Origin of the sequence: Sphaerospermopsis sp. FACHB-1094 (assembly GCF_014696195.1) — a bacterium.
GTDB classification, from domain to species: Bacteria; Cyanobacteriota; Cyanobacteriia; order Cyanobacteriales; family Nostocaceae; genus Sphaerospermopsis; species Sphaerospermopsis kisseleviana.
On the sequence record NZ_JACJPT010000035.1, the window covers coordinates 1 to 46,316 of the forward strand.

General features: G+C 38.5%; 37 protein-coding genes and 1 tRNA gene. 19 read left to right on the forward strand and 19 right to left on the reverse strand.

All coding sequences use genetic code 11. The features are described from left to right. The first annotated feature begins 235 nt into the window (after window positions 1–235). The 4 genes from thrS to H6F47_RS12870 all read left to right on the forward strand — a co-directional run bounded on the left by thrS (window position 236) and on the right by H6F47_RS12870 (window position 2,975). Entirely contained in the window at window positions 236–2,071 is a 1,836-nt protein-coding gene (gene thrS / locus H6F47_RS12855) for a threonine--tRNA ligase (RefSeq protein WP_190649488.1), read from the forward strand. 63 nt (window positions 2,072–2,134) lie between these two features. Beyond that, complete coding sequence (locus H6F47_RS12860; protein ID WP_190649490.1) at window positions 2,135–2,323, forward strand: hypothetical protein; 189 nt, start codon at window positions 2,135–2,137, stop codon at window positions 2,321–2,323. Next, window positions 2,308–2,610 carry a type II toxin-antitoxin system RelE/ParE family toxin gene (locus H6F47_RS12865; RefSeq protein ID WP_190649493.1) on the forward strand — a complete coding sequence of 101 codons (303 nt, stop codon included), beginning with the start codon at window positions 2,308–2,310 and terminating at the stop codon, window positions 2,608–2,610. Before H6F47_RS12860 ends, H6F47_RS12865 begins: the two co-directional genes overlap by 16 nt. Before the next feature lie 29 nt (window positions 2,611–2,639). After that, window positions 2,640–2,975, forward strand: a complete 336-nt coding sequence (locus H6F47_RS12870; RefSeq protein ID WP_096572185.1) for a XisI protein — start codon at window positions 2,640–2,642, stop codon at window positions 2,973–2,975. Window positions 2,976–3,030: 55 nt separating this feature from the next. On the opposite strand, the gene H6F47_RS12875 is transcribed toward H6F47_RS12870, so the two are convergent. Next, complete coding sequence (locus H6F47_RS12875; RefSeq protein WP_190649494.1) at window positions 3,031–3,489, reverse strand: DUF29 domain-containing protein; 459 nt, start codon at window positions 3,487–3,489, stop codon at window positions 3,031–3,033. Between the two features lie 229 nt (window positions 3,490–3,718). Here H6F47_RS12875 and H6F47_RS12880 point away from each other — a divergent pair, with 229 nt between their 5' ends. Then, window positions 3,719–5,404, forward strand: a complete 1,686-nt coding sequence (locus tag H6F47_RS12880) for an NAD(P)H-quinone oxidoreductase subunit 4 (protein WP_137666241.1) — start codon at window positions 3,719–3,721, stop codon at window positions 5,402–5,404. An 894-nt stretch (window positions 5,405–6,298) separates the two neighbouring features. Here H6F47_RS12880 and H6F47_RS12885 read toward each other — a convergent pair. From H6F47_RS12885 to H6F47_RS12900, 4 genes are read right to left on the reverse strand one after another with little or no spacing between them, the layout of a single operon-like run. Continuing rightward, window positions 6,299–8,620 (reverse strand): SBBP repeat-containing protein, encoded by a 2,322-nt coding sequence (locus tag H6F47_RS12885; RefSeq protein ID WP_190649497.1) that lies wholly within the window; start codon window positions 8,618–8,620, stop codon window positions 6,299–6,301. Window positions 8,621–8,672: 52 nt separating this feature from the next. Next, entirely contained in the window at window positions 8,673–9,296 is a 624-nt protein-coding gene (locus H6F47_RS12890) for a hypothetical protein (RefSeq protein WP_190347482.1), read from the reverse strand. A gap of 28 nt (window positions 9,297–9,324) precedes the next feature. Then, a complete protein-coding gene (locus H6F47_RS12895; RefSeq protein WP_193943130.1) occupies window positions 9,325–9,621 on the reverse strand; it encodes a hypothetical protein in 297 nt (98 codons plus the stop codon). After that, window positions 9,587–9,766, reverse strand: coding sequence for a hypothetical protein (locus tag H6F47_RS12900; protein ID WP_096572179.1), 180 nt, complete (start codon window positions 9,764–9,766; stop codon window positions 9,587–9,589). Before H6F47_RS12900 ends, H6F47_RS12895 begins: the two co-directional genes overlap by 35 nt. Window positions 9,767–10,339: 573 nt before the next feature. On the opposite strand from H6F47_RS12900, the gene H6F47_RS12905 reads away from it, so the two are divergent. Next, window positions 10,340–10,486, forward strand: coding sequence for a hypothetical protein (locus H6F47_RS12905; protein WP_190649499.1), 147 nt, complete (start codon window positions 10,340–10,342; stop codon window positions 10,484–10,486). A gap of 174 nt (window positions 10,487–10,660) precedes the next feature. Then, entirely contained in the window at window positions 10,661–11,572 is a 912-nt protein-coding gene (thrB, locus tag H6F47_RS12910; protein ID WP_096572178.1) for a homoserine kinase, read from the forward strand. 282 nt (window positions 11,573–11,854) lie between these two features. Here the strand turns inward: thrB and H6F47_RS12915 are convergent, their stop codons facing one another. Further along, the gene (locus tag H6F47_RS12915) at window positions 11,855–13,006 is read right to left on the reverse strand and encodes an extracellular solute-binding protein (protein ID WP_190347487.1); all 1,152 of its coding nucleotides are present in this window, start codon (window positions 13,004–13,006) and stop codon (window positions 11,855–11,857) included. Window positions 13,007–13,459: 453 nt separating this feature from the next. On the opposite strand from H6F47_RS12915, the gene H6F47_RS12920 reads away from it, so the two are divergent. Continuing rightward, window positions 13,460–13,834, forward strand: a complete 375-nt coding sequence (locus tag H6F47_RS12920; protein ID WP_096572176.1) for a hypothetical protein — start codon at window positions 13,460–13,462, stop codon at window positions 13,832–13,834. On the opposite strand, the gene cobT is transcribed toward H6F47_RS12920, so the two are convergent. From cobT to H6F47_RS12935, 3 genes are all read right to left on the reverse strand, one after another. Further along, window positions 13,811–14,935: a nicotinate mononucleotide-dependent phosphoribosyltransferase CobT gene (gene cobT, locus H6F47_RS12925; protein WP_190649501.1), complete on the reverse strand. Its 1,125-nt coding sequence runs from the start codon at window positions 14,933–14,935 to the stop codon at window positions 13,811–13,813. The genes H6F47_RS12920 and cobT overlap by 24 nt on opposite strands. Before the next feature lie 86 nt (window positions 14,936–15,021). Further along, window positions 15,022–15,756: a DUF2232 domain-containing protein gene (locus H6F47_RS12930; RefSeq protein ID WP_190649503.1), complete on the reverse strand. Its 735-nt coding sequence runs from the start codon at window positions 15,754–15,756 to the stop codon at window positions 15,022–15,024. Window positions 15,757–15,910: 154 nt separating this feature from the next. Beyond that, the gene (locus H6F47_RS12935; protein WP_137666234.1) at window positions 15,911–16,609 is read right to left on the reverse strand and encodes a Crp/Fnr family transcriptional regulator; all 699 of its coding nucleotides are present in this window, start codon (window positions 16,607–16,609) and stop codon (window positions 15,911–15,913) included. Between the two features lie 413 nt (window positions 16,610–17,022). Here H6F47_RS12935 and H6F47_RS12940 point away from each other — a divergent pair, with 413 nt between their 5' ends. Further along, complete coding sequence (locus H6F47_RS12940) at window positions 17,023–21,411, forward strand: hypothetical protein (protein WP_190649505.1); 4,389 nt, start codon at window positions 17,023–17,025, stop codon at window positions 21,409–21,411. A gap of 315 nt (window positions 21,412–21,726) precedes the next feature. On the opposite strand, the gene H6F47_RS12945 is transcribed toward H6F47_RS12940, so the two are convergent. After that, window positions 21,727–22,560, reverse strand: coding sequence for a carbohydrate ABC transporter permease (locus tag H6F47_RS12945; RefSeq protein WP_096572171.1), 834 nt, complete (start codon window positions 22,558–22,560; stop codon window positions 21,727–21,729). A gap of 400 nt (window positions 22,561–22,960) precedes the next feature. Between H6F47_RS12945 and H6F47_RS12950 the strand changes: the two genes are divergently transcribed. Continuing rightward, on the forward strand, window positions 22,961–24,613 hold the full coding sequence (locus H6F47_RS12950) for a metallophosphoesterase (protein ID WP_190649507.1): 1,653 nt from the start codon (window positions 22,961–22,963) through the stop codon (window positions 24,611–24,613). Window positions 24,614–24,706: 93 nt separating this feature from the next. Here the strand turns inward: H6F47_RS12950 and mdh are convergent, their stop codons facing one another. The 7 genes from mdh to H6F47_RS12980 all read right to left on the reverse strand — a co-directional run bounded on the left by mdh (window position 24,707) and on the right by H6F47_RS12980 (window position 29,383). Beyond that, window positions 24,707–25,690: a malate dehydrogenase gene (gene mdh / locus H6F47_RS12955; protein ID WP_190347492.1), complete on the reverse strand. Its 984-nt coding sequence runs from the start codon at window positions 25,688–25,690 to the stop codon at window positions 24,707–24,709. Between the two features lie 498 nt (window positions 25,691–26,188). Next, entirely contained in the window at window positions 26,189–26,404 is a 216-nt protein-coding gene (locus H6F47_RS12960) for an NAD(P)H-quinone oxidoreductase subunit O (RefSeq protein WP_096572168.1), read from the reverse strand. A gap of 121 nt (window positions 26,405–26,525) precedes the next feature. Next, window positions 26,526–27,038, reverse strand: a complete 513-nt coding sequence (locus H6F47_RS12965) for a hypothetical protein (RefSeq protein WP_096572167.1) — start codon at window positions 27,036–27,038, stop codon at window positions 26,526–26,528. Window positions 27,039–27,356: 318 nt separating this feature from the next. Then, window positions 27,357–28,187 (reverse strand): DUF3800 domain-containing protein, encoded by an 831-nt coding sequence (locus H6F47_RS12970; protein WP_190649509.1) that lies wholly within the window; start codon window positions 28,185–28,187, stop codon window positions 27,357–27,359. A gap of 14 nt (window positions 28,188–28,201) precedes the next feature. Continuing rightward, on the reverse strand, window positions 28,202–28,504 hold the full coding sequence (locus tag H6F47_RS27915; protein ID WP_242027391.1) for a hypothetical protein: 303 nt from the start codon (window positions 28,502–28,504) through the stop codon (window positions 28,202–28,204). A 188-nt stretch (window positions 28,505–28,692) separates the two neighbouring features. Next, on the reverse strand, window positions 28,693–28,899 hold the full coding sequence (locus tag H6F47_RS27920) for an N-6 DNA methylase (protein WP_242027392.1): 207 nt from the start codon (window positions 28,897–28,899) through the stop codon (window positions 28,693–28,695). A 410-nt stretch (window positions 28,900–29,309) separates the two neighbouring features. Then, window positions 29,310–29,383: transfer RNA gene (locus H6F47_RS12980), tRNA-Pro, on the reverse strand. 125 nt (window positions 29,384–29,508) lie between these two features. Here H6F47_RS12980 and lipA point away from each other — a divergent pair. The 4 genes from lipA (at window position 29,509) to H6F47_RS13000 (ending at window position 34,048) form a co-directional block, all read left to right on the forward strand. Beyond that, complete coding sequence (lipA, locus tag H6F47_RS12985; protein ID WP_137666224.1) at window positions 29,509–30,378, forward strand: lipoyl synthase; 870 nt, start codon at window positions 29,509–29,511, stop codon at window positions 30,376–30,378. Between the two features lie 119 nt (window positions 30,379–30,497). Next, the gene (locus H6F47_RS12990) at window positions 30,498–31,421 is read left to right on the forward strand and encodes an NAD(P)H-dependent glycerol-3-phosphate dehydrogenase (RefSeq protein WP_190347495.1); all 924 of its coding nucleotides are present in this window, start codon (window positions 30,498–30,500) and stop codon (window positions 31,419–31,421) included. Between the two features lie 738 nt (window positions 31,422–32,159). After that, the gene (sigC, locus tag H6F47_RS12995) at window positions 32,160–33,425 is read left to right on the forward strand and encodes an RNA polymerase sigma factor SigC (protein WP_190347496.1); all 1,266 of its coding nucleotides are present in this window, start codon (window positions 32,160–32,162) and stop codon (window positions 33,423–33,425) included. A 167-nt stretch (window positions 33,426–33,592) separates the two neighbouring features. Continuing rightward, the gene (locus tag H6F47_RS13000) at window positions 33,593–34,048 is read left to right on the forward strand and encodes a transcriptional repressor (RefSeq protein ID WP_096572159.1); all 456 of its coding nucleotides are present in this window, start codon (window positions 33,593–33,595) and stop codon (window positions 34,046–34,048) included. 194 nt (window positions 34,049–34,242) lie between these two features. Here H6F47_RS13000 and cobN read toward each other — a convergent pair whose 3' ends face one another. Further along, window positions 34,243–38,022: a cobaltochelatase subunit CobN gene (gene cobN, locus H6F47_RS13005; RefSeq protein WP_190649512.1), complete on the reverse strand. Its 3,780-nt coding sequence runs from the start codon at window positions 38,020–38,022 to the stop codon at window positions 34,243–34,245. A 200-nt stretch (window positions 38,023–38,222) separates the two neighbouring features. Here cobN and H6F47_RS13010 point away from each other — a divergent pair, with 200 nt between their 5' ends. Together H6F47_RS13010 and H6F47_RS13015 are read left to right on the forward strand one after the other, a co-directional pair. Continuing rightward, window positions 38,223–40,184: a GAF domain-containing sensor histidine kinase gene (locus H6F47_RS13010; RefSeq protein ID WP_190649514.1), complete on the forward strand. Its 1,962-nt coding sequence runs from the start codon at window positions 38,223–38,225 to the stop codon at window positions 40,182–40,184. 95 nt (window positions 40,185–40,279) lie between these two features. Then, complete coding sequence (locus H6F47_RS13015) at window positions 40,280–40,987, forward strand: N-acetylmannosamine-6-phosphate 2-epimerase (RefSeq protein ID WP_190649516.1); 708 nt, start codon at window positions 40,280–40,282, stop codon at window positions 40,985–40,987. A gap of 400 nt (window positions 40,988–41,387) precedes the next feature. On the opposite strand, the gene H6F47_RS13020 is transcribed toward H6F47_RS13015, so the two are convergent. After that, window positions 41,388–41,618 carry a hypothetical protein gene (locus H6F47_RS13020; RefSeq protein WP_096572155.1) on the reverse strand — a complete coding sequence of 77 codons (231 nt, stop codon included), beginning with the start codon at window positions 41,616–41,618 and terminating at the stop codon, window positions 41,388–41,390. A 71-nt stretch (window positions 41,619–41,689) separates the two neighbouring features. Between H6F47_RS13020 and H6F47_RS13025 the strand changes: the two genes are divergently transcribed. The 3 genes from H6F47_RS13025 (at window position 41,690) to H6F47_RS13035 (ending at window position 46,178) form a co-directional block, all read left to right on the forward strand. Next, window positions 41,690–42,295 (forward strand): DUF3318 domain-containing protein, encoded by a 606-nt coding sequence (locus H6F47_RS13025; RefSeq protein ID WP_137666247.1) that lies wholly within the window; start codon window positions 41,690–41,692, stop codon window positions 42,293–42,295. Window positions 42,296–42,424: 129 nt separating this feature from the next. Then, entirely contained in the window at window positions 42,425–42,763 is a 339-nt protein-coding gene (locus tag H6F47_RS13030; RefSeq protein ID WP_137666218.1) for a carbon dioxide-concentrating mechanism protein CcmK, read from the forward strand. A gap of 148 nt (window positions 42,764–42,911) precedes the next feature. Next, entirely contained in the window at window positions 42,912–46,178 is a 3,267-nt protein-coding gene (locus tag H6F47_RS13035; protein ID WP_190649518.1) for a type ISP restriction/modification enzyme, read from the forward strand. Window positions 46,179–46,316: the final 138 nt, after the last annotated feature.

Here is a 46,316-nt window from a genome sequence, read left to right on the forward strand (position 1 = left end):
ATGATGGCATCTGTTCGCAATAAGATGCCATTTTATCAGCAGGGTTTGAGGGCTGTAATGCTTATCCAGCAACCTCTTTAGCTCCTTTGTCGCCCCCTCAACGGAAATGCTTTTCCCAACTAGCTCAGTGGGGGTGATAAATTAGGGGAGTCCAGAGAATAAAGCCCACTGCGTCGTCAGCAAGTGGACTATGATTTTAAGAATATATTTTCAACAATTCTATTTGTAATCGCCAATGGTTCAACAGCCGATGTCGCCAACTCAAGAAACCCAACCAGCAGAGAAAATCTATTTACCCCGCACCAGCGAATCAGAAACATTAAAAAAAATTCGCCATACCGCTTCTCACGTCATGGCCATGGCCGTACAAAAGCTGTTTCCCAAGGCGCAAGTTACCATTGGTCCGTGGATTGAAAACGGTTTTTATTATGACTTCGATAACCCCGAACCCTTTAGCGATAAGGATTTAAAAGCCATCCAAAAAGAGATGGTGAAGATTATTAACCGCAAACTCCCAGTTATTCGGGAAGAAGTCAACCGCGAAGAAGCAAAAAAACGAATTGAAGCAATTCAAGAACCGTATAAATTAGAAATTCTCGCAGATATTAAAGAAGAACCCATTACCATTTATCATTTAGGTGATCAATGGTGGGATTTGTGCGCGGGTCCCCACGTCGAAAATACCAAGGACATTAACCCCAAAGCGATAGAATTAGAAAGCGTAGCCGGTGCTTATTGGCGCGGAGATGAAACTAAAGCCCAGTTACAACGCATTTACGCTACTGCTTGGGAAACTCCCGAACAACTAGCAGAATATAAACGCCGCAAAGAAGAAGCGTTAAGGCGTGACCATCGTAAACTGGGTAAAGAACTCGGTTTGTTTATTTTCGCCGATCCTGTCGGTCCTGGTTTACCCCTTTGGACTCCTAAAGGTACGCTGTTAAGAAGCATTTTAGAAGACTTCCTGAAAAAAGAACAGTTAAAACGGGGTTATTTACCTGTTGTTACTCCTCACATTGCCAGAGTTGATTTATTTAAAACATCGGGACACTGGCAAAAATACAAGGAAGATATGTTTCCGATGATGGCTGAAAATGAGGAAGCTAAAGCCATTGAACAGGGTTTTGTCCTCAAGCCAATGAACTGCCCCTTTCATATCCAAATATACAAGAGTGAATTAAGATCTTATCGGGAATTACCGATGCGGTTGGCGGAATTTGGTACAGTTTACCGCTATGAACAATCGGGAGAACTGGGTGGTTTAACGCGGGTACGTGGTTTTACTGTGGATGATTCCCATTTATTTGTTACTCCTGAACAACTGGATGAGGAATTTTTGAATGTTGTAGATTTGATTTTGACGGTGTTTAGAAGTCTGCAACTGAAGAATTTTAAAGCGAGATTGAGTTTCCGTGATCCAGCCAGTGATAAATATATTGGTGGGGATGAAGTTTGGGATAAAGCGGAAGGTGCGATTCGTCGTGCTGTGCAAGAATTGGGAATGGACTATTTTGAAGGTATTGGGGAAGCTGCTTTCTATGGTCCAAAACTCGATTTTATCTTCAGTGATGCCTTAGATAGAGAATGGCAATTAGGGACGGTGCAGGTAGATTATAATTTACCTGAACGCTTTGATTTAGAATACGTTGCTGAAGATGGTTCGCGCAAACGTCCTGTAATGATTCACCGCGCACCCTTTGGATCTTTGGAACGGTTGATAGGAATTTTAATTGAAGAATATGCGGGTGATTTTCCTTTATGGTTAGCACCTGTGCAGATTCGACTTTTACCTGTAGGTGAATTGCAAGTTGATTTTACTAAAGAAGTTGCTGCGAAAATGGTAGCTTTAGGAATTAGAGCCGAAGTTGATTTAAGTGGCGATCGCTTGGGTAAATTGATTCGCAATGCGGAAAAAGATAAAATCCCAGTAATGGCGGTAGTAGGTGCGAAGGAAGTAGAAAGTAATTCTTTAAGTATTCGTACCCGTGCATCTGGGGAGTTGGGAGCGATATCTGTAGATGAAGTTGTGAATAAAATGCAGGAAGCGATTTCTAATTTTAGTAACTTCTAAAACTTCTAAAAAACCTGGCTGGGTAAATCCCAGCCCATCAACAAATTAACTCAAAATGAAACTATGAGTACCACAAAAGAACAAGTACAATCTCTTTTACAGCAACTTCCAGACAATTGCACAATTGAGGATATTCAATATCATTTATATGTAATTGAAAAAGTACGTCGTGGTTTAGAAGTGGCTGATAAAGAGGGGAATATTTCACAAGTAGCAGTAGAAGAACGGTTAAATAAATGGCTTATCAAGTAGTTTGGTCTTCCACTGCAATAGAAGATGTAGAAGCAATTGCTAACTATATATCCCGTGATTCATCTGCTTATGCAGCAGCAGTTGTTCAGAAAATTCTTGATGTTACTCGAAATTTGAATAACTTTCCCTTTTCTGGTCGTATAGTACTAGAATTAAAAGAAGATAATATTAGAGAAAAGTTTGCCTACAACTATCGAATTATTTATCGAATTGAGAATGATACCATAACTATTGCATCTGTAATTCATGGAAAAAGGATATTAGATGTGGAAAATGATTTGCTATAGTCTGAATACTGGGCGGAGAAAATCACCCAATGGATAGAATAGAAACTTATCGAAATGTAATTCGCAATGTCCTTAAATCCTATTTGAATATTTTCTATGCTAACGCTAATATCCGTAACAGAGCAGCATTTGATTCAGAAACAGATCAATATCTAATTATTTCTGAAGGTTGGACAGAAAAACAGCATTTGCATAGTTGTTTAATTCATATTGAAATAATTAACGATAAAGTTTGGATTCAGTGTGATAATACAGAATATGGTGTTGCTAGTGAACTGATTGAATCCGGTATTCCTAAAGAAGAGATTGTTTTAGGATTTCATGAACCTAATGTCAGACAATATACAGGATTTGCAGTAGCTTAAATTCTCAATCCTGTTAATCCTTTAATCCTGGACATCCTGATTCTGACAAAAAAAATTAAGAATATTCCCAAAATTTCTCACTCAAAAGTGCATCAACATTAAGACTAAAATGCCACAAATCAGGAAACTCAATTTGAGGATAATCTTCCCTAACTTCCATTAACGCATCTTCCCAAGCTTGATCCAATACTTCTGTAAAATATTGTTTTAAACTAGGAGATTGTTTCAAAAGTATTCTTAACTGACGACGTTGTTCTCGAATCGTCACTTCCCAACCACGATTATCATATTCACTATTAAGATAAATCCGTTTTAATAAATGTGTCCATAATACAATTAAACGGCTTTCAACTTCAGCCCTATCCCTACCCGCCAAGATTTCTATCTCCTCAATTAAATGTTCCACATCCAACCCATGAAAATCTCGCGCCTTGAGTTTGAGGATGGTATCTTCTAACCATAGATACTGATCTTGATCATAAAGACCTTCCGTTACTAATTTAATCTCTGTCATGGATTTAATAGATTTAATTTAATAGATTTAATTTAATAGTGCGATCGCCACTCATAACATAACTAAATCTTATCACATCAGCTACATATACCCTTACCAATACTAACCATAGGATTTTTCTAGGTATTTATTCTCTCTATATGTAAAGAGGGTAAAAATTTATAAAGAAATTGTTACAAAGTCCAGTACAATGTCATCATTACACAAATAAGTATTTTTCTCTATTGACATGATGGCGGAACAATTTCCTTGGCTGACCGCGATTATTTTCCTCCCTCTCCTTGCATCCTTTCTGATTCCTGTACTACCTGATAAAGACGGTAAACTTGTCCGTTGGTATGCCTTGGGTGTGGGTATCGCTGACTTTGCGTTAATGTGCTATGCTTTCTGGACACATTACAATCCTGCTGATGCGAGTTTCCAACTAATAGAAAATTATGCCTGGATGCCTACCCTGGGACTAAACTGGTCTGTGGCAGTGGATGGTATTTCTGCGCCTTTGGTACTTTTAGCAGGTTTTGTCACCACCCTTTCTATATTTTCAGCTTGGCAAGTTGACCGCAGACCACGCCTATTTTACTTTTTAATGTTGGTGCTATATTCGGCACAAATAGGGGTGTTTGTTGCCAAAGACCTGATGTTATTTTTCATTATGTGGGAAGTAGAACTTCTCCCCGTATATCTGTTAGTTTCCATTTGGGGTGGTCAAAAACGACGCTACGCCGCAACCAAATTTATACTATATACCGCAGCAGCTTCTATATTTATCTTAGTAGCCGCCCTCGCAATGGGTTTACAAGGCGACGGTACTCTGAGTTTTGATATCAGTGACTTAGCTACTAAAAATTATCCTCTCGGTTTACAATTACTGCTTTATGCAGGTTTGTTTATTTCCTTTGGGGTGAAGTTGGCAATTTTCCCCTTACATACCTGGTTGCCCGATGCCCACGGTGAAGCATCTTCCCCTGTATCTATGATTTTGGCAGGTGTGTTACTAAAAATGGGCGGTTATGGTTTAATTCGCCTGAATATGCAGCTTTTACCCGATGCCCATATTTACTTTGCACCAGTTTTAGCTATTCTCGGTGTGGTCAATATTATCTATGGTGCGTTAAACTCCTTTGCCCAAACTAACATGAAACGGCGTTTAGCCTTTTCTTCTATCTCTCACATGGGTTTTGTACTGCTAGGTTTAGCTTCCTTCACCGATTTAGGGATGAATGGGGCTATGTTGCAAATGATATCACATGGTTTAATCGCCTCCGTGTTATTCTTCCTGGCAGGTGTCACCTACGACCGCACCCATACAATGGTGATGAAGGATATGGGTGGTATTGGACAAGCGATGCCTGTGGTGTTTGCGTTGTTTACTATAGGTGCAATGGCATCTCTGGCTTTACCCGGTATGAGTGGTTTTGTTGGTGAACTCTCGGTGTTTGTGGGTGTAACAACCAGTGATGTTTATAGTTCCACTTTCTGCACAGTGACAGTTTTCCTCGCCGCTGTGGGTGTTATCCTCACACCTATTTATCTACTTTCTATGCTGCGTCAGGTATTTTATGGTAAGGATGCAGCATTGATTTGTGATATCAATAATGGAGGTTCGGAAAACCTGGAAGATGAAGGTACTGCTTGTTTTGGTACTGATTGTTTATTACCAGGTCAATCACTTTACACTGATGCTAGACCCCGTGAAGTGTTTATTGCAGCTTGTTTTCTAGTTTTAATTATCGGTATTGGTTTCTATCCTAAAGTGGCGATGCAGATGTATGACGCTACAACTGTGGCTATTAATGCCCAGGTACGTCAATCTTACACTGTGATTTCTGAAACTAAGCCTGGTATTTATGCTGGGTTTGCCAGTCCAAAAATTGCTGATGTTGAGGTTAAGTCTGTTTTGGCGACTGTTGAATAAACCTAATCTTGGGAACGAAATTAAGTTTTTTATTGTTTACTCAACAAAATAGAAAATTTTTGATCATAAATTAATCCCACTACTTTTACTATATTGGTAGTGGGTATTTTTTATAGTGAAGCATTAAATTTAAGTGAAATTAGCTAACTCATCTGATCTTGAGATATCAGATATAATCTGAACTTGAGGTTATCAAGTCAGTAGCTAGTTGCAATTAAATATAAGATGTGAGATGGGCCAGACAGACCGTCAACAGGCTAGAAGCCTGTTCCACTATCTAACAGTTAATTAAGCCTACTTACTTATTTCTATTGAGAGTGGGACAAAATTTGTAATCGGCGATCGCTCTCTTGATATCTAGTCAAAAACATTGATAAAAGAAAGAGTAATTTTAAATTTGATTACCCCTTTTTTTATATCAATTTTGATATCTAGGAAAGCAATTTGTGAGTGTTTTTCTGTGAAATGTGGGTTACGAATTAACTGCCGCCACCACCACTACTTTCACTAATTACTGGAATTACTTCTTCATACTCGTTATGGTATGAGCAGTTTGTACAGTGGTGGGTTACTCTTTTCCTTCCTGTACTGCTAGTCGTTGCAGCAACTAATATTGTAGAATTCCTGTTTAGCGTAAATTTTTCACATTCAGGACATTTTCGATTATTGATTGCTGAAAAGAGGTGTTTGTGCGGCAGCATGATTGAGAGAAAGTGCAATAGTGAAAAATAGAGCAACGCAAAATAGAGACAATCTTCGGATAAGTTTAGTCCACATAATTTAACCTATTGAATGTAGTTCAAGAATTATTTATGAAGCGGAAATTTCACAAATCTCCGCACAATAATTAAAAGCTTCTCTATTACTCAAAGTCATAGTATTGAGAGCCAGAAATCAGTTGAACTTGACGCTAACGATGATATCATTGAAATCTTTATCACCACCATTGGTCAAGTCCTCAAATCCGAAGACATTGTTACCTAACATCCGCACATGGTCTACTTTGTCCGAATTTGCACCAAGATACGGGAAGTAAATGGCGGGGTTATTATTGGGGTTGCTATCAAGAAGTTGGTCTGGTGTGCCATTGACAATGAGAAACGGCGCAAATATTGAGCCACCCTCAAACTGACCCGTAAAGCTTGCTTGACCTTGATTGCCCACACTCAGGTTAATACCACCGACACGGTTCTTTACCGCAGCTTCTCCATAACCTGTTTGTCCGGGTAGCAAATCCCCTATACCGTCACCGTTGATATCAATACTACCGTTGGCATCAGCTACACGAAAGAACCCAACAAAGTTGTTATATGCTGCCTCACGGTTAACCGTAAATGTTGCCGTTTGCGTATCTGTTAGCCCACGTAAGTCAAGTACCTCACCTTCCTGCTGGTCTTGTAGATTAGTACCTATAGGTTTATCAGCTTCTGTTCCTAGTTGCATTTGCAACACTGCATCATTGAACTGACCACTCCCAGGACTATCCTCAAAACGCAGGTCAAAGGTGCTGTTACCTACGTCAGAAACTTGCAAGGAGGCAGGAGAGGATAGCAACAATTGTGACAGTGGTACTGTACCATTCCTTAAACCATCGAGAGTGCCGTTTTGTACTAATAGGAGGCGGAAGCGAATACCAGCATCGAGGTCTAGAGTCCGGGTGAGGTTAGTATCAAATCCGTTGGGCGAATTTCCTAAAGTTGAGAAAATACTGCGAGAACGTGACAGCACCGCTTGAGTGTAATTAGAATCGTTGGGCGCAATACCGTCTATAGTTCCTTGATCATCGTCTACAGTAAATAGTCCAATTTCGTTGACAACACTAGGACTAGCACTTTTGAGGAGAAACTGTATAGGGGTTGCAGCACCGTTAAGATTGAATACGCTGTCAGTATTATTAGGTATTAGAGTGATTTGTGTTTCCCCTACTTCATCCCCAAGCTTGACAATAAAGGCATCTATGCTGCCAGCACTGGTGAGGCTGGTATTACCAAAGGTAGCAGTATTCTCAAAGCCTCCTGTAGCGTAGATGTTACCCTTAGCGTCAGAGGTTATATCTAAACCCCTGTCTGCTAAAGTGCCACCAAAGTTCTGTGCCGATAGGAATTTGCCGTTACTGTCAAGTTTGGCAACGAAGGCATCACTATCACCTGCACTTGTAAGGGTGATGTTACCAAAAGTGGCTGTATCTGAAAAATATCCTGTGACGTAGATATTACCTGAACTATCGACAGTGATGCCGTTAGCTTCACAGAAAATACTGTCGAATTTTTGCGCCCAGAGGAATTTGCCACTGCTATCAAGCTTGGTGATGAACGCATTATCATTTCCCGTACTGGTCAGGGTAATATTGCCAAAAGTGGCAATACCATTGAAACTTCCCGTGATGTAGGTGTTACCAGAACTATCGACAGTAATGCCGTGAGCAGAGTCATAGGATGTACCACCCAATTTCTTTGCCCAGAGGAATTTGCCACTACTATCGAGCTTGGTTATGAACCCATCACTACCACCTGCACTGGTAAGGGTAATGTCTCCGAAAGTAGCAGTATCTGAAAAATATCCTGTGATGTAACTATTACCTGCTCCATCGCTGGCAATACCTTCGCCATAGTCATAGGATGTACCCCCAAATTTCTGCGCCCAGAGGAATTTGCCACTACTATCAAGCTTGGTGATGAAAGCATCATCACTACCTGCACTGGTAAGAGCAATATCGCCAAAGGTAGCGGTATCAGAGAAACTGCCTGTGACGTAGGAGTTACCGGAACTATCGACGCTAATGCCCATAGCTATGTCATAGGATGCGCCGCCAAATTTTTGCGCCCAGAGGAAGTTACCACTGCTATCGAGTTTGGTGATAAAGGCATCACCCAGACCTGTACTGGTAAGGGTGATATTACCAAAGGTGGCAGGATCGAAGAAAAAACCTGTGGCGTAAGTGTTACCTAAATTATCGACTGTAATGCCGCTAGATGTATTGTATGAACTACCGCCCAATTTTTGCGCCCACAGGACGTTACCACTTTTGTCAAGCTTGGCGATGAAAGAATCATTACCTCCCGTACTGGTAAGGGTGGTGTTGCCAAAGGTAACCGTATCTGAAAAGTCTCCCATTACGTAGGTGTTACCTGAAGCGTCGGCAGTGATACCCCAGCCAGCGTCAAACGCAGTGCCGCCAAATTGTTGCGTCCACAGGACGTTGTTAATGTTGCTCATGATAGATATGTATCAGTTGCTAGTAAATTTCTTTTGCCGTTAATTTTTCGGATCAAAGTTTAGTTTGTGGAGTTTCTGCTTGACGACCAGTGATTTTTTCTAACTGCGATCGCATTTCTCTACCAGTTTCTCGCTCGATAAATACCCTTAAGGAGTTCACACTTTTTTCCTGGCTGGTGTCTTGGGGAGTAGTTGATGTATAATCAAACTCAATTTCTGATACCTTTTTGTTGGGAGTGAGTAGCAAACCAGCAACTCCAAATAGGATCGTGTTGACTATCTTCGCGCCTGTGTTGCCTTTTTCATCTTCACGATATTGAATTCTACCCACGCTAGTCGGGGTAATCTGTACGGTACGAGTAGATTTTTTATCGTTAATAATTTCCAGTTCTTTGCCAGTTTCTTGGTAAATGGTAATGCCTGTACCATTGACAGTAATCTTACAAAGTCCTCGGCTTTCTACCTCATTATTTTTAAATATGCAATCACCTATTTTGCCGGCTCGATCATCCAAGGCTATAGGCGTTTCATAACCTTGACATTGGGAATTGAGGGGAAAGCGAGAACATAGCTGGTATAGCTTTCTTGCATCCAACCCATGAGCAGTGGGTATAAATACTGCCTCAACTAGCAGCAAGGGAATAAATACAATCCCTAAGAATTTACTTTTTTGCATAATTTTTCTGTGTTCTATTTGGAATTGTTTACAATCTGTCTTTGCTACCCAGATTTTTTTCTTCGGTGTCTGCAATATTGAGAATTTCTATGATGTCTTTACGCGCCAAATCCGGATCTTTGTTTAGAGGTATAATCTTGTAGTAAAAAGTGGCATACATTCCTTCTTTAGAAACTGTATCCCAACCGCTTGATATGTCATTAACTTTGCTTTGCAATTGCTTGGTTTTTTCCGCATCTGGAGGTGTTTTAGCGATTCGAGAAAAAGAAATTACGAGAATAAAATCATTGTTAGAGTGTTCCAACTTCTGGCACGATAAATCCATTTTGAGTCCGATTACCGTCAACTCCAGCTAATATTGCAATAGTCCCATCTTTTTGGACTTCATAATTCATCCCTAAGCGATCCAAGAAGGCTGTAACCGGGGAAGGTTTGGTTTGAGCAAATGCCTGAGTTGATAACGAACCCATAATTGTAACCGTAGCAACAGCGGTTGAGATAAAGTGCTTCATGGTCTTTTCCGTCGTCTTTGAGGAATATACTTAATATCACTGATGTCTATTAACTATTTCTAGTTCAGTTTCGGTTCACTATAATACTGATCTAAAATTGAGCTTGACAGATTTAGCACAAGCCCCTAATAATCTCTCATGCCTAGTCTCAAACTCTCAGTTACCGGACTGCACATCATCAAACAAGCTCGGAAAGAAAAGGATGGACGATTGATAATCCTTGTTGGTTAGAAACTGCGAGTCAAATTCTCGAACCCGGACGGAACTGGGAAAATGCGGAAGTTTTTGCAAATGGTGTATCTTTACCCACCTGGAAACATTTTCTGAAAGGTGATGCCATTGATGCCTCAGTATTCAAAGCGTTTTGTCAAATTTTGGGGCTAAATTGGCAAGGCTTACTGGCACGTTCTGTGGATTTTTCTGGATCTAGTACATCCCAAATTCCTAATATTCCCTTGTTCTTTGGCTATCCATTATAAACATCTTTCTTAACAATCTTAAAACCTATACTTGGTAAAGGTTTCAAGACTTTTGAATTTACCTGATCTTGACAAAATGCACCTCATCTTTATTGATAAAAACCTCATTTTATTGAAAATCAGCAACGGAGGATTAAGGGTTGGGGGTCTGCAAGCGATCGCTCTCATGAATGTTAAGAAAGATGTGGGTAATGGATAGCTTTTTAAGGGGGATTTAGGGGGATCTACAAGTGTTTTATGGAACACGACAAAGTTTTCAGACATCCTCTGAGTTTGTGTTTAGCCCAAGCAATCGCTGTCTAAAATGTCAGTTTTAGCGTTAAATTATTCCTTTCCATGAGATGCTATTTTATTGATTAATAAATATCGGCAAATGTCTACTATTTCTACTGTTACTGTTAAGGTCCCTGCTACTACTGCTAATTTAGGTCCTGGTTTTGACTGCATCGGTGCGGCTTTGCAACTGCACAATGAATTTAAGTTTACTCGCAATGATGGCGGTTTGGTGATTCAGGTTTCTGGGACGGAAGCCGATAAGGTGCAAACTGATGAAAGTAATCTGCTTTATCAGGCTTTTGTCAAGTTATATGAATATATCCAGGAAACACCGCCTTCTGTGAAAATTGAGATTAAGTTGGGTGTACCCTTAGCCAGAGGTTTGGGAAGTTCTGCTACTGCTATTGTGGGTGGTTTGGTTGCTGGTAATGCGTTAGCGGGTTCGCCGTTGTCTGATATGCAGGTAATGGAATTGGCGATCGCAATGGAAGGACATCCTGATAATGTTGTTCCTGCTTTTTTGGGTGGATGTCGTTTAGCGGCCACTGGTTTGAATGGTTGGAAAATTTGTGATCTGACTTGGCACAAAGATATTATACCTGTGGTGGCAATTCCTGATTTTGAGTTATCAACTTCGGAAGCACGTAAGGTTTTACCTACGGAAATAAGTCGGGCTGATGCGATTTTTAATGCTGCTCATTTGGGTTTGTTGTTGCGGGCTTTGGCAACGAGTAGGGAAGAATGGCTAAAAGCTGCTTTGCAAGATAAATTACATCAACCCTATCGTAAGGCTTTGATTCCTGGTTATGATGATGTAGAAACTTCTGCTTTAGCTGCTGGTGCTTATGGGATGGTTATTAGTGGTGCAGGACCTACGCTTTTAGCTTTGACTGATAATTTACATACACAAGCTGTAGTAACTGCGATGGCTAATGCTTGGAAGCAAGAGGGAATTACTTCTCATGTGCGATCGCTCCCCATTGATGTGCAAGGGGCAGTTATTTTGTAAGCGGTGATTTTTTGACACTCTGCGTCCTAAAGGAGCGCAGATTCTTAGTTCAAACCCACATTCCGCACCCCCCAGTGTCACAATCGGTAATTTCGGATTTTTGAAGACCTTTGAGGATAATTTTAATACAAAATGGTCTAAAGTTTAGGTAGCGATCGCCAATCTCAAATCCCCAAATGACCATTTTTCGTTGTGTGACAGTTTAGGGTGCGGAAGGTGGGTTCAAAGAGTCCACTTAGATTAGATCCCTTGCGGTGTCTAACAAGCGAGGTGGTTCTCTCCCTAGCCTGTATTTTTCATTTTCTTAAATAAAGATTCATATTGCTGTGTTGCTGCTGCTGATAATGGGATAATAAATTCGCTTTTCTCCAACAATTCCTGATTAGTTAATAATAGGTTTTGTAATGGTTGGGAAATATCAGAGGCAGCAATATTTGTGGTAATAGGCGTGTTGGTTTTAGTCAATATAGTAATTTCCTTAGCTATATTTGGTTGCCAACAAAAATTAATCCATTCGGATGATAAATTGCTTTGCTCAACTCCTGCTGGTTTTACCCATAAGTCTGCCCAAATTGCTGTTCCTGATTGGGGAATTATAGCATTAAGTTTAGGATAACGACTGAGTACTGGTATAACATCATTTGACCAACCCACAGCTAACCAAGTATCTCCCATAATTAGCGGTTCTAGGTATGTAGTGGAATCATAGAATTTAACTTGTTGATTTAATGTTTTTAATTCTGTTTCTAAATCGGAAATTTCTGCAAGATTTTCTGTATTGTAGGATTTTCCGAGTTTCTTTAAAACTAACCCAATTACTTCTCTAGGATGGTTGAGTAGGGAAATGCGCGATCGCAACTCACTGCGCCATAAATCACTCCAATCTTGTGGTTGCCAATCAAATTGTTGCAACTTTTCCCGATTATAAACAATTACTGTATTACCCCAGCGATAAGGTGCAGCCCAAACCTTACCTTGTGGATCTATATTTCCTTGATCATCCCTTTTTACCGGTTGTTGCCATTTTGGATTTAAAGTTGACCATTGTTTAATTTTTTCTGTTTCCAATGGTTGAATTAATTTCTGTTCAATAGCTGCTTTTAGCCAATAATCTCCTAATGTTACTAAGTCAGATTTAGTAACTTTTTGATTTTGCCTAAATGGAATCAAACGACTCCATCCTTCTTTGTTATTAGCGTCTGGTTGTTGCCAAGTTTGTAACTGTTTAAATAAATCATAAATTTGATTAACAGGGACAAACTTGAAATTTACCTCTGACTGTACAGTTTTGCGAAATTGATTAACAACGTGTCCAGGTATAGAACCTTTTAAAACCTGTACTTTGAACTGTGACTCATTTTCGCGGTTACACCCAATTAACATTTGGGAAACTATCATACCGCTTGTACCTAGTAAAAAAAACCGTCGATCCATTTATTTTCAACTTTAGGGCTATCAACATAATCTTAACCATAGGAGCAAAATTTGCTAAGAAAATAACAATATCTCACTCCTGTATCTTTAGAAACCAATGATAACAAATTGTAACTGATTATTAGCAGGACTTACGCAAAATAGAACGAAAGTAGGGGTAATTCATGAATTACCCCTAGACAAGAATCAGCTTTTTAGTACAATCTTGCGTATAGCAATATTCACATCTTGTAACTTTCCCATCAGTGTTGGTGAGCAATGCCCCCTAATACTTCAATTTATTAATAAATATTTGAGTGATATGGATAGATTTTATTGATGTACATATATAATTAATAATCTCTTTCACAACCTACCAAGAAAAATATCAAAGATTAAATAAATCATAAGTATTTTTAACATTGCCAGTAAATTGAATAACATAGAAACACTATTTGGGAATAAAGGTATTAAATGGACTCACTGCAAACACAGATACTGACTTTGAGCCAGAAAGTAGATGCTCTATACCAGGTGATTGAAAACCTTGACAGGAAACTGTCTCAGGGTTTGACTGATTGCTTTTTAGAGCAAAAACAGCCAAAAGATAATTATCTAGAAAATCATGAAGTTGAAATGTTCAACTTCAAACCACAGATTACTTTCAATTCTAATTTGGAACATAAGGATGTGTTAATAGATGGCATTTATCCAGATATGAATATGCAAGCTGGAGATAGGCAAATAACACCAGAAATTCAAATCCAACGACTAACAGCACAATTAACAGCGGCATATAATCGTATTGCTGCTTTAGAAGAACAATTAATGCGACAACGAATTTATTAATTGTGTCATTTGGGCTTCAATGGCTGTTAAAAGTTGTTCTTGCAGCCAATTTTGACTGAGATAGGCCGCTAGACACGCTGCTCCAGCACCAACACCTTCTTTGACAAAACCCTGCTCATAAGCTTGGAGTTGGGGATAACGAGAATTAGCAAAACTTAATTGTGTAGCTAGTAGGGGAGGAGTGATTTTACCCCAACTAAAGTTGTTTTTACCCAAGCTGAGGGCTAAGTCAACTGTAGCCCCGGTAGTGTCTTCTGCTACCCAACGGGTTGTACCGACGATAATAGCTTCTGGTTGCCAAGATAAAGAGTAAGCTTGAGCGATCGCTTGCACTAAAGCATAAACAGCCAGCATTTGTGTACCACCAGCCAGCAAAACCCCACAACGCCGACTAGCAGCGATCGCCATCCCAGCTACCACTACTTGCATGGGATCACCTACTGCTGCTACAAGTTCCAGAGGATCTGTAAAATTGTGTCGGTTTTCCAAACCTGCTTGTACTACAGCCCACTTTTGTGCATGATTACAAACAGGATGACTACTATTAACTTTTCCAGCCGCATCAATACCTAAACCAGTTAAAATTGCCAAAGCAGTTGTAGTACCACCCACAACACACTCACTTAAAATTAGATATCCCTGAGAGTGTTTAGCACCGAGTTGATCACCCCAAAGTAAACCTTGTTGCAGCAAATGTTTAACTGTGGCTATTTCCATAGCTGCACCTGTGCTTAAACACCTAGCAGTCGTGCCTCCCAAATCAATTAATGGTACAGCCGGAATCAAAGGTAAACCCGCATTAAACAAATAAACTGGTATTTTTAGTTCTTCCACCACAGCACGAGAAATTAGCACCGGGGAAGCGCCAGCAGTCAAAGGTGGTAAGGGATATTGAGGCTGATGTGCTGCACCATAATACAAAAATTCCGCATCAGCACAAGCAGTATATTTTCTATCCTCTGGAGTCAAACCAGCAGCAGAAATACCAGGAATCAAACAAGTTTCTGTAAAACCTAAAACACAGGCAAAAATAGGTAAACTACCATAATAACGTTTGAGCCATGCTTCACCCTGTTCAATTTGGGTATAAATTTTAATCATTCTTATTAGTCATAGGGAATAGGGAATAGGGAACAGGGAAGAGACAGGAGTTTATGAATTATCAATTATCAATTATCAATTATTAATTAACCTTCATAATCCAACAAGATTTGTACCCAACGTGGGGGACGGGGGATAGGATTTCCCAGACGATCCAAAAGTAACCATGCTGCCAGATGTACCACAAACAAATAAATCAAGTTGTTGAATGCAATCAAAAGCATCCCCCCCACCTGAACAACAAACACATTAGGAGTTGCTAATATTTGCAGTTTCAGGAATATCCATTCAATAATTTCTGTCACCTGGTTAATCACATAAACCCACAAATCTTCACCAGATAAAACCGACAGTAACCACAGACGGAAAAACACACCCAAAGTACCCAGGAGCATACCTAAAGTAATTGACACAATCCAAGGTACACGACGATGCCAAGTTGCCCCTAAAAGTACACCCATCAAACCAAAAGGCATCACGAATAACATACTGCGAACAGGTCCCATCAGCACCGCCAACAGTAAACCAGATGTTACCGCAGCCATCCAGGCAGCACGTTTACCCCAGCGCAAATAAACTAAAGCAATGGGTAAAGGGAAAAACATCCGTAAAACCGGACCCAAAGGAAAATAAAAATTAATAAACCAAATTAAACTAGCTGTACTGGCTAAAAATGCCGTTTCCACCATCCTCAAAGGAGCATCAACTTTAAGTTGGGGACGCTTTAAGTGTTGGTGTATATCTGGCTGATTACCAGGCTTTGATGATTCAGGTGATGAATCTTCTCCCGGTTCATCTGGCATAGAATCTAAAATACTCATATCATGTTTGTTTTAACACCTATCATATCTGTTTTGCTTGGTGATTGGTGATTGGTGATTGGTGATTGGTGATTGGTGATTGGTGATTGGGAATAATATTACCCATTCCCCATTCCCCATTCCCCATTCCCCATTCCCTATTCCCTATTCCCTATTAAATGATCATTTTTTCCAAAGCTACTAGATCGGGGATACACATTACATCTTGTTCCCGGATAATCAAGCCTTTTTTTTCTAACCTTGTCAGTACGCGTGTAACTGTTTCCCGTGCCAGTCCACTCAAACTGCTCAATTCTCGATGGGGTAAATTAGGAATTTCTGTACCTGTTTCTCCTATCTTACCCTGTCCCTCTGCTAAAAATAGCAAAGTATCTGCTACCCGTGATTGACTATCTGATTCTCGCAGACGCAAACGACGATTTACTTGTCTTAATCGTCGCGCCATTAATTGGGATAATCTCATTCCCGCTAAAGGTTCTGTTTGCAACAATTTGACAAAATCTTGAGCAGGCATACTGCCTATCATGGTTGGGGTAAGAGTTATGACATCAGTGGAACGGGGAACTTCATCTAGTGCCGCCATTTCTCCAAATAATTCCCCATGCCCAATAATGTTTAGTGTTACCTCTTTTCCTTCTAAATTGTATGTACGGATTTTTACCCATCCCTCTAAAATAAAATATACTGAACCACCCCAGTCATTTTCTAGCAGGATCACTTGGTTGGCTGGGTGGGTACGGGTAACAAGATTGGTGAGGGCTGTTTCTACAATAGATTCAGGCAACCCTTGAAAAAAGGGTGCTGAAGTGATCAAGTTTTGAGCGGATGTCTGCAAGCTATATCGGTCTTCCATTAGGACATATTTATTTAAGCTGCTATGAACAGAACAAGTAAGATCGGTGTTTTTAGCCTTACCTATCAAATTATTACAGCCGCTTTCAAAGAGGAGACTAAACTATGTTACACAAGAAAACGACAAATAATTTTTTCTCAACAATTTTTACTTTCCCTTAGTATTTGCTGATTAAATACACCAGGCTTAACCCCCCTGTCACCAATACCACGAATTTGATTTTACCTTAACCTAACGCAAAATTTGGCAAACTACCTAAAAACAAAGCTAATCATCTAGATCAAGTTGCATCTCTGAGTGATTCATAACATAATTGCCGTCAGAAGTACGAGCAATAAATTTGGTTACTCAGTGCTTTTGTAAACTTAATTACCATAAACATCACAGTACATTTCTAGCTAAGGTAATTTAACGTGACTTCCCGTAAAGATGAAATTCACAAACTGATTGCAGATATTGACAACTTGCTTGCCAATAGTGGTAATCCCCTATCAAAACTGCTGTCTGGTCAGGGACAAGAAGAGAGAGATGTTTTACAGCGAGTGCGTGAGTTTCTTGTCAAACTCAATGAAAGTGAGACACCAGAAGAAACTCCTGTGGAGCAATCACAGACACAACCACTGTCATCTTTGTTGGCGCGATATGTGGAGCAGGAGCATAACCAAGCTGGATCAAAGTCTTATCAATCCCAACAGCCACAGGCTAATTTTACCGCAGAACAATTAAAAGATGAAATTTCGGTTGTGCTTCAACCTTTGCAGGCAGAATTATCAAGTCTGTTGCAAGAAAGAGCTTCTCTTGTCCAGGAAATTAGACAGCTAGAGCAAAAGCGACTGCAAAACTATTCCTTAACACAGCAGTTAGCCACCCAAGAGCAGATAATTAGCGAATTTTTACAAGTGCTAATCAGTCGTTTAGTGCCAAATTTAATTCCATATTTAACAAGAAATGCAGCTAATTCTTCTAGTTTGACTACAGGTGAAACTAAGCAAGAAGTCAGCAACTCTGCTATTCAACCTGTTGTGGAATCCGTCGAAGGGTTAGAAAGGTTAGCTAGTTTGGCGAAGGAGTTGGATCAACGTTTACTATCACTAGATGGAACTGTTAACGTTATCTTTGAGGCATTAGAGCGTAACATTAACACTTATTATCAGTCTTTATCCCAAGCACTGGCAAGAATGCACAGTCAGGGGTTGCAAGGTGAACAGTTGATGGCAAATTTTCTGAATAATTTGCATCAGACTTTACAAATACAATCTCCAGATGCTCCACCTTTAACCTTTGGATTAGATTCTGCAACAGAAGTACAACCTGTTTCTTCTGTTGCTGAGGAATTAATTCAGGATACTGTGACTGCGGACACTCAAGAACCTGAGATTGTGGAAAATCTGGAAGCAGTGCTTTCACAACTGACTGCACAACCAGCACCAGTTTCAGCAGTTGATAGTTTTATTAGGTCTAATATTAGTTCTGATGAAACTCCATCAGAGAATGGGGAGGAATTAATTCAGGATACTGTGACTGCGGACACTCAAGAACCTGAGATTGTGGAGAATTTGGAGGCAGTGCTTTCACAATTGACTGCACAACCAGCACCAGTTTCAGCAGTTGATAGTTTTATTAGTTCTAATATTAGTTCTGATGAAACTCCATCAGAGAATGGGGAGGAATTAATTCAGGATACTGTGACTGCGGACATTCAAGAACCTGAGATTGTGGAGAATTTGGAGGCAGTGCTGTTACAACTGAGGTCAGATGAGATTTCAAGTTCAGTTGCTGCTTCTTTTACCACCCCTGATGAAACTCAGTCAGAGAGTATTGATGAAGTAGATGAACTTTATGCGAGTTTGTTTGGTGGTGCAGATAGGATTAAATCAACAGAATCGACTACAGAATCTACTGCTGTGCCAGTGGTGACAAGTGAGGTAGATAACACTGCTGAGATTAGTGAAAGTATGTCAGCATCACTAATTATTCCAGAAGCACAAGAAGAAGCACAAGAGCTTAATGTGCAGGTGTCGTCAGAGAGTGTAGAGCAAGAGGATTTAAATATTTTTGAGCAGAGTAACAATTTTCCACCTGAAAATGCGGCTATGGTTGTAGAAACCACAGAGCCAGCATCATCTGATTTATGGGAAAAATCCTTGTTGCCAGAGGATACGCAATCACAAGCTGAATTTGCCAGCACTCCTACATTACTGAACTTTCATCCAGATAGTAGTGATACAATCACAGTCCTGACGGACTTGTTAGTTGATGTCTTCGGTGAAGAACAAGTTACAGAAGCTTTAGCTGTTGATGATCATCCAGACACGACAGAACTAGAGACTCCCATAGTTAGCTCTGCTGTAGAGGAATCGACAGAGACACAAAATTTAGCATCTGCTTACATTCTGGCTTCACCACAGGAAAATTTACTATCTATAGATAACACGGATACAGAGACGCAAGGTATACCGAATATTGTTTTAGATGAAGCGCAGTTGCAACAATTGGATCGAGATTTAACCAATTTTGATTGGCGGTTAAATTCTGAATCGCAACAGACAACGAATGTAGAAAGTTTGCAGGATTCGGTATCTGAAGGTCAGAATATTCTCCGGGATATCCTGGATACAGGAATGCAGTTGATGGAATCTCCTAGCAGCACAGCAACAGAAAATATCCCATTAGCTGCTGTTTCTAATGTGAATAGTCCGCAAAGTCCGCAAACTGAAAAAAAAAAGGAAGTCACAAATTCTTCACCAGAAGTTGCTTTGCTTGGCGATAACAAGTTAAGTGATAATTCTGTGTTGAGAGTCAACGACCCAAACTTTGTTTGGTATTTAGGAATTGATTTGGGTACAACTGGGATTTCCGCGGCGTTGTTGAATCGTTCGCAGTTGGTTGTGTATCCGATCTACTGGTCAACAGAAAATCCATCAGGTAATACTGCTTTTGAGCAATCTTTTCGTTTACCGGCAGAAGTTTATTTACCTACGGCTTCCATACCTCATTCAGACGCAGAAAGCAGAGAAAATAGAGAAAATAGAGAGCAGACAACACCTGCGGCGGTGGCACAGGATCAAACTCACTCCACAACAGCACCGAAACAAAATCTTTACTCTGCTCATTTAAAGCCTTTTTTAGACATAGGGATTCCCTATAGAACTACGCAGCAAAAATGGGAACCTGTATTGCAGTTAAATGAATTTTCCGCAGGTCCTTTGATTTGGGTGGTGCGATCGCTCTCGAAGTTACTGTTAACTCTCAAGTCGGATCAAACTAGTACAACTCCGGCTTTAATTGCTCATGCTGTGGGCATAGATCCTCAAGTTTTCTCTGCGATTATGAATAATATTACCGGTGTTGTTTGTAGTTGTCCTTCTAGTTGGTCTGAACAATATCGTTTTAATGTGCGGGAAGCAATACTGGCTAGTCAGCTTGTTTCCCATCCCCAAGAGATATTTTTTGTGGAGGAGGCGATCGCTAGTTTGCTGCCAGAACTTAATCCTAGCAATTCTCCTCCAGTACAGTTGCATGATAATCAAGGTTTGCGTCCTTTAAAAACCAGTGAAAATTTCCATGGGGGTACAACCCTGGCTCTAAATATTGGTGCTACTGCTACAGAGATGGCATTGGTTGATTTACCGGCAGATTTGAGCCAATTAACATACAGAGATTTTATGCTTCACAGTTTTGCCTATGCTGGTAAGGCTATGGAGCAGGATATTATTTGTCAGTTGCTACTACCACCAAAATCTCGCCAACCCCGTGGGAGGTCAAAAGCTAACAGTAGCATTTCTAGTAGTAATCCTTGGCATTGGCAACCCTCAATTCCTGGTTTAGACCAGATACAATGGTCTAGTTTGAGTTTGGAAGCGTTAGAACTACCACGAGTTGGAGAACCGGATCTACTTTCCCGCATCCGCTTCCAGCAAAAGTTAGAAAGTTCTTTGTTGGGACAAGGATTGTTAGATGCTGCTCTGGCTCTGAAGCTGATTTTGCAACATCAAGAATCTTTCACTCTGGAGTTAGCAGATCAGTGCTGGATATTGCAGCGACGAGATTTGGAAACTCAGGTTTTTGTCCCCTACATACGTCGTCTCAACCGGGAACTGAATAAATTATTAGTAGCTCGTGGTATTCCTACGGAAGCTGTTGATCAGACAATTATTTCTGGTGGGGTGGCTGCTATTGCTACAGTCAACCGTTGGTTAAGACAAAAACTTCCCAATGCCAAAATTATTCAGGATTTATATCTGGGTGAAAATGGCGCTCCTAAATGTAGTCGGGTGGCTTATGGGTTGGCTACCTTACCTCTACATCCCCAGGTTTTAGAAGTACCTAAACAACAGTATACAGATTACTTCTTGTTTTCGGAATTGCTGAAAATTTTACCGCATAGCTCAGGTGGTGAAACTATGCGTTCTCTATCTTTTGGTGAAATTCTGCAATTGTTTGAGAATCGTGGCATCAATACCCGCATTTGTCAACAGCGTTTGCTGGCTTTTTTGGAAGGTGAACTACCTGCTGGTTTAATACCTACTGCTGCTGAAATCTTACCAGAACCAGATGATAAACTTCTTTCAGGGCAAACATCTTTAAATTCTCTGTGGTTAGCAAAAACTTCTCAGGAAAATCCTGATTATCAGGCGATCGCCTCTGCACCATTGTTTCAAAAACAAGGAAATCTCACATATCGTCCCAATTCTCAACAACTTCTATTGTTGCGTCGTTATCTGGATGCTATCAAAGCTAGTTCTTTACAATCACTAGAAGAACCTTTAGCGGTTAACTTGATCTCAACTGTTAGCCAATAAATAGGGGTTGCTGAGAAAGTCTTTTCGTGATGGCATAGGAGTCAGGAGTCAGGAGTCAGGAGTCAGGAGGAGATTTGAAAATTTCTTTGCCATCTCTTGAAATCCCAAAAAATGCACACTTTTTCCGGTATACCCTTCAAAACCCTTGCACTAATTTCTGTGTTTATCAGCCTCTAACCTTTGATATATCAAGGTTTTAGGTTTATTCAGCAAACCCTATCTAGGACTTACGCAAGATATGACTAAAAACCTTATTCTTGCGTAGGGGTAATTCATGAATTACCCCTACTTTCGTTCCCTTTTGCGTAAGTCCTGTTATCCTTTAACACCGCTACCTGTATCTGTGGGGACAATAAACCTTTGTAAAAAGAGAAATAACAGCAAAACTGGAGCAATTGAAATTACAGATCCAGCTGCTACTAATCGCCAATCTAAAGAAAATGTACCTGCTAATTTAGCCACTCCCAAGGGTAAAGTATATAAACTCTCATCTTGGATAACAATTAACGGCCATAAAAAGTCACTCCAAGCACCAATAAATACAAAAATAGCCAGAGTTATTAGTGCTGGTTGAATAGCGGGTAACATCACAAACCACCATAATCCTAACTCAGAACTACCATCCATGCGGGCGGCTTCTTCTATTTCTTTAGGCACTCCCATAAAAGCTTGTCTTAATAAAAAAATGCCAAAAGCAGAAGCTAAACTGGGAAAAATCATTCCTAAATAACTATTTGTTAACCCTAACTGCACTGTCAAAATATATAAGGGAATCATGACTATTTGAAAGGGAATCATAATTGTAGAAACAATCGCAATAAAAATTCCATTCCGTCCTAAAAATGATAATCTGGCTAAAGGATAAGCGGCTAAAGAACAAAACATTAAATTCAAAATTACAGTCAATACAGACACCAAAATACTATTATATAAATATTGCCCAAAAGGTAAAGATTGCCAAACACGAGAGAAATTATTTAAAGTCGGTTGAATGGGTAATAACTGGGGTGGAGACTGTAAAAGATTTTCGGTGGGTGATTTTAAGGCTGTACTAATGAGCCATAATAAGGGAAACAGGGTGAGGAGTGCGATCGCTGTCAATAATCCGTATATGATGAAGATTTGTCGGTTTGATTTTTGGATGTTCATATTTTTGTCTCACTCAAAGACGCAAAGTAATAAGAATTAAGTACCTGGGCAAAATTAATTTAACATTTTTGGAACAAACAAAAATCCCTGTATTCCTTATCTGTTACCTGTTACCTGTTACCTGTTACCTGTTACCTATTACCTGTTACCTGTTACCTGTTCCCTCTCCCAAATATAAAATTTATTTTGCACGACTACTTATCTGTTATGCTGCTTTTGATATTGATTAAACTAACCGCAAAGTACGCAAAGTACACAAAGGAAGAAAAGAAGTCTTCTTTCCGTTTGAAGGTAGGAGTTCAGTTTTTGGAATAAGCACATGAAGAATACCCTAAATATTGTACTTTTTCTGGTAATATGTTTGACGGTAGTAAGTGTAAGTTATTTGGGATAAGCAACTATGATATCACCACCACAACTATTAACAGATCCATTTTTACAACTACCAACAGAAAATTCTGTGCGTGTAGTTTGGTTTACTGAGTTTGCCGGTGATAAACATTTGGTTGTTTACGGTGATAAATTTGATAGAAATTCAATTGCAAAAACTACTAAACTTAGTCGTGTTCGGGAAGATCAAGAGTCAAGAGTAGCAGATCAAAAGGCAAATGGGCAAGTTTATCAACAACCTGTAAAAAGAGATATTTGGCGACATGAAGCTGAAGTTACTGGTTTAACTCCTAATCTGCGAGTTCCCTATTTTGTCACCAGTATACGAGAAGATGGGAAAAAGGTTAATAGTGAGGTTTTTACTCTTGCACCTACTCCAAAACCCGGTACACCGTTAAAAGTTCTCCTCACATCTGATCATCAATTAAAACCAATGACAGCAGCAAATTTACAAAAAGTTGTGGAAACTGTGGGGAGAGTTGACGGTGTATGGTTTGCTGGAGATTTAATTAATGTTCCAGATCGTTCTTCTGAATGGTTTGATGATAATCGCGGAAATGCTTTATTTCCAGGTTTACAAGGTCGTGGTAATTATACAATGGAATCTAATGATGGTGTCAAGGTTACTTACACTGGTGGGAAAATTATTCAAAATGCCCCTATGTTTCCTTGTATTGGTAATCATGAAGTCATGGGAAGATATCAGAGAAAAAAGAGTTTAAATGATGAATTTAATGATACTGTTCCCCGTGAAGTAGCTGAAAATTTGTATGGTCAAAAATCTTTAATAGATAATTCTTTTAATACTATCACTTACGAGGAAATTTTTACTTTACCTGAAACTAAATCAGGAGGAAAAACCTATTACGCTGTGACTTTTGGTAATGTCCGTTTGGTGGTTTTGTATATTACTAATATGTGGCGACATCCTCAATTAAATTCAGAGAGAAAAGGTAGATATATAGAACCAGAAACAGATTTGAATAATCCTGAAAATTGGGGTTATGGACAGTTAATTTTTGAACCTATTTTTAAAGGAAGTGATCAATATAATTGGTTGCAGGAAGAATTAAAAAGTCCTGAATTTCAACAGGCAAAATATAAGGTGGTTATGTTCCATCATCCTCCTCATACGTTGGGTGATAATATTGTTCCAGCTTACACTAATCCTTTACAGATTATTGAAAAAGATCAAACAGGAAATATTAAATCTGTAAATTACGAATATCCCAAAAATGCAGATTACATTATTCGTGATGTGATTCCTTTATTAGAAGCTGCTAAAGTGCAGTTAGTATTTTATGGACATTCCCATTTATGGAATAGGTTTGTTAGTTCTAGTGGAATGCACTTTTTAGAAACTTCTAATGTTGGTAATTCCTATGGTGCTGCTTGGGGTGAAAGAAAGCGATATATTCCTGTAAATTATTCAGAAGATAATTATACTAGAATTGGTGATCCTAATGGTTTAGAACCAGTTATACCAACGATTTCTCCATTATTAGGAGAAGATGGTCAACCTTTACCTTATATTGCTAGTAATGAGATTACAGTTTTCAGCATTTTCGACACGGGAACAGGTACTATTAGTAGTTATCGCTTTAATACCAAAAAACCTGATTCGCAAGTTGTAAAATTTGATCAATTTGTGATTGGTAATTGATAATAGTTGATAGTTGATAGGGAAACATCAAATTTATTACCCAGTCACCAGTCACCAGTCACTAGTCACCAATCACCAGTCACCAATCACCAGTCACCAATCACCTATATTAGATAAAATTTCTTGCGCTCTTTTGATATTATTACTTACAGAATTAGCTGAAGTTTGTAAAGCTGCTTTTTCTGTATCGTTGAGAGTCAATTCTAAAATACTCTCGACTCCACCACATCCTAAACGACAAGGAACACCAATCACTACATCATTTAAACCATATTCACCTTGTAAATAAGCTGCAACTGGTAATAAGCGAGACTGATTTAATAAAATAGATTCTACCATCAAAGAAGTGGCAGAAGCAGGAGCAAAAAACGCGCCGCCTGTGTGCATTAATTCCACAATTTCTGCGCCGCCATTGCGTGTTCTTTGTACTAACTGTTCAATTTTTTCTGCATCTAATAATTCTGTAATCGGAATACCATTAACAGTAGCATAACGGGCTAAAGGAACCATTAAATCACCGTGACTTCCTAAAACCATTGCTTTGACATCCGCAGGTAAAACCCCTAATTCTAAAGCAATGAAAGTTTCAAATCTTGCTGAGTCTAAAACTCCAGCCATTCCCATGATTTGATTTCTGGGTAAACCTGTAACTTGCCAAGTTAAATAAGTCATCACATCTAAAGGATTTGTGACGACAATAAAAATAGCATGGGGAGAATGGGCGATCGCATTTTTTGCCGCTTCAACCACAATTTTGGCATTGATTTTTAGCAAATCATCCCTACTCATTCCCGGTTTGCGGGGAAAACCAGCGGTAATGACAACAATATTAGAATTAGCCGTATCTGCATAATTATTAGTACCGCTAATTTGCCGATTATGTAATTCTAATCCCCTCGCTTCTAACAAATCTAAAGCTAAACCTTGGGGCATTCCTTCGACAATATCTAACAATACTACATCGGCCAAATTTTTCTCCGCGATGCGTTGGGCTAAAGTGCTACCAACTCTACCCGCACCCACAATAGTCACACGGGGAGATTTACAGAAAACAGGGGAAGAAGGTAAATCAGACATAAGAAATATTTTCTTGACAATTGCAATTCCTGACTAATAGTAGAGTCAATACTTTTCGGTTAAGCCCAAAAAATAAAATTCTGTAGGTTGGGTTGAGGAACGAAACCCAACATTTATAGACATTTCTTGGGTTTTACTTTGTTCAACCCAACCTACAAAAATCCTTAACCGAACAGTATTGATAGTAGAGTAGATTAGTAGATATTGATATCCACTGAAGTTAGAAATTTAATTTCTAATTTAATTTGGAGCATCCCAATTTGGAAAAAAATCACCACAGCAAAACCAAAAAATCTCTTAAATTCTTTTACCTTTGTGTCCTTTGCGCCCTTTGCGGTTCAATCATATCCAGTTCCTTGGATTATTTTATTTCCTTGGATAGAAATAAATTTACAAATTTGGGAAACTCCCAATTATTTAGTCATCTTTAGATGACTTCAGCTATTAGCAAGGAACTTAAGTTCCTTGCGGGAATTGTACACTAAAGCACAACCTTTGTTATGCAAACTCTTCCAATTGTTCTAATTTTAACCAAATATTGGGAGTTGGTACTTTTCCGAACTTCACCAAAGCATAATCACCTTTAATATCTACTATTTCCCCTGGACTATCAAATAAATAGGAGGGAAAGCGAGTATCACTAGCTTTTGCTTCTACACTATTTTCCAACTTCTCGCGCACAGCACGAACCATATTTCCTTTTTTTACAGCCATGAGTTCCTCTGACGATTCATCAACGCTTTTACTAAAAATTTTATCTTGTGGGAAGATCAAAGGCAGATTTTCTTGAGTTAAAAAAGAGCAGAAACCCAGATACACGCAAGGTATTAAATACCTAAACAATACGGTTGACAATTGTCCATACTTCTCCATCAGAACGAACATGGGGAACTGAAATGGTTTTGAATCCGGTAATGAACGGTTTATAGTACACTTGCCAATACATGGGGCTAAGTTCATCAGCACAAGCTTTGAGTAGTTTAATTTCTTCTGCTAGTTCTTGTGCGAGTTCATTTACCCTTTGGGCGTGAATTTCGGCTACTTTTTTCGCTGCTTCTAATTCTTGTTGTTGTTGAGCAAGACGTTTAGAAAAAGTTAGTGAACCATTTAACTGAGCTTGTTTTTGTTGTTTTTGTTTTTCTAAAAAAGCGATCGCATTATCTATACCTTGAATTTCTGCCGCAATTTTGGGATTTTCCCTAGCTTGACGGCGATAAGCTTCAACTATTGCCAAATTTGTATTATTTTCACTAGATTCTATACTATTTTGAGTTAATGCAGCCCTTTCTCTTAGGAGAGCTTGAATTTGTGAGTTGAGTTCTTTGATTTCTACTTGAATTTTATCCATATATATATTATTAAGCTACGGTAAATTTTAGCCCAAAGTGCGATTTCTTACAGAGGATGTTTGAAAAGTCCCTCATGATGTATCAAAAATTTTAGATCCCCCTAAATCCCCCTTGAAAAGGGGGACTTTGATTCTAGTTCCCCCCTTATTAAGGGGGCTTAGGGGGGATCTGCAAGTGTATAAAGTCACCATCTAAAACTTTTCAAACACCCTCTAAGATATCATTTACCGATTGCTTTAAAAATGATATACTATATATAAACCAGGGACAAAATTCGGCTTCATGCCGTGTGATTGTCAAGCAAAGTCTTAACAATCCTATATCCCTGGTATTTTTGTAGCTGTTAGAGGGTTTTTACGAGTATAGTACACCCCATACCTAGCAAATCTTGTGTCATCAATATCATGCACAAGTGCAAATTTTGACCAGAGAAACTCAATATATCTATCCTCACCTCTCTCATACAAGCGTTGTAAAGCCCACAGAAAGTAATCTACAGCTTGTAAACTTGGACAATTAGGAGGGATGTTAGCAGTTATATTAATAGTTGCTGTACTGGTAATACCCCATTGTTCAGCGAACTTTGCTCTAGCTGATTCTAAAGCAACTTTGAAGGCTTCGGTTCTCTCAGAAGTACCTCGTCTAGCAAAGCAAATATTATATTCATCATCCTTGTGTAAACGATCCTTAAATAAACGCCGCGTCAAATAATCATATAATTCATTTTGTTGGTAACGATAAGAGATATCATTTTGATTACGTTGTCGAATATACTCCAGTAACTTCTCCTTATTTCTTACCACAGCAAAAAATTTGAGTTCATGTTGCTGCAACAAATTGAAAACTTCTCTTCTCACTTCAGGAATATCATCTTTAGCATGAAAACATAAAGCAGTTTTTTTATTTTCAGGTTGCATTGAAGGAACTTTTTTAAAATAAGGATCAGCTAATAAATTAGCTCTTAAATTCTCCAAATCTTGAGATAACAATTCAGGATTAGTGACATCTAATAGACCAAGCATAAAAAAACGAGAACATCCATCTGAACCAATGATGATCTTCCCTTTACCATTAAAAATTACAGGATCTCCTGCTTCATCCACAAAATAATGGCGAACCGAAGATATTTTTTCAGTTAATTCACTCATTCATCACCATTCAATCAAAAATTATCTGGATTTAATATAGCTTTAATTTCAGACATAATTTCAGCAACTCGCCGATCTTTCTCCAGTATATCATTTACCAGTTGTTCAGGCTGTAAATGTTCAAACTCCGTCTGATTAGTGGGATTTTTTTGATCAAGATTATAAATAGGCCAGTAAATAGCGTCCCCTTTCGCTTTCTGTTCCTTAGCAATTTCGCGCTGATTTTGTTCTTCAGTTTGAAACTGTTTTACCTCATCCTTAATTTTTTGAATCTGCTGTTTAACTTTAGTAACTTCTTTGGGTGGAGAAAAATCCAAAATAGAATTTTCTAAATCTTTGATTTTTTCAGTTAATTCTTTAACATTTTTAGCCAGATTATTAGCAGTTTCTTCAGCTTCATTACCAGCATCCCAAAAAGGTTGTGCATCTGCTCTAGCTTGATGATAAAGTTCCCTAAAATTATATTTCCAAGCATTTTGATTTTCTTCTCGATTATGCCACCATGCTACACATATTGTGGGTTCATTACCTGCACCATAAACCGCACTACCGGACGAGGAGTATAAAATTCTCCCGAATCTCCCGCAGCGTCCCGCATTTCCTTTAGCATGGACTCATACAAGGTGCTGAGGAGGTTCACTTCTTCCGATTTATCAAAGCGAATTTCATTTACTTTATTCAGAACATCCCATAGCAAAGTCCCGCTAATCATGCGGTTATTCACATCTTTGAAAACCTTAGCGATAACATCGGCGCGTTTATTACCGGCTTTGCTTTTGAGATTTCGTAAATAAGCGAGTAAACCTTCACCTTTGTTACCATCTGGTAAAACTGCTTCATCATTATTGATGAAACTTTTTAACTTATCGCTGGTAAAATCTTCATTAGCAGCCCAATCACGCCAGCGATAAGGCGGTTTAATGGTTGGTTTATACTAAATCAATAATTTCTGCCCGTTCTTCAGGAACAGCCCAGCGTTGTTGTATTTCTATAGTAGAACGATAGAGAGTTCTAACTTGTTCTCTCGTATACTAGGTAGTTTGGCAACGCGGACAGTAATTTGGCAAGAAGGACAACAATTTGTCAACGCGGACAAATAATCTGGCAAGTGACAATTAACAATCGGGATGACTGGATTCGAACCAGCGGCCCCTTCGTCCCGAACGAAGTGCGCTACCAAGCTGCGCTACATCCCGTAAAAAAAATATGCTTATCAAGACTAGTATATCATAACCATAGCCAAATAAAAAAACAAAATATTTTATAAAGGACTTTGCTTGCTAGGATTATAGTTGTATAACTTCAGTAAACAAAGCGGATTGTGACTGTAAAACCAGACTGGTTGCGGGTAAAAGCACCGCAGTGGGAGCGCGTTGGTAACGTTAAAGAAATTTTACGGGATTTAGCCCTGAATACAGTTTGTGAAGAAGCATCCTGTCCCAACATTGGCGAATGTTTCAACGCTGGAACTGCTACATTTTTAATTATGGGTCCAGCCTGTACCAGAGCTTGTCCTTACTGTGATATTGACTTTGAGAAAAAACCCAAACCCTTAGATCCCACCGAACCCGCAAGACTCGCGGAGGCTGTTCGCAGAATGCAGCTAAATCACGTCGTGATTACTTCCGTGAACAGAGATGATTTAGTAGATGGTGGTGCGTCCCAGTTTGTTAAGTGTATTAACGCAGTTCGTGAAGTATCACCCAAAACTACTATTGAAGTGCTAATTCCTGATTTATGCGGAAACTGGGATGCACTAGAAATCATACTCCAGGCTAAACCAGAAGTCACAAACCATAATACGGAAACCGTCCCACGTTTGTATCGTCGAGTACGTCCCCAAGGTGACTATCAAAGAACGATGGTTCTGTTAGAACGTACTCACCAAATTTGCCCTAGCACCTATACCAAATCTGGTATCATGGTCGGCTTAGGTGAAACAGATGCCGAAGTTCGCCAAGTCATGCAAGATTTACGATCAGTAAAATGTGATATTTTGACCATTGGGCAATACCTCCAACCCAGTCAAAAACATCTGCAAGTTACTGATTTTATTACTCCTGAACAATTTGCAGCTTGGCAAGCTTATGGTGAAGAAATCGGATTTTTACAAGTTGTTTCTTCCCCCTTGACAAGAAGCTCCTATCATGCTGAACAAGTCAGGGAATTAATGAAACGTTATCCCAGATAGGGGACTGGTGACTGGTGACTGGTGACTGGTGACTGGGGAGAAAATTCTTTCCCTGTTCCCTGTTCCCTTCTTCCCCAATTACTAATTACCAATTACCCATTATCCATTACCCATTACCAATGACCAAAACGATCGCTATTTTAGGTGCAGGTGCTTGGGGTACAACCCTGGCAAATTTAGCACGTGCAAATGATCATCAGGTGCGTTTATGGTCACGCCAGGGTGATCTTTCCTTAGAGGATGTTGTTAAAAATGCCGAAATAGTCCTATCCGCTATATCTATGAAAGGTGTACAGGATGTAGCGTTATCGGTTAAATCTTGTCAAATATCTCCACAGACAATATTTGTCACCGCTACCAAAGGTTTAGATGCGAAAACAACCCGTACACCTTCCCAAATTTGGCAAACCGAATTTCCTGATCATTCAGTAGTTGTCCTTTCAGGCCCTAATTTATCTGAAGAAATTTCTCAGGGTTTACCCGCTGCTACCGTAGTAGCCAGCAAAAATACCGCTGCTGCCCAAGTCGTGCAACAAGTCTTTTCTTCTGGACGTTTTCGTGTGTATACTAACTCTGATCCGGTAGGTGTGGAACTAGGTGGTACACTCAAAAACGTGATGGCGATCGCATCTGGTGTCTGTGATGGTTTGCATTTGGGAACTAATGCCAAAGCAGCTTTAGTAACTCGCGGCTTGACAGAAATCATTCGTATTGGTAAAGTTTTAGGCGCAAAAACGGAAACTTTTTATGGTTTATCCGGTCTAGGAGATTTGTTAGCCACCTGCAACAGCCCCTTAAGCCGTAATTATCAAGTCGGCTATCAGTTGGCCAGTGGAAAAACGCTGACAGAAATTCTCGCCTCTTTACCAGGAACCGCTGAAGGTGTAAACACTTGTCAAGTTTTGATGCAAATATCCCAGGAGCAAAATATTACTATGCCTATTACTGAGCAGGTTTATCGGTTATTGGAAACTCAAGTTACACCCAAACAGGCATTAGATGAACTCATGTTAAGAGATACTAAGCCAGAATATCACCAATAAATTAATGGCTTGCACCATGCTCCACTATAAGCATTATTTCGTAACTCACATCTGCTAATTACCAAATAATCACTAAAGAAATTGTTAAATCGTCAGGAAACTACTTCCCCCATCATGTAAATATAACTATGTAGTTTATCAACAGCAAAATTACTAGGGATAGAATTGTACATAGTTATGAAAATAACCGTAAATATTCCTAGAACATCTCAGTTAACTAAGTCAGTGATTACCGCAAAAAGCAGGTAAATGAAGTCAACAATTGATGTACTTTTTATTTACTTTCCCTATGTACCAAGAAGCTTTGACTGCTATACAGACGTTCGTCCTTAGAGAAGTTCCACCAGAACATCTCTACATACCGCTACTGTGTTTCCAGCCTGGCTGTAGCTAGAAACGTCTATGAGTTCAATCAAAAACCTACAGTCACCAAAAAAATTCGGTAAAAGTGTATCCCTAAGTGAGTTCAAGAATCTAATTTTATACCATTAATAATTTTGGTTGTAGCTTAGGTAGGGTAAGTTGAGTTGTGTACTAGCGAATTATATTCGCCACCTACTTTTCAGACAGCCCCGCAGAATTAGTACAATCTTCCTTCTGCAAAGAATTGTACTGCAAAATTCAATTGTGTTATTTCATCGTGAATTACGGGAACAATAGCAACAGTTGATGATCTGACCGTAATTTTAGCGATTTTAGCTGACCGTAATCTATTAGTACCTTCACAATTAAGACATTATGCCCGCAACATCTTTTCACACAGATGCAGCCTACGATTCCCAAAAGTCTAACCTAACATTAGACTCTGATCTAAATTCTGATCTCAATATTGATGAGGGTGATTTGTCCCTAGATGAACTACAAGATATAGAAATAGCTGCTGTTGATCCTCATAACTTGGCTGCAAATAATACCAACCGTCGTAGTACAGACCTAGTACGTTTATACCTTCAAGAAATTGGCCGAGTACGTTTGTTAGGGCGGGATGAAGAAGTTTCCGAAGCTCAAAAAGTACAGCGATATTTGCGGATGCGGATCGTGCTTGCTAACGCAGCAAAACAAGGTGACGCTGTAATTGCCCCTTATCTGAATTTAATAGAAGTTCAGGAGCGTTTAGTATCTGAATTAGGACACCGCCCCTCATTAGAAAGATGGGCTAGAACTGCTGGCATAGAATTATCCGAGCTTAAACCTACATTATCAGAAGGTAAAAAACGCTGGGCGGAAATTGCCAAGTTGACAGTAGAAGAACTTGATGAAATTCAATCTCAAGGACTTCAAGCCAAAGAACACATGATCAAGGCTAACTTGCGCCTTGTAGTATCTGTTGCCAAAAAGTATCAAAATCGTGGCTTGGAATTATTAGATTTAGTACAAGAAGGTACTTTAGGATTAGAACGAGCAGTAGAGAAATTTGATCCTACAAAGGGTTATCGTTTTAGTACCTATGCTTATTGGTGGATACGTCAAGGAATAACCAGAGCGATCGCTACTTCCAGCCGGACAATTCGCCTACCTGTTCATATTACCGAAAAACTCAACAAAATCAAAAAAGCACAACGGAAAATTGCTCAAGAAAAAGGTCGTACACCTACTTTAGAAGATTTAGCACTTGAGTTAGATATGACACCTACCCAAGTGCGGGAAGTTTTGTTGCGAGTTCCTCGTTCTGTTTCACTAGAAACCAAAGTAGGGAAAGACAAAGACACCGAGTTAGGAGATTTATTAGAAACTGATAGCGTTACCCCAGAAGAAATGTTAATGCGAGAATCTTTACATAAAGATTTGCAGCATTTACTAGCAGATTTAACCACCCGTGAACGTGAAGTGATTCTGATGCGGTTTGGTTTATCCGATGGACATCCCTATTCATTAGCCGAAATAGGCCGCGCTTTAGACCTCTCACGAGAAAGAGTACGACAAATAGAATCCAAAGCCTTACAAAAACTTCGCCAACCCAAGCGCCGTAACCTCGTCCGCGACTATTTAGAATCTTTAAGTTAGGGTGATTGGTGATTGGTGATTGGTGATTGGGAAGATGAATAACCCAATGCCCCATACCCCATGCCCAATAACAACTAACAAACATTCTCAATAAGTTAGGATTGTTGCAAATTGCTCCTAATATTTGTTATATTCTCAATTAACAGGCTTTGTTGAGAAAATTTAGTATGACTGTCTACACAACTGGTTCACTTAAGGCAGAACTAAACGACCGAGGCTGGCGTTTAACTCCTCAACGAGAAACAATTCTACATATATTTCAAGAACTTCCCCAGGGTGAACATTTAAGTGCTGAGGATCTTTATCATCGCCTAGAAAGTGATGGTGAGGGTATCAGTTTATCAACCATCTATCGCACCCTCAAGTTAATGTCCAGGATGGGAATTTTACGGGAACTAGAGTTGGGTGAAGGACATAAACACTATGAAATTAACCAACCTTACCCCCATCATCACCACCATCTGATTTGTGTTCGTTGTAATACTACAATTGAGTTCAAAAACGATTCAATTTTGAAAATCGGTGCAAAAACAGCCCAAAAAGAAGGTTATCACTTATTAGATTGTCAATTAACTATTCATGCTGTTTGTCCCAAATGCCAACGGGCATTAATGCCACTTTAGCTAATGTGTCAGGAGTCAGGAGTCGTAGGGGCGAAGCATTCGGAAAATAGCCTTGGACGAGAATTGATAATTGATGTCCCGAATGCTTCACCTGTACAGGAGTCAGAATATTTGATCAATCAGCATAGGAATCAATAAGTGATTGGTGATTGGTGATTGGGCGGATGAATAACCTAATGTTCAATGCCCAATAACTAATTTTCTTCTATAGCTGCTTCTGCTTCATGGACTAAATTTCTCAAATTTTCCAAAGTTTCTAAATTGACATCTTCCCATAAACTTCGTTTGTGTGCTTCTAGCAACCTTTCAGCTATATCTCGCAAAGCCCAAGGGTTTTTGTTGTGAATAAACTCACAAACTACAGAATCTTGTAAATAATTATCTACAATTCCCTGATACATATAATTTTCCACACATTGGGCGGTGGCATCGTAGGCAAATAAAAAATCTACCGTTGCTGCCATTTCAAACGCGCCTTTATAACCATGACGCATTACCCCTGCTATCCATTTCGGGTTAACCACACGGGAACGATAAACCCTAGTAATTTCTTCTTTGAGTTTACGGACTTTGGGTTGAGATGTATTAGCATTATCACCAAAATAAGTTTCGGGGTTTTTGCCTTGGAGAGAACGAACCGCAGCAATTAAACCACCTTGAAACTGATAATAGTCATCAGAATCAAGTAAATCATGTTCTCGATTATCTTGATTATGTAGAACAACCTGCATTTTTTTTAATCTTTCGACAAATACTTCTTGAGAGGTGACAGTATTATTATTCTCTGTTCCCTTGTAAGCGTAGGAACTCCAGTTGATGTAAGCTTGGGCTAAATCTTGATCAGTTTGCCAGTTTTGGGAAGAGATTAAACCTTGAAGTCCAGCACCATAAGCACCGGGTTTAGAACCAAAAACCCGATAAAGCGATCGCTCTTTGGCAACTTCTAAACTTAAACCTTGTTGTGTCCATAAATCAATATCTTGCTTTACCGCACCTACTAACGGGTTTTCCTCCTCTGGTTCATCTAAACTTGCAACCGCTGCCACTGCTTGAGAAAATAGATCAATTAAATTAGGAAAAGCATCACGGAAAAATCCCGAAATTCTCAAAGTCACATCAACACGGGGACGACCTAAAATTGATAAAGGTAGAATTTCAAAATCTACTACTCTTCTAGCTGCACCATCCCAAATCGGTTGCACACCAAGTAAAGCTAAAGCTTCCGCAATATCATCTCCTCCTGTTCTCATGGTAGAAGTTCCCCAAACTGATAAACCCAGAGTTTTGGGATATTCTCCATGTTCTTGAGTGTAGGTTTCAATGAGATTTTCTGCTGCTTTTCTGCCCACATCCCAGGCGGTTTCTGTAGGAATAGCGCGAATATCTACAGCATAGAAATTTTTACCTGTGGGAAGAACTTCTGGCCTTCCTCTTGTCGGTGCGCCAGATGCAGCACTAGGAACATATTTTCCATCTATTCCTTTAAGTAAGTTGGTAATTTCTTGGGTTGTGTTTTTTAATGCTGGAAGAAGTTTTAATTCTATCCAGTTAAGGACTGGTGACTGGTGACTGGTGACTGGTGACTGGGAATTGATGATTTTTTCGACTAAAAAAGCGGCTTCTTCTTCTAATAGTTCAATGACATCGCCGTGGGTATGACAAGATTTAATTTGCACGCAGAGACGCAGAGGCGCAGAGAGAGTTGCAGGAGGATGAAATTTATTACTGTATTCTGTTGTTAAAGGATCGAAATCTAAACCCCAATTTTCTGCGATCGCACGGGTAATTCCGATAGAATGACGGTTGGGGATGCGGGCGATCGCAATGATTAAATCTCTTAGTTGTCTACCTTGGGGAACTTGTCCGAAAATGTGTAAACCGTCGCGGATCTGTGCTTCTTTGAGTTCGCACAAATAACCATCTAAGGAGTTTAAAATTAAACTTTCAAAGTTTACAATATCCTTTTCATCAGTGATACCTAAATCTTTGTAGAGATTTTCTTTGATGACTAATTCTTGAATGCGATCGCGTAATGTGGGTAAACGAGAAGGATCTAATGTTTCTGCTTCGTAATATTCATCAATTAAATTTTCTACCTGTTGCAATGCTCCATATAATTCCGCCCGTGTCATGGGTGGTGTCAGATGGTCAATGATTACTGCTTGAGAACGACGTTTAGCTTGTGAACCTTCACCTGGATCATTAACAATAAAAGGATATAAATGAGGCATGGGACCAAAGGCTATTTCAGGATAACAAGTATTAGATAAAGCTACACTTTTACCTGGTAACCATTCTAAATTGCCATGTTTTCCGACATGAATGATCGCATCACTGCCAAAAATTTCTCTTACCCAATAATAAAAAGCCAAATAATCGTGAGTTGGTTCTAAATCTGGTGCATGATAATTTAAACTCGGATCATTTTCATAACCCCTTGATGGTTGAATACCTACAAAAACATTACCAAATTGAATACCGGGAATCGGAAATTGGTGATTGGTGATTGGGTTATTTACCTCCCCATCTCCCCAACGTTCAATAATTCTTTGTTGTACAGGTGCGGGTAAACTAGCAAAATACGCTTGATATTCTTCTACAGAAAGACTTTGATTTACTCGTTTCCAATCTTTTCCTTCTGGATCATTGGTAACACCAGCAGTTAAAATTTTAATTAACTCATCACCATCAGCGGGGATATTTTCCACATCATAACCAGCCGATTTTAAGGACTTGAGGATTTCTACACAACTAGCAGGAGTATCCAAACCTACGCCATTAGCCAGCCTACCATTGGTGTTGGGGTAATTTGCCAAAATTAGAGCTAGACGACGTTCTGAGGGCATTTTATGGCGTAATCGGACCCAATTTGCAGCCAGTTGGGCAACAAAATCAATGCGATCGCTCAAAGGTTCATAAACGACTACATCAGTTTCCAAGTCATCATTGCGAGTTTGCCAACTTTTAAAAGAAACCGCCCTAGTAATAATCCGCCCATCTACCTCTGGTAAAGCCACATTCATGGCCATATCACGGGGAGTTAAACCCTGTAACTGTGCTTCCCACTGTTCCACTGAACTAGCACAAAGAATCACCTGTAACACCGGCACATCTAACTTTTCCCACAGTTCAATTTGCGGTGTTTCCGTCTCCAAACGTGCTAGAGAAAAACTGGTAGTGTTTAATAACAGGCTAATAGGTTGAGAATCTTCAGGTTGAAAAAACTTGATTAACTCATCAGTTACACCTGGTTCACGTAAAGAAGAAACAAAAATCGGTACAGGTTGTAAATTTTTCTTGATTAATGCAGTACATAAAGCATCAATAACTTTTGTATTTCCGGCTAAATAATGGGCGCGGTAGAATAAAATACCTATTTTGGGTAACTGGGAAAAATCTTCCCCCTGCTCCCTGCTCCCTGCTCCCTGTCCTTTATACAATCCCACACGGGGAACAGGTTGTGGTTGTGGGGGGTTGAATGTGGTTAAGAGGGAAATATCAGAGATAAAAAGTAGAGCATTCAGGAAATTTTCTATACCACCTTCCCGGAAATACTGCCATACTTGGTTAACAAGTTCAGTAGAAATAGTTGATTTTGATATTAAATCTGGATCAAGAGCGTCGTCTCCAGGCATTACAATTAAAGTTATGCCATTACTTGCGGCAATTTCCTGCACCACTTCCAAACCATACGCCCAATAGGAACTTCCTCCTAATAGGCGCAAAACAATTACCTGGGCAAGTTCTAAAACTTGTTCGCCATAATTATCAATACTGATTTGTTGCTGTAGTTGCAGCAGGTTAGCAACTCTAATTTGAGGAAATTCGGCAGGTAATTTTGGTACTGTTGCTGCTAAAGTTTGAATGTCGGTGTCAGCAGCAGTAATCAAAACGAAAGGGGCTGGGGTTTGTTCCAGAAGAACTAAACCGTCTGACTGATTCCATCCGCCTGGTGTGGCACTTATACGATGCATAATTCTTTATTACTACCTTAAACTGTTGATTAGTACACAATCACAAAAAACCAGGAAAAATCCTGCAAGTCCTACGAACAGGCTAAGACGATGGGAAGATAGGGAGATGGGAAGCTGGGGAGGTAAATAACCCCATTACCCATTACCCATTCCCCATTACCCTACTTAGGTATTCCGCCCATCTCATTAGAATTTTGAAAATGCTTAGTTCTCCCGATTTGAGCTTTTCTCGAACCTTGCCTTTAAGTATATTTAATCGGCTTGGCGAGTTGTTGCACCAGATGGCTCAAGCAATAGGCAGTGCTGCTTTGGTACTTACAGAAGCTGTGCTGGCGCGGATTCTCATTCCTGTTGAGTGGCAACAACAACGATTTACCCTTGTAGTTTCTGAGCGATTTAGTGCGCTGTTGTTAGGCAACATAGAGGCAGGGGAAGAGGGAAGTAGGGTAGCACACAAGGAAGATGTTACCTTAAATTGCTTAAATGCTAGTTTGACATTTAATTCCCAAGCGATCGCTGCTTTTGTATCTAATTTAAGAAATTTATTTGAGTCTCATTCTTACACTTACAAAAACATCACACAATATCAACAAGTTCTTGCTCCTAATGATGCAACGCTGCAAAGTAAATTTACCCTATTGTTATTGGAATATCTCCTCCCACTTGTTAACAAGGACGCACAAACATCTACTATTTCCATTCTCACGGAAGGTTTTAGTTGTAAACCTGTAGAAGATGCTCTCACAAAACAAATTGCCCAAGAACGGCTGTTAAATAAGGTAACAACGCAAATCCGTAAAAGTCTAGATTTGCCTGTAATTATGGACACGGCAATTACTCAAGTCCGTGAGTTTTTGGAATTAGATAGATTAGTCATCTATAAATTTTTATCATCTCCAGCTAATACGCAAAACACATCTCTTAACTGTCAATATTTAGCACCTACTGTAGTCAACTCTAAACTTACAGAACAAGACCGTCAACAGTATGGGGGTTGTGTAGTATATGAATCTCTAGGACAAGATTCTATTACCTCTGTTTTGAATTTGCAAGAAGAAAACTGTCTGAATCGAAATTCTGGATCTTGGGAAAAATATCACCAAGGTTTTACTTTAGCAGTAGATGATGTAGAAAAAACCTATTCCCTAGAAGATTGTTTATTGAATTTTTTAAGGAAGAATAAAATTAGGGCAAAGTTGGCAGCCCCGATTATTTTTGAAGATAAACTTTGGGGTTTATTAATTGCTCATCAATGTCATACTCCTCGTAATTGGAGTGAAAGTGAAAAAAGCTTGTTGTCATCAGTTGCAGAACAGTTAGCTATAGCTATTCATCAATCTGAATTAATGGGTTCTTTGCGAGAAGCTACACGCACTTTGACTCAAGAAAAACAAACTTTAGAACAACGAGTAATTGAACGGACAATGGCACTGCGAGAAGCACTTTTAGCAGCAGAAGCAGCCAGTCGTCTCAGAAGTGAATTTCTCGCTACTATCAGCCATGAATTATTAACTCCTTTAACTTATGTTATTGGGATGTCTTCTACATTATTGCGCTGGCCTTTGGGTGAGTTAAGTCAACGACAACGGGATTATTTACAAACTATCCATGACAGCGGAGAACACCTATTAGAAATGATTAATGATATCCTCGATTTATCACAGATTGAGGCGGGGAAAACAGTATTAAATATTGCTGAATTTTCTTTAGTGAAGTCAGCAGAAAAGATATTAGACTCTTTATTAGAAAAAGCAACCAGTGAAAAAGTTACCCTGAAACTTGATTTACAAATTAATTCTACCAGTGATATTTTTCAAGCTGATTCTGGAAGAATAGAACAAATTCTTTGGAATTTATTAACTAATGCTATTAAGTTCACCCCAGAAGGTGGTAATGTCACGTTACGTCTATGGGTAGAAGAAAATACCGCTGTATTTCAAGTAGAAGATACTGGAATTGGTATACCAGAAGAAAAATTACCATTACTGTTTGAGAAATTTCAACAACTTGATACTCCCTATCGTCGTCGCTATGAAGGTACAGGAGTTGGTTTAGCTTTAACTAAACAACTGGTAGAACTTCATCGGGGTCGAATTGAAGTAGAATCAACTGTAGGTATGGGTTCAATTTTTACTGTTTGGATACCAAAACAATTAAAATAATTGATAATTGATAATTGATAATTGATAATTTGTAATTCAAAAAACTCCAATTACCAATTACCAATTACCAATTACCAATTACCTCAACATCAAACATGATTAATTTAGAAAAAGGATTAATAGTTTCCTGTCAAGCACCTGTAGACTCACCATTACATGATCCTTATATTATTGCCGCAATGGCACAAGCCGCAGTGAATAATGGTGCTGTAGCCGTGAGAATTGACACACCCAATCATATTAAAGCTGTGCGGGAAAAAGTCAATGTACCAATTATTGGACTTTGGAAACAAGTAATAGCAGGTTCTGATGTATATATTACCCCCCAGTTTCATCATGCTGTAGCAGTGGCTGAAGCTGGTGCTGATATTATTGCTATAGATGCCACTACTAGATATCGTCCAGGTGATGAAAAATTAATTGATATTATTACCCGCATTCATCAAGAATTAGGTAAACCAGTCATGGCAGATGTGGATACATTTACTTCTGCAAAATTAGCTGTTGACGCAGGTGCTGATATTGTTGGTACTACTCTTTTTGGGTACACTGCGGAAACTAAAAATTTTGCCCCTCCTGGTTGGGAACTTCTCACACAGATAGTAGAAAAATTAGATACCTTTGTTATTTGTGAAGGTGGTATTTCTTCCCCCAAAGAAGCAAAAAAAGCATTGAATTTAGTAGGTGCTGATGCAGTTGTAGTTGGTACTGCAATTACTGGTATTGATTTGCAAGTGAAAGCTTATGTAGAAGAAGTCAGTAGGGGCGAAGTAGGGGCGAAGCATTCGGAAAATAGCCTGTGATAAAAATTGATAATTTATCGTCCGAATGCTTCGCCCTTAGAGGTTGTTTGAAAAGTATTAGATGAAACCGATAATCTCTAGAAACCTAACCCCCCTTCCCCCCTTCCCTACAAGGGAATGGGGGTTTCAAAGCCTCTCCCCGCGTCGGGGAGAGGTTTGGAGAGGGGTTTATTTATACATTAAAAACTTTTCAAACATCCTCTTACAGGAAAATAAGCTGTTACACAGCTAAATTGTATAATCCTAATATTCTGAACTCTTGTTTAACAGGCAAGATGCCTGTTCCACTTATACAAATTAAATGCACAACAGCTTAACCTTAGACAAAAATTGATCATTGATTGCCCAATGCTGATGCTTCCAGCATACTTCGCAAACGTCCGTACAGACGTGATTGATATTAGTTGGGAGCTTTGCGATCGCTACTCCAAGCCCACCAAGCACAACCACAATGACACAGGTAAAATTCTTGCCATTTGCGACGATTTTCTGGTGTTGTCACAGGCGATCGCCGATTTAACCAAACTTGTACCGCTTCTCTACTGCTAGAGTGACATTTGGGACAGCAAAATTCATAAGCGTGAACTGCTTGATTTGTCCATTCTGGTGGTGTGGGAGCAAAAGCGTCCATATAAATATTTTCAGTAAAGTTTTAGTAGTAAATTAATATACATAATAATATTATCTCTAATAATGAAAATGATAGAGCCAAATATTGAAATTCGCCGTTTGTTAGATGTCATGCCCGCTTCTGGGCGGATGATGACTAAAATTGTCAGTAAACCAGAACAAAGTCAAGTCATAGATGCCGCTTTTCCCTTACCCTGGAGTCAGGATAGACCAATATATATTAATTTTGATTTGTGGCGACGCTTGACAAAACCACAGCGAGATTTACTACTGTTACATCAGGTAAGTTGGTTAACAGGGGTGAAGTGGATACAACCAGACATTTATCAAGGAGTGTTTTTAGCAGGGTTATTGGGTGGAGTAGTGGAAGCTGCTCAGTCTGATGTGATAGGTGTAATTATAGCTGGGGGATTAAGTGCTTTAGCTGGGGTGCGAATCTGGCGCATCAATCAATCCCAAGCATCACAATTAAAAGCCGATACAACAGCCGTTTTTATCGCCCAAAGACGGGGTTATTCAGAAGCAGAAGCAGCCCAACATTTGTTAACTGCCATTGAAACAGTAGCAAAAATTGAAGGGCGTTCTGGTTTAGATTTTAATGAATTAATTAGGTGTCAAAATTTAAGAGCGATCGCTGGTTTATCACCTGTAGGTATTCCAGATAACTATAGTAGGTGACAGGGAACAGGTGACAGGGAACAGGTGACAGGGAACAGTGTGAAAATTCTTTGGGAATTGAGGTTTTATTAATGGTTTACGCCAATTTGAGCTAACAAAATTTGAGCTAACAATAGGAGGAAAACAACATTGACATTAGCATTAGGCATGATAGAAGTATATGGTGTTCCCGCAGCAGTGGAAGCAGCAGACGCAATGTGTAAAGCAGCTAGAATCACATTTGTAGGTTATGAAAATACCGATTTAGGCAGAATTACAATTTTAATTCGTGGTGATGTGGCTGAAGTGAAAATGGCAGTCACAGAAGGATTAGAATCAGTTTTAAAAGTGAATGGTGGTGAGATACTTTCCCATCATATTATTCCCCGTCCCCATGAAAATTTAGAATGTGTTTTACCAATTTATCAAAGTTCTAGGATTAACCAATTTAACACAGATATTCGTTTTCCTCCCCCATTAAGTAATTAATTAGGTTGACTATAGAAATTCTATAAGATGGTAATAAGCCAAATGTGTCATTTGATTTTTATCTAACAATGGAAAATTATCCCAGGCTTAATTTGATTGAACCGCAAAGGACGCAAAGTACACAAAGGTAAGAGGTTTTTAGAGACTTATGTCAGATTTTAATAATTACATCCAAGATTTACAAGACAAGATTAAACATGGTGGTGAACGTAGTCATTACTCTAGTTTAGAACGTCTGATAGAGGGTTTGATTATTGGTGTTAATGTTATAGTGGAAGAAAAAGGTAATCAAGCTGGTATTCCTGACCTGACTATTAGAAAAAATGATCGGGTTGTGGGATATATTGAGGCTAAGGATGTTAATGTTGATATTAGTAAGTTAGATAAATCTGAACAAATTAAACGCTATTTAGAATCTAATATTGGTTATAATTTCATATTAACAAATTATCTAGATTTTCGTTGGTATGTAGATGGTGAATGTGAAAAAATAGCTAAATTAGCTAATATCCAAGACAATGAAATTTCTTTGGTTGATGATTTACAACCGATAACAGAATTATTACAGTCATTTATTAATCAAAAAGCCAAAGACATTAATAACTATTATGATTTGGCTAAAGCAATGGCAACTTATACTAAAACTATCAGAAATGCTATTGCATCATCTTTGATTATTGAAACAACTACGGACGAATTAAAAGAATTAAAAGAAACATTTAAAAAATTACTACTTTTAGATATAGATAACGCTAGTTTTGCGGATATGTACGCCCAAACTATCGCTTATGGTTTATTTACTGCAAAAATAAATCATGCAAATAATCATGCACAAAACCCAGGAGATTTTGTTTTTAACCGCACCAATGCTAGTATTTATATTACTGAAAGAATACCTTTTTTAAAAGGGTTTTTCGATATAGTAATTAATGCTAATGGTGCTAATAGTGTTAGTAAAATTCACAAATCAATTGAAAATTTAATAGAATTATTTAACACAATAGATATGACCAATATTTTAGAAAATTTTGGTCGAGAAACGCGAACGGAAGATCCAGTTTTGCATTTTTATGAAACATTTTTAGCAGCTTATCAAGCATCTTTAAGAAAAAGTCGCGGTGTTTATTATACTCCTGAACCTGTAGTTAATTTTATTGTGCGTGCAGTTAATGATATTTTAACTGATAGAAATATTTTTGATTTAGAATACGGGTTAGGTAATAGACGAGTAACAATTCTTGATCCTGCAACGGGAACAGGGACATTTTTATATGCAGTTATTAAACAAATGCGTGATAATGTTGCTAAATATGGTGTTGATAGATGGAATCTGTGGTTAAAAGATGCAGAAGTTTTAAATCGTTTATTTGGATTTGAATTATTAATGACTGCTTATACAATAGCACATTTAAAATTAGGTTTATTATTAGCAGATTTTAAATATGAGTTTGCACCAGATGAAAGGTTAAAAATCTATTTAACTAATGCTTTGGAAGAAGGGATAAAACAAGGTGATTTAATTCCTGGTATTACCCAAATTATCGCGGAAGAATCTAGTCAAGCTGCAAATGTGAAAACAGAAATTCCGATTATGGTAGTATTGGGTAATCCTCCCTATTCTGTCAGTTCACAAAATGCGAGTAAACGCAAGAGAATCTTAAATCAAGATGAGAAATATTTAGCAGATGTGGAATATACGGGTTTAGTGTGGAATAAAGTTTTGAAAAATGGTAAAGCTGGAAAAACAGTTACAGAATTAACCCATATTGGGGAACTTTTAGAATTATATAAAGGTAGGGTGAGATTAGAAGGTGAGAAAAATATTCAACCTTTAGATGATGATTATATTAAATTTATTCGGTTTGCACAATATCAAATTCAAAAAACTCCTCAAGGTTATGGAATTATCGGTTTTATTACTAATCATTCCTATATTAATGGTTTGATTCATCGAGGAATGAGAGAGGAGTTATTGAAATATTTTGATACTTTATATATAATGGATTTACATGGTAATTCTTTATTAAAAGAAACCTCACCAGATGGGGGTGTTGATGAAAATGTTTTTGATATTCAGCAAGGGGTAGCGATTTTAATTGCTGTCAGGGAAAAAAGCGCACCTGATTATTTTTCCAATGCTTATAAGTCTAGAGATGGGGTGAAGGAGTTAGCGCAGGTTTTTTATTATGATTTGTGGGGATGTCGGGAGGAAAAATATAATTTTTTAGAGTCTACAAGTTTAGATAATGTTAATTGGATCGAGGTGAAACCTACTGCACCTAATTACTTTTTTGCACCGAAAAATTTTGATTTAGCTACAGAATATAATGAAGGATGGAATGTTACAGATATTTTTCCTGTAAATTCAACAGGTGTTAAGACTCATAGAGATCATTTTGTTATAGATTTTGATTTACAACAATTACGTAAAAGAATAGAAGATTTTAGAAATTTAGATATAACAGATGATATATTAGTTAATATTTATGATCTGCGAGATACTCGTGATTGGAAAATTAGTATCAAAAGAAAATTATTATCTAGTAATCTAGATTGGATGAATTATTTTACTACTTGTTTCTATCGTCCCTTTGATACAAGGTTTTACTATCATCATCAGGATGTCGTAGAGTTAACTAGAAATGAAATCATGCAAAATGTAAATAAATTAAATAATATTGGTTTGATTTTATGTCGTCAACAGTCTCAATCTGGAGAATGGAGTTTAGTGAGTGTTTCTGATCAAATTATAGAATGTTGCGCTATTTCTAATAAAACTAGAGAAACTAATTATTTATTTCTCCTGTATACATACCCAAATACAGATAATGATCAAACAAATCTTTTTGTAGAAAAAACTCCTAATTTATCTACTCAATTTTTAGAAGCAATTAAAAATAAACTCGGTAACACACCCACACCAGAACAAATATTTTACTATGCTTACGCTATTTTTCATAGTCCTACTTATCGCAGTAGATACGCTGAATTTCTCAAAATAGATTTTCCCCGTCTTCCTTTAACCAGTAATCAAAGTTTATTTACTGCTTTAGTAACTAAAGGAGAAGCATTAGTGAATTTACATTTAATGAAATCTGAGAGACTTGAAAACTTAATTACAACATATCAGGAAATAGGAGATCATCAAATTACTGAAGTCACCTATAATTCAGAATTACAGAGAGTTTATATTAATAAACAGAATTATTTTACAGATATTCCTCAACATATCTGGGAATTTAAAATTGGTGGATATCAAGTTTTAGATAAATGGTTAAAGGACAGAAAAAATGCTAAACGCAAATTATCAAATGAGGAAATTATCCATTATCAAAAAATCGTGGTTGTGTTAACTGAAACTTTACGTATTATGGGAGAAATTGATCAAATTATTCCTGGGTTTCCGATTGAGTAAATGAGGTTTTTGTCAGAATCAGGATATCCAGGATTTGAGGATTTACAGGATTTTTATTGGGATTTTTTGATGATGATTGAGAGATTTTTTTGTCAGAATCAGGATATCCAGGATTTAAGGATTTACAGGATTTTTATT

Coding starts and splice junctions, on each gene's coding strand:
- thrS (WP_190649488.1), top strand. CDS start 236: ATGGTTCAACAGCCGATGTCGCCAACTCAAGAAACCCAACCAGCAGAG.
- H6F47_RS12860 (WP_190649490.1), top strand. CDS start 2,135: ATGAGTACCACAAAAGAACAAGTACAATCTCTTTTACAGCAACTTCCA.
- H6F47_RS12865 (WP_190649493.1), top strand. CDS start 2,308: ATGGCTTATCAAGTAGTTTGGTCTTCCACTGCAATAGAAGATGTAGAA.
- H6F47_RS12870 (WP_096572185.1), top strand. CDS start 2,640: ATGGATAGAATAGAAACTTATCGAAATGTAATTCGCAATGTCCTTAAA.
- H6F47_RS12875 (WP_190649494.1), bottom strand. CDS start 3,489: ATGACAGAGATTAAATTAGTAACGGAAGGTCTTTATGATCAAGATCAG.
- H6F47_RS12880 (WP_137666241.1), top strand. CDS start 3,719: ATGATGGCGGAACAATTTCCTTGGCTGACCGCGATTATTTTCCTCCCT.
- H6F47_RS12885 (WP_190649497.1), bottom strand. CDS start 8,620: ATGAGCAACATTAACAACGTCCTGTGGACGCAACAATTTGGCGGCACT.
- H6F47_RS12890 (WP_190347482.1), bottom strand. CDS start 9,296: ATGCAAAAAAGTAAATTCTTAGGGATTGTATTTATTCCCTTGCTGCTA.
- H6F47_RS12895 (WP_193943130.1), bottom strand. CDS start 9,621: ATGGATTTATCGTGCCAGAAGTTGGAACACTCTAACAATGATTTTATT.
- H6F47_RS12900 (WP_096572179.1), bottom strand. CDS start 9,766: ATGGGTTCGTTATCAACTCAGGCATTTGCTCAAACCAAACCTTCCCCG.
- thrB (WP_096572178.1), top strand. CDS start 10,661: ATGTCTACTATTTCTACTGTTACTGTTAAGGTCCCTGCTACTACTGCT.
- H6F47_RS12915 (WP_190347487.1), bottom strand. CDS start 13,006: ATGGATCGACGGTTTTTTTTACTAGGTACAAGCGGTATGATAGTTTCC.
- H6F47_RS12920 (WP_096572176.1), top strand. CDS start 13,460: ATGGACTCACTGCAAACACAGATACTGACTTTGAGCCAGAAAGTAGAT.
- cobT (WP_190649501.1), bottom strand. CDS start 14,935: ATGATTAAAATTTATACCCAAATTGAACAGGGTGAAGCATGGCTCAAA.
- H6F47_RS12930 (WP_190649503.1), bottom strand. CDS start 15,756: ATGAGTATTTTAGATTCTATGCCAGATGAACCGGGAGAAGATTCATCA.
- H6F47_RS12935 (WP_137666234.1), bottom strand. CDS start 16,609: ATGGAAGACCGATATAGCTTGCAGACATCCGCTCAAAACTTGATCACT.
- H6F47_RS12945 (WP_096572171.1), bottom strand. CDS start 22,560: ATGAACATCCAAAAATCAAACCGACAAATCTTCATCATATACGGATTA.
- H6F47_RS12950 (WP_190649507.1), top strand. CDS start 22,961: ATGATATCACCACCACAACTATTAACAGATCCATTTTTACAACTACCA.
- mdh (WP_190347492.1), bottom strand. CDS start 25,690: ATGTCTGATTTACCTTCTTCCCCTGTTTTCTGTAAATCTCCCCGTGTG.
- H6F47_RS12960 (WP_096572168.1), bottom strand. CDS start 26,404: ATGGCTGTAAAAAAAGGAAATATGGTTCGTGCTGTGCGCGAGAAGTTG.
- H6F47_RS12965 (WP_096572167.1), bottom strand. CDS start 27,038: ATGGATAAAATTCAAGTAGAAATCAAAGAACTCAACTCACAAATTCAA.
- H6F47_RS12970 (WP_190649509.1), bottom strand. CDS start 28,187: ATGAGTGAATTAACTGAAAAAATATCTTCGGTTCGCCATTATTTTGTG.
- H6F47_RS27920 (WP_242027392.1), bottom strand. CDS start 28,899: ATGATTAGCGGGACTTTGCTATGGGATGTTCTGAATAAAGTAAATGAA.
- H6F47_RS12990 (WP_190347495.1), top strand. CDS start 30,498: ATGACCAAAACGATCGCTATTTTAGGTGCAGGTGCTTGGGGTACAACC.
- sigC (WP_190347496.1), top strand. CDS start 32,160: ATGCCCGCAACATCTTTTCACACAGATGCAGCCTACGATTCCCAAAAG.
- H6F47_RS13000 (WP_096572159.1), top strand. CDS start 33,593: ATGACTGTCTACACAACTGGTTCACTTAAGGCAGAACTAAACGACCGA.
- cobN (WP_190649512.1), bottom strand. CDS start 38,022: ATGCATCGTATAAGTGCCACACCAGGCGGATGGAATCAGTCAGACGGT.
- H6F47_RS13010 (WP_190649514.1), top strand. CDS start 38,223: ATGCTTAGTTCTCCCGATTTGAGCTTTTCTCGAACCTTGCCTTTAAGT.
- H6F47_RS13015 (WP_190649516.1), top strand. CDS start 40,280: ATGATTAATTTAGAAAAAGGATTAATAGTTTCCTGTCAAGCACCTGTA.
- H6F47_RS13020 (WP_096572155.1), bottom strand. CDS start 41,618: ATGGACGCTTTTGCTCCCACACCACCAGAATGGACAAATCAAGCAGTT.
- H6F47_RS13035 (WP_190649518.1), top strand. CDS start 42,912: ATGTCAGATTTTAATAATTACATCCAAGATTTACAAGACAAGATTAAA.